Source organism: Chiayiivirga flava (assembly GCF_014202825.1).
Taxonomy (GTDB): Bacteria; Pseudomonadota; Gammaproteobacteria; order Xanthomonadales; family Xanthomonadaceae; genus Chiayiivirga; species Chiayiivirga flava.
The window spans coordinates 57672-115118 of record NZ_JACHHP010000002.1 but is presented as its reverse complement, the minus strand read 5'-3'; the positions used below and the strand labels follow the sequence as shown (position 1 = coordinate 115118).

47 protein-coding genes (2 of these 47 running past the window's edge) are annotated in these 57447 nt (G+C 69.9%); 23 read left to right on the top strand and 24 right to left on the bottom strand.

Going from position 1 to position 57447, the window contains the following annotated elements; genetic code table 11:
* The 5 genes from HNQ52_RS05080 to HNQ52_RS05060 form a co-directional block, all read right to left on the bottom strand.
* Positions 1–1720, bottom strand: partial view of a DNA topoisomerase I gene (locus tag HNQ52_RS05080; RefSeq protein WP_183960043.1) — the 5' portion only. 788 nt of this gene lie to the left of the window's left edge; 1720 of the gene's 2508 nt are visible here — the first part of the coding sequence; its start codon is at positions 1718–1720; its stop codon lies off the left edge, out of view.
* A 146-nt stretch (positions 1721–1866) separates the two neighbouring features.
* The gene (locus HNQ52_RS17375) at positions 1867–2868 is read right to left on the bottom strand and encodes an RDD family protein (protein WP_183960042.1); all 1002 of its coding nucleotides are present in this window, start codon (positions 2866–2868) and stop codon (positions 1867–1869) included.
* A gap of 69 nt (positions 2869–2937) precedes the next feature.
* Positions 2938–3417: a DUF494 family protein gene (locus tag HNQ52_RS05070; protein WP_183960041.1), complete on the bottom strand. Its 480-nt coding sequence runs from the start codon at positions 3415–3417 to the stop codon at positions 2938–2940.
* 42 nt (positions 3418–3459) lie between these two features.
* Positions 3460–4611, bottom strand: a complete 1152-nt coding sequence (gene dprA, locus HNQ52_RS05065; RefSeq protein WP_183960040.1) for a DNA-processing protein DprA — start codon at positions 4609–4611, stop codon at positions 3460–3462.
* 54 nt (positions 4612–4665) lie between these two features.
* Positions 4666–5808, bottom strand: a complete 1143-nt coding sequence (locus tag HNQ52_RS05060; protein ID WP_183960697.1) for a LysM peptidoglycan-binding domain-containing protein — start codon at positions 5806–5808, stop codon at positions 4666–4668.
* Between the two features lie 188 nt (positions 5809–5996).
* On the opposite strand from HNQ52_RS05060, the gene def reads away from it, so the two are divergent.
* The 6 genes from def to HNQ52_RS05030 all read left to right on the top strand — a co-directional run bounded on the left by def (position 5997) and on the right by HNQ52_RS05030 (position 13146).
* On the top strand, positions 5997–6509 hold the full coding sequence (def, locus tag HNQ52_RS05055) for a peptide deformylase (RefSeq protein WP_183960039.1): 513 nt from the start codon (positions 5997–5999) through the stop codon (positions 6507–6509).
* Between the two features lie 63 nt (positions 6510–6572).
* Positions 6573–7493, top strand: a complete 921-nt coding sequence (gene fmt, locus HNQ52_RS05050; protein ID WP_183960696.1) for a methionyl-tRNA formyltransferase — start codon at positions 6573–6575, stop codon at positions 7491–7493.
* Entirely contained in the window at positions 7490–8875 is a 1386-nt protein-coding gene (gene rsmB, locus HNQ52_RS05045) for a 16S rRNA (cytosine(967)-C(5))-methyltransferase RsmB (RefSeq protein WP_183960038.1), read from the top strand. Before fmt ends, rsmB begins: the two co-directional genes overlap by 4 nt.
* A complete protein-coding gene (locus HNQ52_RS05040; RefSeq protein ID WP_183960037.1) occupies positions 8850–9338 on the top strand; it encodes a DUF4390 domain-containing protein in 489 nt (162 codons plus the stop codon). The genes rsmB and HNQ52_RS05040 overlap by 26 nt, the downstream gene beginning before the upstream one ends.
* Positions 9311–11440, top strand: a complete 2130-nt coding sequence (locus HNQ52_RS05035; protein ID WP_183960036.1) for a sensor histidine kinase — start codon at positions 9311–9313, stop codon at positions 11438–11440. Before HNQ52_RS05040 ends, HNQ52_RS05035 begins: the two co-directional genes overlap by 28 nt.
* A 14-nt stretch (positions 11441–11454) precedes the next feature.
* Complete coding sequence (locus HNQ52_RS05030) at positions 11455–13146, top strand: ArnT family glycosyltransferase (RefSeq protein ID WP_183960035.1); 1692 nt, start codon at positions 11455–11457, stop codon at positions 13144–13146.
* On the opposite strand, the gene HNQ52_RS05025 is transcribed toward HNQ52_RS05030, so the two are convergent.
* Both HNQ52_RS05025 and HNQ52_RS05020 read right to left on the bottom strand, forming a co-directional pair.
* Entirely contained in the window at positions 13103–13912 is an 810-nt protein-coding gene (locus tag HNQ52_RS05025; protein WP_183960034.1) for a glycosyltransferase family 2 protein, read from the bottom strand. The two genes, HNQ52_RS05030 and HNQ52_RS05025, sit on opposite strands and share 44 nt — an antisense overlap.
* A gap of 71 nt (positions 13913–13983) precedes the next feature.
* A complete protein-coding gene (locus HNQ52_RS05020) occupies positions 13984–14898 on the bottom strand; it encodes a glycosyltransferase family 2 protein (protein ID WP_183960033.1) in 915 nt (304 codons plus the stop codon).
* 151 nt (positions 14899–15049) lie between these two features.
* On the opposite strand from HNQ52_RS05020, the gene HNQ52_RS05015 reads away from it, so the two are divergent.
* The 3 genes from HNQ52_RS05015 to HNQ52_RS05005 all read left to right on the top strand — a co-directional run bounded on the left by HNQ52_RS05015 (position 15050) and on the right by HNQ52_RS05005 (position 19394).
* The gene (locus tag HNQ52_RS05015; RefSeq protein WP_183960032.1) at positions 15050–16453 is read left to right on the top strand and encodes a sigma-54-dependent transcriptional regulator; all 1404 of its coding nucleotides are present in this window, start codon (positions 15050–15052) and stop codon (positions 16451–16453) included.
* A 72-nt stretch (positions 16454–16525) separates the two neighbouring features.
* Entirely contained in the window at positions 16526–17902 is a 1377-nt protein-coding gene (trkA, locus tag HNQ52_RS05010) for a Trk system potassium transporter TrkA (RefSeq protein ID WP_183960031.1), read from the top strand.
* Positions 17903–17939: 37 nt separating this feature from the next.
* A complete protein-coding gene (locus HNQ52_RS05005; RefSeq protein WP_221281950.1) occupies positions 17940–19394 on the top strand; it encodes a potassium transporter TrkG in 1455 nt (484 codons plus the stop codon).
* 195 nt (positions 19395–19589) lie between these two features.
* Here HNQ52_RS05005 and HNQ52_RS05000 read toward each other — a convergent pair whose 3' ends face one another.
* The 3 genes from HNQ52_RS05000 to HNQ52_RS04990 all read right to left on the bottom strand — a co-directional run bounded on the left by HNQ52_RS05000 (position 19590) and on the right by HNQ52_RS04990 (position 22660).
* Entirely contained in the window at positions 19590–21155 is a 1566-nt protein-coding gene (locus tag HNQ52_RS05000; RefSeq protein ID WP_183960030.1) for a PH domain-containing protein, read from the bottom strand.
* A complete protein-coding gene (locus tag HNQ52_RS04995; RefSeq protein WP_246387618.1) occupies positions 21136–21687 on the bottom strand; it encodes a PH domain-containing protein in 552 nt (183 codons plus the stop codon). Before HNQ52_RS04995 ends, HNQ52_RS05000 begins: the two co-directional genes overlap by 20 nt.
* 61 nt (positions 21688–21748) lie before the next feature.
* A complete protein-coding gene (locus HNQ52_RS04990) occupies positions 21749–22660 on the bottom strand; it encodes an LpxL/LpxP family acyltransferase (RefSeq protein WP_183960029.1) in 912 nt (303 codons plus the stop codon).
* 235 nt (positions 22661–22895) lie between these two features.
* On the opposite strand from HNQ52_RS04990, the gene dtd reads away from it, so the two are divergent.
* From dtd to HNQ52_RS04970, 4 genes are all read left to right on the top strand, one after another.
* The gene (gene dtd / locus HNQ52_RS04985; RefSeq protein WP_183960028.1) at positions 22896–23333 is read left to right on the top strand and encodes a D-aminoacyl-tRNA deacylase; all 438 of its coding nucleotides are present in this window, start codon (positions 22896–22898) and stop codon (positions 23331–23333) included.
* A 217-nt stretch (positions 23334–23550) separates the two neighbouring features.
* Positions 23551–25407 (top strand): RNA polymerase sigma factor RpoD, encoded by a 1857-nt coding sequence (rpoD, locus tag HNQ52_RS04980; protein ID WP_183960027.1) that lies wholly within the window; start codon positions 23551–23553, stop codon positions 25405–25407.
* A 410-nt stretch (positions 25408–25817) separates the two neighbouring features.
* On the top strand, positions 25818–26873 hold the full coding sequence (locus HNQ52_RS04975) for a cyclic nucleotide-binding domain-containing protein (RefSeq protein WP_183960026.1): 1056 nt from the start codon (positions 25818–25820) through the stop codon (positions 26871–26873).
* Positions 26874–27363: 490 nt separating this feature from the next.
* Entirely contained in the window at positions 27364–28008 is a 645-nt protein-coding gene (locus tag HNQ52_RS04970; RefSeq protein WP_183960025.1) for a DUF2238 domain-containing protein, read from the top strand.
* Positions 28009–28015: 7 nt separating this feature from the next.
* On the opposite strand, the gene HNQ52_RS04965 is transcribed toward HNQ52_RS04970, so the two are convergent.
* From HNQ52_RS04965 to HNQ52_RS04950, 4 genes are all read right to left on the bottom strand, one after another.
* The gene (locus HNQ52_RS04965) at positions 28016–28657 is read right to left on the bottom strand and encodes a tetratricopeptide repeat protein (RefSeq protein WP_183960024.1); all 642 of its coding nucleotides are present in this window, start codon (positions 28655–28657) and stop codon (positions 28016–28018) included.
* A gap of 347 nt (positions 28658–29004) precedes the next feature.
* Complete coding sequence (locus HNQ52_RS04960) at positions 29005–29871, bottom strand: XdhC family protein (protein ID WP_183960023.1); 867 nt, start codon at positions 29869–29871, stop codon at positions 29005–29007.
* An 8-nt stretch (positions 29872–29879) separates the two neighbouring features.
* On the bottom strand, positions 29880–32171 hold the full coding sequence (gene xdhB / locus HNQ52_RS04955) for a xanthine dehydrogenase molybdopterin binding subunit (RefSeq protein WP_183960022.1): 2292 nt from the start codon (positions 32169–32171) through the stop codon (positions 29880–29882).
* Positions 32168–33535: a xanthine dehydrogenase small subunit gene (locus HNQ52_RS04950; RefSeq protein ID WP_183960021.1), complete on the bottom strand. Its 1368-nt coding sequence runs from the start codon at positions 33533–33535 to the stop codon at positions 32168–32170. Before HNQ52_RS04950 ends, xdhB begins: the two co-directional genes overlap by 4 nt.
* A 403-nt stretch (positions 33536–33938) precedes the next feature.
* On the opposite strand from HNQ52_RS04950, the gene HNQ52_RS04945 reads away from it, so the two are divergent.
* Positions 33939–34988 carry an adenosine deaminase gene (locus HNQ52_RS04945; RefSeq protein WP_183960020.1) on the top strand — a complete coding sequence of 350 codons (1050 nt, stop codon included), beginning with the start codon at positions 33939–33941 and terminating at the stop codon, positions 34986–34988.
* Positions 34989–35469: 481 nt separating this feature from the next.
* Entirely contained in the window at positions 35470–38973 is a 3504-nt protein-coding gene (locus HNQ52_RS04940) for an indolepyruvate ferredoxin oxidoreductase family protein (RefSeq protein ID WP_183960019.1), read from the top strand.
* Between the two features lie 45 nt (positions 38974–39018).
* Here the strand turns inward: HNQ52_RS04940 and HNQ52_RS04935 are convergent, their stop codons facing one another.
* Together HNQ52_RS04935 and HNQ52_RS04930 are read right to left on the bottom strand one after the other, a co-directional pair.
* Positions 39019–41262, bottom strand: coding sequence for a M56 family metallopeptidase (locus HNQ52_RS04935; protein ID WP_183960018.1), 2244 nt, complete (start codon positions 41260–41262; stop codon positions 39019–39021).
* Positions 41259–41672: a BlaI/MecI/CopY family transcriptional regulator gene (locus HNQ52_RS04930; RefSeq protein WP_183960017.1), complete on the bottom strand. Its 414-nt coding sequence runs from the start codon at positions 41670–41672 to the stop codon at positions 41259–41261. Before HNQ52_RS04930 ends, HNQ52_RS04935 begins: the two co-directional genes overlap by 4 nt.
* 274 nt (positions 41673–41946) lie before the next feature.
* Between HNQ52_RS04930 and HNQ52_RS04925 the strand changes: the two genes are divergently transcribed.
* Positions 41947–42135, top strand: a complete 189-nt coding sequence (locus HNQ52_RS04925) for a hypothetical protein (RefSeq protein WP_183960016.1) — start codon at positions 41947–41949, stop codon at positions 42133–42135.
* A gap of 160 nt (positions 42136–42295) precedes the next feature.
* Here HNQ52_RS04925 and HNQ52_RS04920 read toward each other — a convergent pair whose 3' ends face one another.
* A complete protein-coding gene (locus HNQ52_RS04920) occupies positions 42296–43729 on the bottom strand; it encodes a hypothetical protein (protein ID WP_183960015.1) in 1434 nt (477 codons plus the stop codon).
* A 146-nt stretch (positions 43730–43875) separates the two neighbouring features.
* The gene (gene pepN, locus HNQ52_RS04915; RefSeq protein ID WP_183960014.1) at positions 43876–46485 is read right to left on the bottom strand and encodes an aminopeptidase N; all 2610 of its coding nucleotides are present in this window, start codon (positions 46483–46485) and stop codon (positions 43876–43878) included.
* Between the two features lie 179 nt (positions 46486–46664).
* On the opposite strand from pepN, the gene HNQ52_RS04910 reads away from it, so the two are divergent.
* Positions 46665–47609, top strand: coding sequence for a pyridoxal-phosphate dependent enzyme (locus tag HNQ52_RS04910; RefSeq protein ID WP_183960013.1), 945 nt, complete (start codon positions 46665–46667; stop codon positions 47607–47609).
* A gap of 37 nt (positions 47610–47646) precedes the next feature.
* The gene (locus tag HNQ52_RS04905; RefSeq protein ID WP_183960012.1) at positions 47647–48075 is read left to right on the top strand and encodes a ketosteroid isomerase-related protein; all 429 of its coding nucleotides are present in this window, start codon (positions 47647–47649) and stop codon (positions 48073–48075) included.
* A gap of 37 nt (positions 48076–48112) precedes the next feature.
* Here HNQ52_RS04905 and HNQ52_RS04900 read toward each other — a convergent pair whose 3' ends face one another.
* From HNQ52_RS04900 to HNQ52_RS04890, 3 genes are all read right to left on the bottom strand, one after another.
* Positions 48113–49372, bottom strand: coding sequence for a heme biosynthesis protein HemY (locus tag HNQ52_RS04900; RefSeq protein WP_183960011.1), 1260 nt, complete (start codon positions 49370–49372; stop codon positions 48113–48115).
* Positions 49369–50574: a uroporphyrinogen-III C-methyltransferase gene (locus HNQ52_RS04895; RefSeq protein ID WP_183960010.1), complete on the bottom strand. Its 1206-nt coding sequence runs from the start codon at positions 50572–50574 to the stop codon at positions 49369–49371. The genes HNQ52_RS04900 and HNQ52_RS04895 overlap by 4 nt, the downstream gene beginning before the upstream one ends.
* A gap of 67 nt (positions 50575–50641) precedes the next feature.
* Positions 50642–51448, bottom strand: coding sequence for a uroporphyrinogen-III synthase (locus HNQ52_RS04890; RefSeq protein ID WP_221281949.1), 807 nt, complete (start codon positions 51446–51448; stop codon positions 50642–50644).
* A gap of 84 nt (positions 51449–51532) precedes the next feature.
* On the opposite strand from HNQ52_RS04890, the gene HNQ52_RS04885 reads away from it, so the two are divergent.
* The 3 genes from HNQ52_RS04885 to HNQ52_RS04875 all read left to right on the top strand — a co-directional run bounded on the left by HNQ52_RS04885 (position 51533) and on the right by HNQ52_RS04875 (position 53361).
* Complete coding sequence (locus tag HNQ52_RS04885; RefSeq protein WP_183960008.1) at positions 51533–51991, top strand: YiiD C-terminal domain-containing protein; 459 nt, start codon at positions 51533–51535, stop codon at positions 51989–51991.
* Positions 51992–52088: 97 nt separating this feature from the next.
* The gene (locus tag HNQ52_RS04880; protein ID WP_183960007.1) at positions 52089–52865 is read left to right on the top strand and encodes a ferredoxin--NADP reductase; all 777 of its coding nucleotides are present in this window, start codon (positions 52089–52091) and stop codon (positions 52863–52865) included.
* A 58-nt stretch (positions 52866–52923) separates the two neighbouring features.
* A complete protein-coding gene (locus HNQ52_RS04875; protein WP_183960006.1) occupies positions 52924–53361 on the top strand; it encodes a PaaI family thioesterase in 438 nt (145 codons plus the stop codon).
* A gap of 22 nt (positions 53362–53383) precedes the next feature.
* Here the strand turns inward: HNQ52_RS04875 and mutM are convergent, their stop codons facing one another.
* Complete coding sequence (gene mutM, locus HNQ52_RS04870; protein WP_183960005.1) at positions 53384–54196, bottom strand: bifunctional DNA-formamidopyrimidine glycosylase/DNA-(apurinic or apyrimidinic site) lyase; 813 nt, start codon at positions 54194–54196, stop codon at positions 53384–53386.
* Positions 54197–54306: 110 nt separating this feature from the next.
* Between mutM and HNQ52_RS04865 the strand changes: the two genes are divergently transcribed.
* A complete protein-coding gene (locus HNQ52_RS04865) occupies positions 54307–55080 on the top strand; it encodes an exodeoxyribonuclease III (RefSeq protein ID WP_183960004.1) in 774 nt (257 codons plus the stop codon).
* On the opposite strand, the gene HNQ52_RS04860 is transcribed toward HNQ52_RS04865, so the two are convergent.
* Positions 55068–56399, bottom strand: coding sequence for an AmpG family muropeptide MFS transporter (locus HNQ52_RS04860; RefSeq protein WP_183960003.1), 1332 nt, complete (start codon positions 56397–56399; stop codon positions 55068–55070). The genes HNQ52_RS04865 and HNQ52_RS04860 overlap by 13 nt on opposite strands.
* 140 nt (positions 56400–56539) lie before the next feature.
* Here HNQ52_RS04860 and HNQ52_RS04855 point away from each other — a divergent pair, with 140 nt between their 5' ends.
* Positions 56540–56794: a hypothetical protein gene (locus tag HNQ52_RS04855; RefSeq protein ID WP_183960002.1), complete on the top strand. Its 255-nt coding sequence runs from the start codon at positions 56540–56542 to the stop codon at positions 56792–56794.
* A 15-nt stretch (positions 56795–56809) separates the two neighbouring features.
* Here the strand turns inward: HNQ52_RS04855 and HNQ52_RS04850 are convergent, their stop codons facing one another.
* Positions 56810–57447, bottom strand: the 3' end of a protein-coding gene (locus HNQ52_RS04850; RefSeq protein WP_183960001.1) for an O-linked N-acetylglucosamine transferase, SPINDLY family protein. Its footprint extends 1285 nt past the window's final position; the window shows 638 of its 1923 coding nt (coding positions 1286–1923); the start codon falls outside the window, past its right edge; the stop codon is at positions 56810–56812.

Below are 57447 nucleotides of genomic sequence, written 5' to 3'. Positions count from 1 at the left end.
CGACCAGCGCCTTGAACGGCTTCCAGAAGCGCGCCATCAGCGGCACCCAGTCTTCCTCGCCGCGGCTCACGGCGTCGAGTTCGTCCTCGAGCTTGGCGGTGAAGTCGTAGTCGACGTACTGGGTGAAATGGCCCGACAGGAACTTCGCCACCGCGCGGCCGACGTCGGTGGGGCGGAAGCGGCGCGCATCGAGCAGCACGTATTCGCGATTGAGCAGGGTCTGGATGATGCTGGCGTAGGTCGACGGGCGACCGATGCCGTATTCCTCCAGCGCCTTCACCAGGCTCGCTTCGGAGAAGCGCGGCGGCGGCTCGGTGAAATGCTGGTCGGTGAGGATGGACGACAGCGGGATGGCTTCGCCCTGCCGCATCGCGGGCAGCTTGCGGCCTTCGTCGTCGTCGTCCGCGGATTTCGCGTCCTTGCCTTCCTCGTACACGGCGAGGAAGCCGGGATCGACCACGGTGGTGCCCGATGCGCGGAACGCATCGTCCGGGCCCGCGGCGAGATCGACGGTAACGGTGTTGAGCGTGGCCGGAATCATCTGGCAGGCGATGGCGCGCTTCCAGATCAGTTCGTAGAGGCGCGCGCCGTCCGGATCGAGGAACGCAGCGACAGATTTGGGCGCACGCAGCGCCGAAGTCGGGCGGATCGCTTCGTGCGCTTCCTGCGCGTTTTTCGATTTCGTCTTGTATTCGTTCGCGGTGGGCGGCAACGCGTGTTCGCCGAAGTCGCGCACGATGGCCTGGCGCAGTTCCGCCACGGCTTCCTGCGACAGGTGTGTCGAGTCGGTACGCATGTAGCTGATCAGGCCGACGGTGCCCTCGTCGCCGATGGTCACGCCTTCGTACAGTTTCTGCGCCACGCGCATCGTGCGGCTGGTGGAAAAGCCGAGCTTGCGCGCGGCCTCCTGCTGCAGCGTCGAGGTGATGAACGGTGGCGACGGGCGCCGCTTGCGCTCCTTGCTCACCACCTCGCTGACGACGAGTTTGCCGCCGGCGCGCGCCAGCAGGCGCTCGCGTGCCGCTTCGGCGTCGCGCGCGTTGGTGAGGTCGAACTGTTCGAATTTCTTGCCGGCAAGTTTCAGCAGGCGCGCGGAAAACGGCTGGCTCGGATGTGCGAGCGCGGCTTCCACCGTCCAGTATTCGCGCGGCACGAAGGCTTCGATCTCTTCCTCGCGCTCCACGATCATGCGCAGCGCCGGGCTCTGCACGCGGCCGGCGGACAGGCCGCGCTGCACCTTGCGCCACAGCACCGGCGAGAGGTTGAAGCCGACGAGGTAGTCGAGCGCGCGCCGCGCCTGCTGCGCGTTGACAAGGTCGCCCGACACGCTGCGCGGCTTCGCCATCGCTTCCTTGATGGCGCGCGGCGTGATCTCGGAGAACACTACGCGTTCCAGGCTGCGGTCCTTCAGCAGGCCGCGCTCGCGCAGGATCTCGGCGATGTGCCAGCTGATGGCCTCGCCTTCGCGGTCCGGGTCGGTGGCGAGGAAGAGGTGCTCGGCGCCCTTGGCGGCCTTGGCGATCGCGTCGACGTGTTTCTCGTTGCGTTCGATCACCTCGTACTTCATCGCGAAGCCGTTGTCGGGATCGACCGCGCCTTCCTTCGGCACCAGGTCGCGCACGTGGCCGTACGAGGCGAGGACGTGGAAGTCCTTGCCGAGGTATTTGTTGATCGTCTTGGCCTTGGCCGGCGATTCGACGATGAGCAGGTTCTTGGGCATTGCGTGCAGTCGATTCCATGAGGCGCGCCGGAACAGCGCGCATGGCCGCCGGGAGCGATTTCCCGCGGCATTCCTTTTTCAGTCAAACCACGGGGTCGGGCCGGCTGTCAAGCGATTTGCGGTGCCGGCCGGGCCGGGACCTGTCCTCAGCGACACTCCGCCGGCAGCTGCCGCTCGGACAGCGACGAGGTGCAGACCCACGTCTGCTGCTCGGCCAGGTATTCGAAGGTGAGGTTGTTTTCCTCGTTCGAGCCGCCGATCGGCTGCAGCCACACCACGATGCCGCAGCCGCCGTCCTCGTACTCGTCGATGCGGTCGACGACGATGCGCGCCACCGCGGTCCCGGCGTAGTCCGCCGGCGCGGCGAAGCCCTCGCTGCGGTTGTCCGGACAGGTGCCGGTGGCTTCCAGCGCCTGCACCACGCGCTGCTTGAGCGGCGTGGCGGCGACCACCGCGGTGGCCACGCGCGCCCGCGCCGTGTAGTCGGTGTAGGCCGGCAGCGCGATCGCCGCGACAATTCCCAGCACCGCCAGGCCGCCGCACAGCACCACCACCACGAGGAAGGCGATCAGGCAGCCCGACAGCCCGCGCTGCTGGCGCTCGGGCGTGTCGGTGTAGGCCCACTTGTCGACCACGTACGTGCCCGCCACGATGTCGTGCAGCGCCTGCTTGCGCTGCGTGAACGCCGCCATCAGGAAGCCGATGTAGAGCGTGAGGTACGAGAGCGCGGCGGCAAACCAGCGCCCGAGCGCGTGCGGAAACGACAGGCGTCGGCCGTCGCGGTCGACCACCTTGATGCCCAGCGCCATCTTGCCCACGCTCGCCTGCGCCGCCGAGCTTTCCATCAGCGCGTAGTACAGCCCGGCGATGACGAAGTAGATCAGGTACATGCCCAGGTACGCGGCCACGATCCACGGCGGCGGCTCCTCGGTGTCGATGCCGCGCAGCGCATCGAAGCCGCCCGCGACGCCGAACACCAGGATCAGGACGAAAAACACCGCGTAGAACGCGCAGGCGAGGATCAGGCTGTCGAGAAACAGCGCCGCCCATCGGCGCAGGAAGCCGGCCTGCACCACGGCTGCCTCGGCCGAGGCAATGGCAGGGGGCGACGGCGGGGCCGGCGGCTGATACGGATCCATCGACGACATGTGGGCTCTTTCCCAAAAAGAACGCGCGGCTCGTGGCCGCGCGTCGTGCATTCTGACGGAACGGCGCCGTCAGTGCAGCGGTTCGCCGTCGCCTTCGAACATGTGGCTTTCCATCCACGCGAACGCCGCTTCCTGGCCGGGCTGGTTGAACAGCACCATCAGCACCACCCATTTGAGGTCGTCCAGGTCGATTTCCTCCTGGTCCAGCGCCATCACGCGATCCACCACCAGCTCGCGCTGCAGCCGGTCGAGAATGCCGTTGTGCTCCAGGAACATCAGGAAGCCGCGGCACTCGATGTCCAGGCGCGCTTCTTCGACATCCACGTAGACCCGCACCGGGCCGACGGCGATGTTCGGCAGCAGGCCGACCGCCGGCCGCTGACGTGCCAGTTCGTCGAGCCAGTCGAATGCCTTGGAGACTTCAGCGGGACTGAAACCTGCCTGGAGCAGGCCGGTCTGGAGCGAATCGCGATCGCGGACGGCGTCGGGGTCGTCGTAGAAGTAGTTCTCGAACAGGTACAGCAATACGTCCAGTATGGTCTCTTTCATCCATCCTCGGCCATGGCCGCCGACGCGGCGCGGTGTGGGACGTCAGGAACGCTGCAGCGCGTAGCGGCCGTGAGCGGCGGACACGCGTCCATCCAGTTCCATGAGCAGGAGCATGGAGGATAGGGCTTCGACGGTCAACCCGGTGCGCTCGGCGAGCACGTCGATCGCGACCGGATCGTGCCCGAGCGCCGCGTGCAGGGCGCGGTAATCCGGGTCCACGTTCTGCTGCGAGCGCAGCGGATCGTACATGCCGGTGCTGGAGCTGCCGGCATCGGCAAGGCGCGTGCGCAGGGCGTCGGCGAGCTGGCCGGCGTGCGGCGCCAGCGCCTCGACGATCTCGGGCGCACTCTCCACCAGCGCCGCGCCGTCGCGGATGAGGCGGTGGCAGCCCTTGGCGAGCGGGTTGTGGATCGATCCGGGCAGCGCGAACACCTCGCGCCCGGCTTCGGCCGCGAGCCGCGCGGTGATCAGCGCGCCGCTGCGCAGTGCCGCTTCCACCACCAGGGTGCCGAGGCTGAGCCCGGCGATGATGCGGTTGCGGCGCGGGAAATGTTCGCGTCGGGCCTCGGTGCCGGGCGGAAATTCGGTGACGATGGCGCCATGTTCGGCGATGTTGGCCGACAGTTCGCGATTGACGATCGGGTACACCAGATCTGCGCCGGTGGCGATCACCGCCAGCGTCGGGCGGCCGACGTCGAGTGCGGCGCGATGCGCCGCGGCATCGATGCCGTCGGCCAGGCCGCTGGTGACCAGCAGGCCCGAACGCGACAGGGTGCGCGAAAAGTCGCGTGCATTGGCGCGGCCGCCATCGCTCGGGTTGCGGCTGCCGACGATCGCGATCTGGGCGTGCCACAGCAGGTTCGGGTCGCCCGCCACGAACAGCGCGGCCGGCGATTGCGGGCTGCGCCGCAGCAGTTCGGGGTAGTCGGCGCTGTCCCAGGTGACGAGGTGGTGGCGCGGCTGCGCCAGCCAGGCCAGGTCCGCGTCGATCCGCGCCGCGTCCGGTGTGCGCAGCCAGTCGATCGCCGCGGCCGGAACGCCGGCGCCGCGCCACGCGATGGGGCCGGCGTCCAGCGCGCCGTCGATGCTGCCGAAGCGCTCCAGCAGATCGCGCAGCCGCACGCCGCCGATGCCCGGCGCGCGCAGCAGGCACATCCAGGCGCGGCAGGTCTGTTCGGGGTGCGGCAGCGGCATGCGGCGGAGGCGGGCCCGCCGCGGCGGAGTCCGCCCCGGCGGTGCCCGGTGGCCTCAGAGACGGTCGGGCAGCTTCAGCACATCGTCGAGCCGGGCCGGACGGATGCCGTCCATGACCAGGCCGTAGCTGACCTTGTCGAAGGTGCGGAAGATCATCACGTGCCCGACGAACTCGTCCGGCAGCTGCACCTTGTTCTTCCTGAGCCCCGCGGCGAGCGGTTGCGGATGGGCCACCTCGTCGCGCACCAGCTCGCCCGGACGCCAGATCGACAGCACGTGGCCGTTCTCGAAGCCGTCGCGCGCGCCGCCGGAAATGGCGATCACGTCGCGCGGGCCGCCGTACTGGAAGCGATCGGTGATCGCGAGCAGGCGCAGGTTGGCCGGGATGCGGTCGGGCGCGTGCGGATAGAACGTGAGATCGTAGGGCTGCGGATCGTAGGGGATCAGCAGGTCGCCCTTCTTCACTTCGCGTCCGCCCGGGGCCAGCAGCAGCGTGGCCGGATCGCCGTCGCGCGTGATGGTGCCGTCCGCGATTTCCAGCGCTTCCCAGCCCAGCACCTCGAAGCCGTTGTCGGAGGCGGCGTAATACGCCCACTCGATGCCCGAGGTGTGCGGGTCGAGCCCGCCGGCCATGGTCCAGTCGTCGCGGCGGATGCGCGGCTCGTTGGTGGCCGGGTGCGGATGGATGGCATAGCGGATGGTGGGCCGCAGCACGGCCACGCGCTGACCGGGCGCGAAATCGCCGCCGCGCACGTAGGCGACCTGGCCTTCCGCCACGCGCAGGCGGCTCTCTTCCAGGCCCACCACGTACGGCAGGTCCTTGTATTCGTCGCCGTCGAAGACATGCGCCTTCTTGAGGAAGGCTTCCACGTCGCCGAGCGGTACTGCATTGATCGGCGTTTCGTCGCGACGGATCTGCGGCTGCTTCTTGACCAGCGTCGAACGGCCGCCGAGATAGGCCAGGCTCAGCACGTCGCCCGGGTAGATCAGGTGCGGGTTCTCGACCTGCGGGTTGGCCTGCCAGATCTCCGGCCACAGCCACGGTTCGTTGAGGAAACGCGCGGAAATGTCCCACAGCGTGTCGCCACGCTGGACGGTGTACGTGTCCGGATGGTCGTCGCGCAGCTCGACAGCCGCAACGTAGCTGGCGAGGGTCAGCAGCGTCGCCCCGGAAACCGCAAGCAGTTTTTTAAACATGGCGTCCATCTATCTGATTCCCCAATCAGTTTCCCGATCAATATAGCCCAAATGTGTCGGAAGCGAAACGTATTGCCCACGACCCCGCCGGACGTCGGTGCCGGCGCCGGATTCCCGTGTAGAATCCATCACCTGCGCCACATTCGTGGCGGCTTGTAGCGCGGCCGCGATGGCCGCATGTGACGACCATGGCCAAACTCACCATCCTCGAATTTCCCGATCCGCGCCTGCGGACCGTGGCGCGTGCCGTCCGTCCGGACGAGATCGACGACGCCTTCCGCGCCCATCTCGACGCGATGTTCGAGACCATGTACGAGGCGCCGGGCATTGGTCTGGCCGCGAGCCAGGTCGACGATCACCGCCGCTACATGGTGATCGACGTGTCGGAGGACAAAAACGAACGCCGCGTCTTCATCAATCCGCAGATCGTCGCGAAGACCGGCGCGCAGGTGTACCAGGAAGGCTGCCTGTCGGTGCCGGGCATCTACGCCGACGTGACGCGTGCCGACACGATCACCGTGCAGGGCCTGGACGAATACGGCCGGGCCTTCGAGCTCGAATGCGACGGCCTGCTCGCGGTGTGCGTGCAGCACGAGATGGATCACCTCGACGGCAAGCTGTTCGTCGATTACCTGTCGCCGCTCAAGCGCGACATGGTCAAGCGCAAGCTCGAGAAGCAGCGCCGCGCCGACGCCGCCTAGCGAGGGTCCGCGGCCGCACGCGCCGCGCCCCGCCACATCCCTGTCCGGAGCACCTTCATGACCCTGCGGCTCGTCTTCGCCGGCACCCCCGAATTCGCCGTGCCGACACTGCGGGCCGCGCTGGCGTCGGGGCACGATGTCGTCGCCGTCTACACCCAGCCCGATCGTCCAGCCGGCCGCGGCCGCCAGCTCGCGCCGTCGCCGGTCAAGCAGCTCGCGCTGGCGCACGGTATCGATGTGCGCCAGCCCGAAACCCTGCGCGACACCGATGCGCAGGCAGCGCTGCAGGCACTCGCGCCGGATCTGATGATCGTCGTCGCCTACGGCCTGCTGCTGCCGCAGGCGGTGCTCGACATTCCGAAGTTCGGCGCGTGGAACGTGCATGCATCCCTGTTGCCGCGCTGGCGCGGTGCGGCGCCGATCCAGCGTGCGATCGAAGCCGGCGATCCGGCCACCGGCGTGTGCCTGATGCAGATGCGAAAAGGCCTGGACACCGGGCCGGTGCTGCTGCGCAGCGTCACGCCGATCCGCGACGCGGAGACGAGCGGCGCGCTGCACGACCGCCTCGCGACGCTCGGTGCGAACCTGGTGCGCGATGGCCTCGGCCTGCTCGGCGCCGGGCTGTTGCCGATCGCGATGCCGCAGGCATCCGAGGGCGTTGTCTACGCACACAAGCTCGACAAGGCCGAAGCGCGGCTGGACTGGACGCTGTCGGCCGATGCGCTCGCGCGCCGCGTGCGCGCGTTTTCGCCGTGGCCGGTGGCCGAAGCCGACATCGCCGGCGAGCGGGTGCGCATCCATCGCGCCACCGCGCTCGAGCGCGAGCACGACGCTGTTCCGGGCAGCGTGCTCGGCGCCGGTGTCGACGGCATCGACGTGGCCTGCGGCAGCGGCGTGTTGCGCCTGCAGTCGCTGCAGCGTGACGGCGGTCGTCCGCTCGCCGCTGCCGACTATCTCAACGCACGCCCGGGCCTGCGCGCGTGAGCGTCGAGCCGCACGGTGCCGGCGTCCGCGCCGCTGCGGCGAAGGCGATCCGCGCGGTGCGCTTCGACGGCGTGTCGCTCAAGGCCGCCTTGCCCAAGGCGCTGGCCGGGCTGCGCGATCCGCGCGACCGCGCGCTGTGCGAAGCGATCTGCTTCGAGGCCGCGCGCTGGTTGCCTCGTTACGAGGCCGTGCTGGCTCGCCTGCTCGAACGCCCGCTCGCAACGTCCGCGCGCGACGTGCACGGCCTGCTGCTCGCGGGGCTCGCCCAGCTCGATGCGATGCAGCTTGCCGACTATGCGGCGATGTCGAGCACGGTCGAGGCCGCGCGCGTGCTCGGCCAGCCGCGCCTGGTCGGCGTGGTCAACGGCGTGCTGCGACGCTTCCTGCGCGAACGCGATGCGCTCTTCGCCGCAGTCGATGCCGACCCCGCCGCGCGCCACGCGCATCCGCAGTGGCTCATCGACACGTTGCGACGCGACTGGCCCGACGCGGTCGACGCAACGCTCGCCGCCAACAATGCGCCGGCCTCGCTCTGGTTGCGCGTGAACCTTCGGCACGGCACGCGCGAGGCCTATCTCCAACGTCTGCGCGCCGAGGGCCTGGACGCCGATGCACCCGCGATCGCACCTGCTGCGTTGCGCCTGCATACCCACCTCGCGCCGACGCGGTTGCCGGGATGGGACGCCGGCGACGTGTCGGTGCAGGATCTGGCCGCGCAACTGGCCGCGCCCGCACTCGGCGTGCTGCCCGGCGAACGCGTGCTCGATGCCGGCGCCGCGCCGGGCGGCAAGACCGCGCATCTGCTCGAGACACGTCCGGACATCGAACTGGTGGCGCTCGACCGCGACACGCGGCGCCTGCAGCGCGTGGGCGAGACGCTCGCACGTCTGCGACTGAAGGCCACCGTGCAGGCGGGCGACGCGAGCGCGCCGGACGGCTGGTGGAGCGGGCGCGCCTTCGACCGCATCCTGCTCGACGCGCCGTGTTCGGGCACCGGCATCATCCGGCGCCAACCCGACATCAAGTGGCACCGCCGCGCCGCCGACATCCCCGCGCTGGTGGCGCTGCAGGCACGCCTGCTCGACGGCCTGTGGCCTTTGCTGCGCCCCGGCGGACGCCTACTCTATGCCACCTGTTCGGTTCTCAAAGACGAAAACGAGCGCCAGATCGATGCCTTCCTCGCGCGCACCCGCAGCGCCGCCGCCATCGCGCTGCCCGACCATCACGGGCGCGCCAGCGGGAGCGGGCGACAGCGCCTGCCGGGCGAGGACGGCGGCGACGGATTCTTCTACGCCGCGCTGGAGAAGCGCGGCGCGGGTACGACGGGCGGCACGGCTGCCGCTGCTGCTGGCGGTGGTGCTGCTGGCCGGGTGCCTGCGTGATACGCCCGAGCGTGCGCGTATCGTCGAGTCGCGCGTGCAGCGCACGGTGGCCGGCGCGTCGCTCGACGTGACGCAGGAGCTGCGCTTCTCGCAAACCATGCGCAAGGCGCTCGACAACGGCATCGCGTTGCGCCTGGTGTACCGCATCGACGGCTGCGGACTCGACCAGGTGACGACGTTGCGCATGCGCTACACACCGCTGAACCGGCACTACGAACTGCAGCAGGACGGGAACCCGGCGGTGCGTCGCTTCGCGCGCTCGGGCGCGCTGTTCGCCGCGCTCGATCGGGTGCGCCTGCCGCTGCGCGCGCTGCCGAAAACCGATTGCAGCGGCACCCTCGCGGTGGCGCTCGACCTGACGTCGCTGCCGACGCCGCTGCGCTTTCCCGCGTTCCTGTCCTCGGATCAATGGCGCATGGTGTCGCCGCCGGTCGCATGGCCCAGCATCTCGCCGCGCGCGTAGTCCGCCTCGTGCGGCGCGTGATCGCGCCGGCGGCGCTGATCGTGCTGCTGCTGGCCGCGATGTACCTGGCCGCGGACGCCGAAGGCCTCGGCGCGCGTTACGCGGGCTACTACCCGTACGTGTTCGTCGCAGCGGCGCTGGCGCTGGCGCTGCTGGCGCTGGCGATCATGCAGCGCCTGTGGCGCTTGCGCCGCCAGCTGCGCAGCGGCACCCCGGGCGCACGGCTGACGCGCCGCCTGCTGTTGCTGCTGGTGCTGCTCTCGCTGCCGCCGCTGCTGCTGGTGTACGGCTTCGGCGTGCGCTTCATCAACGTCACGGTGGATTCGTGGTTTCCCGCCAACAGCGCCGAGGCGCTGCGCGACGCACTCGCGCTCGGGCAACGCTACCTCGACGACCGGGTGGCGATGGCGAGCGAACGCATCGCCGACCTGGCGCAGGAGATCGACCCGTCGGTCACCGATCTGCAGCTCGACGATGCGCTCGATCGCAGCGCTGCGCTGCAGTTGACCGTGTTCGGCGCGGACGGGCGTGTGCGCGCGCTCGCCGCCGCCGAGCCCGCGCTGCTGGAACCGGCGCCACCGGACGACGACGTGCGCCTGGAGCTGGCCAACCGCGGCGTCTATGCCGCGGCCGAGACCGCCGCTGGCGGCATGCGCATCCGCGTGCTGCAGCGTCTGGACGACGATGCGATGCTGCAGGCGCTGTTCCCGCTGCCGGGCGACGCCGCGGCGCAGGCGCTGCGCGTGGAAAGCGCGGTGTACGCGCAGGAGCGCGCGCTGTTCCTGCGCGAATCGCTCAAGCTCGCGTTCACGCTGATCCTCACCTTCGTGCTGCTGCTGTCGCTGCTGGCGGCGGTGCTGGTCGCGTTCGGGCTCGCGCGGCGCCTGGTGTCGCCGATCGGGCGGCTGGCGGCGGCCACCCGCCACGTCGCCGAAGGCCGCTACGACGCACAGTTGCCCGAGGGCCAGGACGACGAACTCGGCTTTCTCGTGCAGTCGTTCAACCGCATGACGCGCGAGCTGGATCTTGCCAGTGCGCGCGCGCGCAGCAGCGCCGAGGAAACCGAACGGCAGCGCGCCTTCCTCGAAACCGTGCTGGCGCATCTGTCGTCCGGGGTCGTGGTGGTGGACGGCGAACTGCAGCTGCGCAGCGCCAACGCCGCGGCACGCACGCTGCTCGGGCTCGATGCGGATCGCGCGCTGGGCTTTCCGCTCGCGCAGTTGCGTCGGCTGCAGCCGCATGTCGGCGGGCTCGTCGATCCGCTGCTGCAGCGCCTGCGCGAAGGCGGCCGCGAGTGGCGCGACGAGGTCGCGCTCGACATCGACGGCGAGCGGCGCGTGCTGCTGCTGCGCGGCGCGCGTTTGCCCGATGCCGGCGCCGTGGCGGTGTTCGACGACACCACGGTCATCGACCGCGCGCGTCGCGATGCGGCGTGGGCGGAGGTCGCGCGGCGCCTCGCGCACGAGATCAAGAATCCGCTGACACCGATCCAGCTTGCGGCCGAGCGCCTGCGACGGCGCGTGCTGCCCAAGCTCGATGCCGAGGACGCCGACATTCTCGACCGCGCCACGCACACCATCGTGGCCCAGGTCGACGCCCTCAAGACGATGGTCAACGGCTTTGGCGACTACGCGCGGCCGCCGACGCTGCAGCTCGCGCCGCTCGATCTGAACGCGATCGCGGGCGAGGTGCTCGACCTGTACGAACACGACGGCCGGCTGCGCCTGCTGCGGCAGTTCGACCCGGGCCTGCCGCGCGTCACCGCCGACCAGGGGCGGATCCGCCAGGTGCTGCACAACCTGGTCAAGAACGCGATCGAAGCCGCCGCAAGCCGCACCCTTGCCACCATCGCGCTGAGCACGCGCCGCATCGACGACGGCGGGCGCGGCTACGTCGAGCTGGCCGTCAGCGACGACGGTCCGGGCCTGCCCGACGGCTTCGATGCCGGCTGGTTCGAGCCGTACCGCAGCACCAAGGCGCGCGGCAGCGGGCTCGGCTTGGCGATCGTGGCGAAGATCGCGCAGGAACACGGCGGACGGCTCGATGCCTCCAGCCGGCCCGAAGGCGGCGCCCGCTTCGCGCTACGCTTGCCGCTGGCCTGACCTGCGTCGCCACCATGCAGCTCATCACTCGACACACCCGCCGCGACCTGTGGATCTTCTTCGGCCTGGCGCTGCTGGTGGTCGGAAGCGGCATCGGGCTGCGCGATCCGTGGCCGGCGGACGAACCGCGTTTCGCGCTCGTCGCGCGCACGATGGTGGAAAGCGGCGACTGGCTCTTCCCGCATCGCGGCGACGAGCTGTACTCGGACAAGCCGCCGATGTTCATGTGGCTGCAGGCGGCCGCCTACAGCGTGCTGCGCGAGTGGCGCATCGCCTTTCTGCTGCCGTCGCTGCTGGCTGCGCTCGGCACGCTGTGGCTGACCTACGACATCGGCCGCCGGCTGCGCGGCCACAGCATCGGGCTGTACGGCGGCTACGCGCTGCTGTTCGCGCTGCAGTTCGCGTGGCAGTTCAAGAAGGCGCAGATCGATCCGGTGGTGGTGTTCTTCATCACGCTCGCCAACTGGGGGCTGCTGCAGCATTTCCTGCTCGGACCGGACACGCGGCGGTTGTATCTGGGCTGGTTCGCGGCCGGGCTCGGCACCATCACCAAGGGCGTCGGCGCGATCGCGCTGTTGATGGGGCTGCCGTACCTGTTCGCGCGCTGGCGCGGCTGGCGCGGGCTCGCGCCGGCCGCGCGCGGCCATGCCTGGGTGGCCGCGCCGCTGCTGTTCGTCGCCGCGGCGGCGCTGTGGTTGCTGCCGATGCTGCTCGCCGTCTGGCGCAGCGACGATCCCGCGCTGCACGCCTACGCCGACGACATCCTGCTGCGCCAGACCGCGGAGCGCTACGCAAAATCCTGGGATCACCACCAGCCTGCGTGGTATTTCGTCCAGGTCGCCCTGACGATGTGGATGCCGCTGGTGCTGGCGCTGCCGTGGGCGCTGCCGGCGTGGTGGCGGCGCCTGCGCCGCCGCGATGCGCGCACGCTGCTGCCGCTCGCGTGGGTGCTGCTGGTGCTGCTGTTTTTCTCGATTCCCGACGGCAAGCGCGATCTGTACATCCTGCCGGCGCTGCCGATGTTCTGCGTGGCGCTCGGGCCGCTGCTGCCGGGGCTGCTGCGCAAGCGTGCGTTGCGCTGGCTCGTCTTCGGCTTTGTCGTGCTGTTCGGGTTGGTGCCGTTGGCGGCGGGCACGGCCGCATTGCTGGGCGAACCGCGCTTCGAGTCGCGTCTCGCGCTCGAGCGTGGCTTCGCCGCCGACTTCTACGCCCCGTGGTGGATGCTCGCCACGCTGGGTGCGGCCGTGCTCGCGTGCGCCGCGTGGTTCCGGCCGCGCCGTGCGATCGCGGCCTTGCTGTGTTCGCTGACGCTGGCCTGGTGCGTGGTGGGCCTGTGGGCCCAGCCGATGCTCGACGCGAGCAGTTCGGCACGCGAACTGATGCAGGACGTGGGACGCCTGATCGGCCCCGACGCCGAGCTGGGTCTGGTTGCCTGGCGCGAGCAGAACCTGCTGCAGGCCGATCGGCCGGCGACGACGTTCGGCTTCAAGCGCCCGTTCCGCGAGCAGAAGCGTGCCGCCATCGCGTGGCTCGCGGAGGCGCCGTCGTCGCGTCGCGTGCTGATCCAGGAAACCGCGATGGGCGACTGCGTCGATCCCGCGCGCGCCGTGCGCGTGGGTCAGGCCAATCGCCGCACCTGGTGGGTGTTCGGGATGGAGGCGGTCACGGTGTCGTGCCGCCCGGCGGCAGGCGATCCCGCGCGCTGATCGGCAGACCGCGCTCGAGCAGCCACAGCTTGAGGAATTTCTGCCGCACGTAGTTCATCTCGATGCAGGCGATCGCGAATCCGCGCCAGCCTTCGAGCAGTCCGCGCTTGAGCACCAGATCGCGGAAGCCGCGCCACAGCGGGCTCAACGCCAGGTGCCACCAGCGTGCGCGGCGGCCCTCCGCGTGCAGCGCGCGCGCCATCAGTTCGGCGTATCGTTCCAGCCGCGCGATCTGGTCGGCGAGATCGCGGTACGAATGGTGCTCGATGTCGCCTGACAGCGCCGTCACCGGGCCGTCGGCGACCATCTTCTCGTGGATTTCGCGGCCGCCCCAGCGCGCGCGGCGACGGTCCACGAGGCGCAGCTTGCGGTCCGGGTACCAGCTTCCGTGCCGGATCATGCGGCCGAAATATTCGGTGCAGCGCGGCATCGAATAGCCCGCGGTGCCGGCATCGAAACCGCGCGCGCGGACCGCTTCGACCTCCCGCCGCAACGCGTCGCTCACGACCTCGTCGGCGTCCAGGCTCAGCACCCAGTCGTGCGCGCAGGCTTCGAGCGCGAACTGCTTCTGCGCGCGGTAGCCCGGCCAGTCGCGCACGATCACGCGTGCGCCGTGCGCGGCGGCGATCTCGCGGGTGGCGTCGGTCGAGTGCGAATCGACCACGACGATTTCGTCGCAGAACGCCAGCGACGCCAGGCACGCGGCGATGCGATCGGCTTCGTTGAATGCGACGATGCAGGCGCTCAGCGGCGCGGGTGTGGCCATGGGATCGGAGCTTGCGGTCGGAGCGCGGCGTCCGGCAAGCGCCGCGCGGCGGAACGATGGCGACCGTACGGCTACAGGGCGGCGGCGCGGGCGTGCAGCGGTTCGATGCCGCTGTAGGACAGCGGAACCTCGAGCGCGGCACGGTCGCGCAGGTCGGCCGGCGGCGCGCGTTCGAACTCCGCCAGGTGCCCGTCGATGCCGGACTCGCAACGCGTCAGGCGGCGCGCCCGGGTGTCGGCGAGATAGACATCGTTCGGGCTGGCACCGTCGTCGTGCCGCACGGTGTGGTGCAGGTGCGTGGCGAGGCCGCCGTAACGCAGCAGGCGGCGCGGGATGCCGCAATGGAACAGGCGTGCGGCGATCTCGTCGTCCTCGCGTCCCCAGCCCTGCATGCGCTCGTCGAAGCCGTTGACGCGCAGCAGATCGGCGCGCCAGTAACCCTGGTTGCAGCTCTTGATGCAGGCCGGGCTCGTTTTCTGGCTGATCGCAAGCTGCAGCCTGGCAAGAAGCGGGACGCGCAGGGTGTGGCGGCGCCGTTTGAGATCGGGAAACAGCAGGCCGGGCTCGAAGATGCGTTCGCGGCGCATGCGTGCCGACGCGTCCGGCCCGGCGAACAGGCGCGAGCCCTGCACGAACGTACCGGGTTTGGCCGCAGCCAGATGGTCCGCGATGAAATGCCGGTGCATGACCATGTCGCCGTCGAGGATCACGACGTAGTCGCTCCGCGCCGCGGCGATGGCGCGATTGCGCGACCGCGCGGCACGGAAACCGTCGTCGGGCTGCCACACGTGCCGCAATGGCACCGGAAAGTCGACTGCCGCGGCCTGCAGCGCCGCGCGCGTGGGCTCGCCGGAGCCGTCGTCGGCCACCAGCACCTCGTCCGGCAGGCGGCTTTGCCGACGCGCGCTGTCGAGCACGAAGGCGAGCGCCTCGGGCCAGTTGTAGGTGGTGACGACCAGGCTGACGGACGCGGGCACGGCGGGCATGGGGAATCCGGACGTAAAAAACGGCCGAACGCTATCAGCCCCCGTCTGAACGCTCGATGGGGCGCAGTCTACACCGCGTGCGACGAATCGCCGCCCTTGTCGGTCCCGCGCAACGAACGCAGACTAGACGCCCGTTCAGGCCCGATGTCCGATGTCCGCAACCGCCCGTCCTGCCGCCCGCATCCTCGTCGTCGACGACGAACCCGATATCCGCAGCGGCGTGCGCGACATCCTCGAGGACGAGGGCTACGCGGTCGCGCTGGCGGCGGACGCGGCCGAGGCGCGCGCCGCGCTGGCCGGCGCCGGCGTGCCATTCGACGCGGTGCTGCTCGACATCTGGATGCCCGGCACCGACGGCATCGCGCTGCTGCGCGAGTGGGTGGCGGCCGGGCCGCTGCCGCAACCGGTGGTGATGATGTCCGGGCACGGCACGGTGGAGACCGCCGTCGAGGCCACGCGCCTGGGCGCCTACGATTTCATCGAGAAGCCGCTGGCGCTGGCCAAGTTGCTGATCACGCTCGAACGCGCGCTCGAGGCGCAGACGCTGCGTACCGCGAATCTGGAGCTGCGCCGGCAGGTGCAGCCGCAGTTCGAACCCACCGGGCAGTCGCCCGCCCTGCGGCAGCTGCTGGTCCAGCTCGAACGCGTGGCGGACCACGATGCGCCCATCCTGCTGCGCGGCGAACCGGGCACCGGCAAGGAAGCCCTGGCACGGTGGATGCACGGACGCAGCGCACGGCGCGACCGCGCCTTCGTCACCGTCGCCGCCGGCGCCATCCCGAACGAGCAGGCCGCCGTCACCCTGTTCGGCAGCGAGGGCGACGGCGGCATCTCGGCCGGTCTGCTCGAACAGGCGCAAGGCGGCACCGTGTATCTGGACGAGGTGGCCGAACTCGGCGCGGAACTGCAGCTGCGCCTGTCCAGCGTGCTCGAGCGGCGGCAGCTGCTGCGCCTCGGTGGCCGCACGCCGCTGCCGCTGGACGTGCGGGTGGTCGCCGCCAGCGCGCACGACCTGGAGGCCCAGCGCGCCGCCGGAACGCTGCGCGACGAACTCTATTTCCAGCTCAACGTGCTGCCGATCCGCGTGCCGCCGCTGCGCGAGCGGCTCGGCGACGTCCCGGCGCTGGTGCAACACTTCGCCGCGTTCTACGCCGCCCGCGACCGCCTGCCGCCGCGCCGTTTCGGTGCGGCCGTGCTGCAGCGCCTGGGCGCGCACCACTGGCCCGGGAACGTGCGCGAAGTGCGCGCGCTGGCGCAGCGGCTGGCGGTGCTCGGCAGCGGCGAGGTGGCGCTCGACGAACTCGATCCGGCCCTCGGCGGCGCCGCGCCCGCGCGCGCGCCGGAGCCGTCGGTGGACGGCGGCTTCCCGATCGACACCGCGCTCCCGCTGCGCGAGGCGCGCGACAACTTCGAGCGTGCGTATCTGCTGCGGCAGCTCGCGCAGGCCGGCGGCAGCGTCGGCAAGCTCGCTAGAATGAGCGGCATGGAACGCACCCATCTGTATCGCAAGCTGCGCGACCTGGGCATCGACGCGAAATCGTCGAAGGATGCGTAGCGTGATTGCCGCTGCGTTCTTGTCGCATCGGACTGCCGCTCGCGCGATGCGCACGTCGATCGGCCGGGGCCCGTGAAGATCCTCATCCTCGGCGCGGGGCAGGTCGGTTCGTCCGTCGCCGCCGCGCTCGCGTCGGAAAACAGCGACATCACCGTGGTCGATGTCGACGTCGGCCGGCTGCGCGATCTCGCCGAGCGGCTGGACCTGCGCACCGTGGTCGGGCACGCCTCGCTGCCGAGCGTGCTCGGGCATGCGGGGGCCGAGGATGCCGATCTCGTCATCGCGGTCACCTCGAGCGACGAGGTTAATCTCATCGCGTGCCAGGTCTGCGACACGGTGTTCAAGACGCCGACCAAGATCGCGCGCCTGCGCGAGATGGAATACCTGCAGCATCCGGAACTGATTCACCGCGGGCGCTCGTCGGTGGACGTGGCGATCAGCCCCGAGGCGCTCGTGTGCCAGCACGTGCAGCGCCTCATCGAATACCCGGGCGCGCTGCAGGTGCTCGATTTCGCCGACGGCCGCGCCCAGCTGGTGGCGGTGCGCGCGGTGCTCGGCGGCGCGCTGGTCGGGCACCAGATCAAGGAGCTGCGCGCGCACCTGCCGGTCGGCGTCGACGCACGCGTGGCCGCGATCTTCCGCGCCGGCGCGCCGATCCTGCCGCAGGGCAACACCGTGATCGAGGTCGACGACGAGGTCTTCTTCCTCGCCGACCGTCGCAACATCCGCACCGTGATGGCCGAGCTGCGGCGGCAGGAGAAGCCGGTGAAGCGCATCTTCATCGCCGGCGGCGGCAACATCGGCCGCTCGCTCGCCAAGACGCTCGAAGCGCAGTTCAGCGTGAAGATCCTCGAACGCTCGCGCGAACGCGCCAAGAGCATCGCCGAGGACCTGACCAACTCCATCGTGCTGGTCGGCGACTGCGCCGACGAGGACCTGCTGCGCGAGGAGAACATCGACCAGACGGACGTCTACTGCGCGCTCACCAACGACGACGAGGCCAACATCCTTTCCGCGATGCTGGCCAAGCGTATGGGCTGTCCGCGCGTGATTTCTCTGATCAACCGGCCGGCGTACGCGGAGCTGGTCGAAGGCGGCAGCATCGACATCGCGGTGAGCCCGCAGCAGGTCACGCTCGGTGCGCTGCTGACCTACATCCGCCAGGGCACGATGGTGCGCGTGCACAGCCTGCGGCGCGGCATGGCCGAGGCGATCGAGGCGGTGGCGGTGGGCGACCGCCGCACCTCGAAGGTGATCGGGCGCGGTATCGAGGAACTGGAGCTGCCGCCGGCCGCGACCATCGGCGGCCTCGTGCGCGGCGAGAAGCTGCTGATCGCACACCACGACGTGATCGTGGAACCGAACGACCACGTGATCGTGTTCCTGATGGACAAGCGCCAGCTGCCGCAGGTGGAAGCCTTGTTCCGGGCGGACGCAACGTGGATCTGAGCACCGCGCCGCGGCGCCGCACGGCGGGGCGCGCGGCATGAGCATGCGGTTCAAGGCGATCCAGCGCATCCTGGGCGCGCTCGTCGGGCTGTCGTCGCTGTTCTCGCTGCCTGCGCTGGCGCTGGCGCTCGCGTTCGACGAACACACCGCGCAGGCCTTCCTCGACAGCTTCCTCGCCGCCGCCGCGATCGGCTTCGTGCTGTGGTGGCCGGTGCGCCGCGTGCATTACGAGCTGCGCCTGCGCGACGGATTCTTCATCACCACCGGCGCATGGGTGCTGGCCTCGCTGGTGGCGGCACTGCCGTTCACGCTGGCGCCGCCCTACCTCTCCTACGTCGACGCGGTGTTCGAGGCCGTGTCCGGGCTCACCACCACCGGCGCCACCACCATCGTCGGGCTCGATGCGCTGCCGCGCAGCGTGCTGTTCTACCGGCAATCGCTCAATTTCTACGGCGGCATGGGCATCGTGGTGCTGGCCGTGGCCATCATGCCGATGCTCAAGGTCGGCGGCACGCAGCTGTTCCGCGCCGAGAGCAGCGGGCCGACCAAGGACAGCAAGCTCACCCCGCGCATCGCCGAAACGGCCAAGGCGCTGTGGATGATCTACCTCGGGCTCAACCTTGCGTGCGCGCTCGCGTACTGGGGCGCGGGCATGACGCCGTTCGACGCCGTCTCGCATGCGATGTCGACCGTCGCCACGGCCGGCTTCTCCACCCACGACGCGAGTTTCGGCCACTGGGACAGCGCGATGGTCGACACGATCGCGATCGTGTTCATGATGATCGGCGGGGTGAACTTCGGCCTGCACTTCGTCGCGTGGCGGCGCGCCACGGTGGCGCCATACCAGCACGACACCGAGCTGAAGTCCTACGCCTTCATCCTCGGCGGCGTGACGCTGGCGGTGACGCTCACGGTATGGCTGGGCGGCACCTTCGATGGCCTCGCGTCCTCGTTCCGGCACGCGGCCTTCCAGACCGTGTCCAACATGACCACCACCGGCTTCACCAACACCGGCTTTCCCGAATGGCCGTCGTTCGCGCCGCTGCTGCTGATCATGGTGGCCTTCATCGGCGGATCGAGCGGGTCCACCTCCGGCGGCATGAAGGTGGCACGCGTGGTGATGGCCTTGCGCCAGGGGCTGCGCGAGGTGCGTCAGCTGGTGCACCCGAAAGGCCAGTTTCTCGTGAAGATGGGTGGCAGGCGCGTGTCCGAGAGCATCGTGCTGTCGGTCGGCGGCTTCTGCACCCTGTACGTGCTGTGTTTCCTCGCGGTGATGCTGGCCCTCGCCGGCACCGGCGTGGACCTCGTCACCGCGTTCGCGGCGGCCGCCACGTGCATCAACAACCTCGGCCCGGGGCTGGGCGATGTGGCGGTGCATTTCGGCGACCTGTCCGACACCGCCGTGTGGATCTGTTCGTTCGCGATGATCCTCGGACGTCTGGAAGTGTTCACCGTGCTGGTGCTGCTGACGCCGTCGTTCTGGCGGGAGTAGCGGGAAGATTGCGATGCCCGTCCCTCATCCGCCTGCCGGCACCTTCTCCCGGCGGGAGAAGGAACCCATGCTGCACGCTAGAGGCGAGCCGAAACGACGCGATAGTCCGCAACGCGCCGGTCTGAAATCCTTCTCCCGTGGGGAGAAGGTGCCGGCAGGCGGATGAGGGATGAGCCTTCCAGGCCAACACAGCCATCACCACCGAAGCGCCGAACGCGCAATCTGCGGTGCGAGTTGTGCATACAACGCGCGCGCGTCGCTCTCGGGAAGGTAGTGCAGGTCGAGCCGATGCCCGAACGGGCTCGCGCCGGCGGTGTCGGCGCTGAGCGAGGCCATGCCGCGGCGGCGATCGAACGGCGACTGCGTCAGCTGCAGGCCCTGCAATTTTGCGATTTCCGCAAACGAGACCCGGCGGTCGAGCCAGCCGCTGCGCCACGCCAGCACCCGATCGGTCACGGCCCAGCCCGACGCGCGCGCGATGCGGTGCGCGCGATACAGCCACCACGGCACGGTCAGCAGCGGCAGCAGGCCCCAGGCGCCGATCCGCCAGCACAGGGGGACGCACAGCGCGATGCTGACCAGCACCGGCCAGAACGCGATGCGACGCCACGCGCCCGGATGCAGCGGCTGCCACTGCAGCGCATCCAGCCGCAGCCAGGGCAGCCAGCGGGCCAGCAGCGCGTCGATCACGGCAGGCGGCGCGATCGGGGCGAGGTCGCTCAGGCCCTGGGTCTCGTTCATCGCCTGCATCGCGGCGGTCTCCACCTTGAGGCTGCGGCGCGCGAACAGACGCAACAGCCAACTCTCGCGCAGCGTCCAGTGCTGGATCTTGCGCAATGCCGCGTTGCTGCGGATGCGCGTGAGCAGGCCGGCTTCCACGCTCAGGCGTGAATCCAGTTCGCCGAGGCGGAAGCCGTGGAACTGCAGCACCGTCAGCGCCACCGACACCAAGCGCAGCGCGGCGACGAGAGCCAGCGCCAGCAGCGGCACCACCACCAGCCACTGCAGCAGGCCAAGATGCAGCCCCGCGGCATAGCCGAACAGCCCCCTGGCCGTGTCGCCCACGAGGTTGCCGAAGCCGCTCGAGTCCATCTGCGAAAACACGCCGAAGCCCGCCGCACCCAGCACCAGGCCGCGGTTCGAGGTGAGGCCCAACTTGATCAGCTCGATCAGCGGCAGTTCCAGCAGCGTTTCGCCCTGCGGGGCAGCCTCGGCCTCGATGTCCGCGTCCGCCGGCGCGTCGTCGCGGCTGGCACGCACCAGCGTCTCCAGCGCCGCCGCGTCGGCCATCGACAGCACGCGCATCTGCGCCTCGGCCGAGACGCCGCCGACGGCCGATTCGAGTTTGACCTCCGCCACCCCGAACGCGCGGTGCAGCAGGTTGCGGCGCAGCGCCACGTTCTGGATACGCGCCAGCGGCAGGTGGCGCACGTTGCGGCTGACGAGGCCGGAGCGGATCACCAGTTCGCTGGCATCGATGCGAAAACGGTACGTGTAGTACTGGATCACCGCGACGAGCGTGAGCGCGCCGGCCGCGAACATGCCGAGGAACTCCCACGAATCCCCGCCGCGTCCGAACACCAGCAGCGCGATCAGCGGCAGCGCGAAGCTGCGCAGCTGCGCCAGCAGCACGAACAGCCACGACAGCGGGTGCAGGCGCCGCTCGCGCCCGGCGCCGAGGGCCGCGCTGGCCTGCGCCGGCGCGATCGGCGGCGCATCGGCCGGCGCGCCCGGCGGCGGGTCAGACGGCGTCGTCGTCATCGCTCACCAGCGCGTCGCGCAGCTCCACCGCGCGGGCGTCGGGCAGGCCGTCCAGACCGACCGACGCGAGCTTGGTGCCGGCGGTGTAGACCTTCAGCGTCGCAAGGCCGAATTGCCGATCGAGCGGTCCGCGATTGAGATCGGTGTGCTGCACGCGCGAGCGCGGAATCAGCGTTTCGCTGCGCCAGAACACGCCGCGCCGGATGCGCAGGCCGTCGGCGGCGAGCGCGAAGCGGGTGCGGCGGAAGCGTGCCACCGCGTACCGCCACGACAGCGCAGCCACGCCGACCAGGCCGAGTAAGAACAGCGCCATCTTGCCGAGCACGCCGACGCCGCCCGAATCCCACGCGGCAAGCGTCACTGCCGCGAGCGGTACATACGGAAGGCCGAATCCGGTGAGCGCGCCGAGCGCCATGCCGTAACGCGCGTACGGATGCAGCGGCTCCCAGACGATCGCATCGGGTGCCGGCACGTCGCCGTGCGTGCGGGCGGCGTCGGGTGCGACGTTCGGGTCGGGCGTGGTTTCGCTCATGCAGCCTCAGGACGGGGGCGGTGCGCGGCTGTGACCGCCGGCGGGCGGTGGGCCGGATCGCTCAATAGGGATTGGGCTCGGATGCGGCGCCGTCGCGCGGCGGCGGGCGCATCGTGAAGCGCTTGTAGCTCCACTGGTACTGCGCCGGCGCCTCGCGCACGCAGGCTTCCACGCCCGCATTAAGGGCGGCCACGCCGCGCGTGGCGTCCTCGGCGTCGATGCCGGGCGGCGCGCCGCGCAGGCACACGCGGAAGCCGCCGTCCGGCAATCGTCGCGCATAGGCGAACAGGACGATCGCACCGGTCTTGTGCGCGAGCCGCGACAGCAGCGTCATCGTCAGTGCCTGGACGCCGAAGAACGGCGCAAATTCGCCATCGCCGCGCTTGGGCTGCTGGTCGGGCAGGATGCCGACGCAGCCGCCGTCCTTCAGCACGCGGAACAATTGCCGCACGCCGGCGGCCTCGGCCCGCACCTGGGTCACGTTGGCGTGCCCGCGCGCGCGCCGCAGAAGCGCCTCCATCCATGCGCTGCGCGGCGGGCGGTAGACGATGGCGATCGGCGTGCGCTGCGCCAGCCACTGGTTCAGCAGCTCCCAGTTGCCAAGATGCGGCGCCGCCACGATCACGCCGCGGCCGGAGGCCAGCGCCGCCTCGAACAGCGCGCCGCCGTCGACCTCGCGCACCAGGCGCAGGTTGTGGCCCGCCGGCCGCGTCCAGCAGCGCGCGGTTTCAACCAGCGTGCGGCCGGTTTCGCGCAGGCTCGCGCGCAGCAGCGCATCGCGCTCTGCATCGCTGAGCTGCGGATGGCACAGCTCGAGGTTGCGACGGCTCACGCGGGCTTCGCGCAGCCCCAACACCCGCGCGGCGCTGCCGATGCCGGCACCAAGCGCGTGCGCGACGCGCGGCGGCAGGCGGCCGATCAGCCAGAGCAGGGCGTAGAGGAGGCGGGCGGGGAGGGTGAAGCGGTCTTGCATCGAGGCAGTTTAGTCGGTTGGGTGCGGGGTGACCCCCTTCCGCCTGCCGGCACCTTCCCCCGCAACCGGGAGAAGGATTGCTTCGCTAGGCGATAGTGAAATCCCGAACGGTCGACATACCACATGCGCCAAACGAAGCATCCCTTCTCCCGCTTGCGGGGGAAGGTGGCGGCAGCCGGAAGGGGGCATCCGCCCACCCGTTGACCCCTCAAGACCACACCCCCACGATCCGCCCATGATCGCCCTCATCCAGCGCGTCACCCGCGCCAGCGTCAGCGTCGACACCCAACCCGTCGGCAGCATCGGCGCCGGCCTGCTGGCCTTCGTCGCCGTGCAGCCGGACGACGGCGAAGCGCAGACCGTCCGCATGCTCGATCGCCTGCTCGGCTACCGCGTGTTCGCCGACGACCGGGGCCGGATGAACCGCTCCCTGACCGACACCGGCGGCGGCCTGCTGCTCGTCAGCCAGTTCACCCTCGCCGCCGACACGACGCGCGGCATGCGCCCGAGCTTCACCGCCGCCGCGGACCCGGAGCACGGACGCCACTGGTTCGACCGACTCGTGAGCCTGGCCCGCGCCCGGCACGCGACGGTTGAAACCGGGCGCTTCGGTGCGCATATGGTGGTCGACCTGCAGAACGACGGCCCGGTGACGTTCTGGCTCACGGCCTGACACCTCTGCGGTGGAACCCCGGCACCGCCAACGGGTCGAAATGACCGGAAAACGACCCGAACGGGGTCCGTTTCACGTTTATTCAGTTTGAAGCGTCCGTTTCGCGCGCGCCGCGGCCGGCGCGCCCCCAGCTCCGAACGCCCCGAATGGCGCGATGGTGGCCCAGCCGCTATACTGTCGCGTTCTCTCCCCGCTCCACGAAGCAGTCAGGCCCCGCATGGCGATTGAAAAGCAAGAGCAGCAGTCGGAAATCAAGCAGCTCATCATCAAGGGTCGCGAGCAAGGCTACCTGACCTACGCCGAAGTCAACGACCACCTGCCGGACGACATCGTCGATCCCGAGCAGATCGAAGACATCATCGGCATGATCAACGACATGGGCATCGAGGTGCATGAGGTTGCGCCGGATGCCGAGACGTTGCTGCTGTCCGATGCCGCGCCCGCGGCGAGCAACGACGACGAGACCGCCACCGAGGAGGCCGTCGCCGCGCTGAGCGCGCTCGACTCCGAGGCCGGCCGCACCACCGACCCCGTGCGCATGTACATGCGCGAAATGGGCACCGTCGAACTGCTCACGCGCGAAGGCGAGATCGCCATCGCCAAGCGCATCGAGGAAGGCCTCAACCAGGTCCAGTCCGCGCTCGCGAGCTTCCCGTGGTCGGTGCAGCTGCTGCTGGAAGAATACGACCAGCACGTCGAGGGCAAGAAGCGCCTGTCCGAAGTGGTGCAGGGCTTCACCGACGTCGAGGAGCCCGAGCCCTTCAACGCCGCGGCGGTGCCCGATGCGGATGCCGATGTCGAGGTGGAAGCCGAAGTCGAGGACACCGGCGACGGCGAGGAGGAGACCACGGTCGACACCGGCCCGGATCCGGCCGAAGTCGCGCGCCGCATGCAGAACCTGAAGTCCTTCTACGAGAAATTCCGCAAGGCGCATGAAAAAGGCGGGCCGGCGGACAAGAAGGTCATCAAGATCCGCGAGGAGATGGCGACCGAATTCCTGCGGCTGAAGCTGCCGGCCATCCAGATCGACTCGCTGGTGCGCAAGCTGCGCGAAGTGGTCAATGCCGTGCGCGGCCACGAGCGCGTGATCATGGACCTGTGCATTCGCCTGGCTAAGATGCCGCGCAAGGATTTCGTGCGCGCGTTCCCCGGCCACGAGACCGACAGCGGCTGGGCGGACGAGATGATCCGCCGCAAGCAGAAGTGGGCCTCGGGCCTGCGCGAGCACCGCGACGAGGTCATGGCCGAGCAGGACAAGCTGGTCTCGATCGAGGGCGCGCTGTTCCTGTCCTTGCCCGACATCAAGGACATCAACCGCACCATGGCGATCGGTGAAGCCAAGGCGCGCAAGGCGAAGAAGGAAATGGTCGAGGCCAACCTGCGCCTCGTGATCTCCATCGCCAAGAAATACACCAACCGCGGCCTGCAGTTCCTCGACCTGATCCAGGAAGGCAACATCGGCCTGATGAAGGCGGTGGACAAGTTCGAGTACCGTCGCGGCTACAAGTTCAGCACCTACGCGACGTGGTGGATCCGCCAGGCCATCACCCGCTCGATCGCCGACCAGGCGCGCACCATCCGCATCCCGGTGCACATGATCGAGACGATCAACAAGCTCAACCGCATCAGCCGCCAGATGCTGCAGGAAATGGGTCGCGAACCCACGCCCGAAGAGCTGGCGAAGAAGATGGAAATGCCGGAAGACAAGATCCGCAAGGTCATGAAGATCGCGAAGGAACCGATCTCCATGGAGACGCCCATTGGCGACGACGAGGACTCGCACCTCGGCGACTTCATCGAGGACACGAACGTCGAGTCCCCGATGGAAACCGCCACCGTCACGGGTCTTTCGGAAACCGTGCGCGACGTGCTTGCCGGCCTGACGCCGCGGGAAGCGAAGGTGCTGCGCATGCGCTTCGGCATCGACATGAACACCGACCACACGCTGGAAGAGGTCGGCAAGCAGTTCGACGTGACGCGCGAGCGCATCCGCCAGATCGAGGCCAAGGCGCTGCGCAAGCTGCGCCACCCGACGCGCTCGGAGCAGCTGCGCAGCTTCCTCGATATCGAGTGAGGTTGTCGGCAACGTTCGATGCAATGGGAAAGGCGGCTTCGGCCGCCTTTTTCTTGTCCGGACACAAGAGCGCGATCCACGCTCCGCGCGAGCAGCCACAACCGATGTGCCGCACGCTCCCATCGTCGTCCCGGCGAACGCCGGGACCCAGCGACGTTGCTCGGTTTGCGCCTGGCGAGGAAAGGCAACGTCACCGGCTGCCGGCCTTCGCCGGCACGACGTTGGTGGATGTCGCCGGTAACATGCTGCGGATGCAAGCTGCAGCGCATGCCCAAATGCATCGCGACGCCGCCACGCACCGCACCGCACCGCACCGCACCGCACCGCACCGCACCGCACCGACACCCGCACCCTTGCGCCACCGCGCGCCAGGACTACACTTGCGCGACATTTCAGGGGACAACCGCCGCATGCCTTTCGACACCAACGATCTGGCCAAGCTCTACCCGCTCGAAACGCTGCGTCCGGAAACGCGCGAACAGCTCGCGGGCGAAGCCGCGCTGTCCGAGTACCTCAAGGGCGAGGTGCTGTTCCGCACCGGCGACATCGACAGCGACACGCTCTACCTGCTCGAAGGCGAGGTTTCCGGCGAGTATCCGGACGGCAAGGTCAAGAACATCGCCGCAAGCTCGCTGCAGGGCCGCTACCCGCTCGGCGATTCGCAGCCGCGCCGTTTCACCGCCACGGTGGTTTCGCCGAGTGCGCGCGTGATCCGGCTGGACCGCCGCTACACCGAGAAGGTGATCGCGTGGGACCAGCTCAGCCGCGCCGAGAACTTCAACCACTTCGATCCGACCCCCGACGGCAACCGCTGGGTGTTCCGCCTGCTGCAGAGCCGCGCCTTCCACAAGATGCCGACCGGCAACATCGAGCGCATGTTCCAGCGCTTCGAGGAGACCGAAGCGCGTGCCGGCCAGGTGGTGATCCGCGAAGGCGATGCCGCGGATTATTTCTACGTGGTGAAGGAAGGCGCCGCGTCGGTGTCCAAGCACCTGGACGGCGTCGAGTCGGTGGTCGCGTACCTGGTGCGCGGCGACTGCTTCGGCGAGGACGCGCTGCTGTCCAACACGACGCGCAACGCGACCGTGAAGATGATGCAGGACGGCCGCCTGATGCGCCTGGGCAAGAAGGCGTTCGAGGACGTGCTCAAGCCGCCGGTGGTCGAGTGGCTCACCGCCGGCCAGGCTTCCCTGCTCGCACGCGAAGGCGCCACCGTCATCGACGTGCGCATGCCGGCCGAACATGACCAGCGCGCGATCAAGGGCTCGATCAATATCCCGCTGTACCGCCTGCGCGAGGACGCCACGCAGCAGTTCGCGCGCGGCGGCAAGTTCATCGTGTACTGCAACACCGGCGAGCGCAGCTCGGCCGCAGCGTTCATCCTGACCAAGCTCGGCTTCGATGCGTACGCGTTGCAGGGCGGGTTGATGGGAATGCTGCGGCAGCAGGAGCGGGCAGGGGGCTGACGTCTCCGGTCAGCGGAATGCGGTTGCCGCCGCCTCGCGTCATCCTAGGAAGTGGCGCTATCCGCCGGCACGCGGCCCGCGGCAGCCGCCTCCCTTCTCCCGCGGGGAGACGATATCGGGCCCATGCGTAGCGACGCTGCGAACGGGCGGACGCCGGGTCTTGCAATGTGTATTCCCGAGGTTGATCCAGGCGGCGAAGCGCTGCATCGCGGCGGTGTCGAGCACCACGGCGACCGGGTTGCCGAAACCGGCGCGTCGGTGAAGACGTCGATGTGGTGGAGTGGGTGCATGGGAGACTGCAGAGTGGAGAGGCGTGAGAAACGGGGCGACGTGGCAGGGACGATAACGCGTTCGTCGATGGAGCGCGCCAGGTGAGTCCCTCGAATGTCCGGTCCCCGAGACGCGGGCGCAGCCGCGCTGCGACTCGATTCTCGCTCCTCTCCACTCTCCACTCGCCCTATGCTTCACCCCTCCGCCCCGAGCACCCGCCATGGACGAACTCCGCCGCCGCGCCCCGGCCGTCACCACCACGCGCACCGAATCGATCGCGCTGTTGCTGATCGTGGGCGCGGTGCTGCTGTGGTCGGCGATCGCGCCCAGCGACCGGCTCACCTGGTTCATGGAGGTGATCTGGGTGCTGGCCGCGATTCCGCTGCTCATCGCCACGCGCGGGCGTTTTCCGCTCACGCGCCTGCTGGCGTGGCTGATCGCGATCCACTGCGTGATCCTGATCTACGGCGGCAAGTACACCTATTCGCAGACACCGCTCGGCGACTGGGTCGCGGCGGCATGGGATCTTTCGCGCAACCACTACGACCGTCTCGGTCACCTTGCGCAAGGATTCATTCCCGCCATCCTCGCGCGCGAGTTGCTGCTGCGCTGCACGCCGCTGCGGCCCGGCGGCTGGCTGTTCTATCTGGTGTGCGCCGCGTGCCTGAGCTTCAGCGCGTTCTTCGAATTCATCGAGTGGTGGGCCGCGCTCGTCATGGGCGGCGAGGCCGATGCCTATCTCGCCACGCAGGGCGATGTGTGGGACACGCAGTGGGACATGTTCCTGGCGCTGTGCGGCGCCGTCCTCGCGCAACTGATGCTGGAGCGCGTGCACGATCGCCAGCTCGGCATCGCGCGCGACTGAGGGAGGGTCAGCCGGTGCCGTCGCGCCGGTTGCGCCAGGCCGCCTGCACCGCTTCGATGGCGAGTTTCTCGTTCGCGCCCCACGCACGCGTGGCTTCGGCCACGCCGGCGGCATCGCCCCAGCGGTCCGGATCGCTGTCGACGGCGGCCTGGTAGTACTCGATCGCGCGCTCGCTGTGGCCGGTGAGCCACAGGCCGATGGCGAAGGTGGTCGGCACCCAGCTCGGGTGGCCACCGTGCAGCTGCGCGGCGGTCTGCCAGTGTTCGAGCGCACCGGCGTTGTCGGCGCTGGCGAACAGCGCCCACCCGAGGTTCCAGTGCGCGTGGCGCAGCGGCAGGCTGCCCTCGGGCGCGCTGCGGATGGCATCGTTGAACGCCTGCAGCGCACGCGGGCGGCTGCCGCGCTCGAACTGCATCCACGCATCGAGCACGCGTGCCGGCACGTTGTCCGGGTTGGTGCGGAGCACCTGGTCGAGCTGCCGGCGCGCGTTGCGGTCCTGCGGATCGAGCAGCGCCGGTCGCACCGCCGCCGGGTCGCCGTCGGCGTAGATGCCTTCCGGCGGCGGAACGATGTCCTGCGCATGTGTCAGCGCTGCCAACACGAGCAGCGCCGCACCCAGCATCCAGCGTGAAATTCCGGTGTGTCGCATCAGCATGTTTCTCCCTTTCCCGCACGAGCCGCGCTCTCCACGCGACCGCGCCTCCGATGCTCTTGCGGACACCGGCACGCTCCCGAAGTTCAGGCCCGCCATCGAGGCGGGCTGCACCCGCCACCCTAGCAGCTTCCGCCGCCGGTTCGAATCGCGGCGAGCGTGCGCCGTTCCTTCTCCCGCGCAGCGGGGGAAGGTGCCGAAGGCGGAAGGGGGCGCGAGCGAAGCGAGTGCTCTGGCGGTGGTGGCGTTTGCATCGGCTGCAAAAAGCGGAACCCCCTTCCGCCCTCCGGGCACCTTCCCCCGCTACGCGGGAGAAGGGAAGCAACTGCAGACAGTTTCGATTGTCAGGCAGTTGCGTAACGCCGGGCGATGAGCTCGGCAAGGATGCTGACCGCGATTTCGTGCGGTGTGTGGGCGCCGATCGCAAGGCCCACCGGGGCATGCAGGCGTTCGAGCACCGCCGCGTCCGGCGGGAATGCGGCGCGTACTTCGGCAATGCGTTTGCGGCTTCCCATCATGCCCAGGTATGCGGTGGTCCGATGCTGCAGCACACGCAGCGTGGCAACGTCGCCTGCATAGTCGCGGTTGAGCAGCACCGCATAGATGTCACGACGGGTGTCGAATGCCGCGTCGAGGGCGTCGAAGCCACCATGCAGCGTGCGCGCGCCGGGAAACTGGCCGGCGCCGAAGCAGTCGGGGCGCGGGTCGAACACGCACAGGTCGAAGTCCAGATGGCGTGCAAGGTCGTGCAGCGCGAGCGAGCAGTGGCCGCCGCCGACGATCAGCAAACGCGGGTTAGGCAACACCAGCGCGTCGCCGCCGCCGAGGTCCGCCGCGGCGAGCGACACCGGCTGGCCGGCGGCGAGTTGCGCGGCGATGTCGGCGGCGCGGACATGATCGGCAGCGTCGTGCCAGCGGCGCAACACGATCTGCATCGCGCCGCCGCAGACGCCGGCGGCGCCGGGCTTGCCGGTCAGGTCGATGGCAAGGTCGGCGCGGTCCTGGTTGCCGCGCAGCAGTTGACGCGCGGCGTCGATGACGCGCGCTTCGGCCGCGCCGCCGCCGACACTGAATTCGGTGTCGGTCGCCGTCACGAGCATGCGACTGCCCGCCTTGCGCGGCGTGGCGCCACGCGTGCTGCGCACGCTCGCAAGAACGACGGCGCCATCGGACAGGCGCTGCGCGAGACGGCAGAAGAGACGTTCGTCCACGACGATGCTCAGCGCGCGCGTACCGCGTCGATCGCCGTCAGCAGCGCCTCGGGCGTGGACGGGCACGCCAGCGCCACGGCGCGTGCATCGCCGAACGCGGCCACGGCGTCGCGCAGCGCTTCGCGCACACTGAGCGCCAGCATCAGCGGCGGTTCGCCGACGCCCTTGCTGCCGAAGATCACGTTGGTGCTCGGCGCGTCGCTGCGGCGGAACAGCGCGACGTGGAACGCGTGCGGCACGTCGCCGAGCGTCGGGATCTTGTACGTGCTCGGTGCATCGGTGAGCAGCTTTCCCTTCGCGTTCCAGCGCAGCTCTTCGCACGTCAGCCAGCCCAAGCCCTGCACGAAGCCGCCCTCGATCTGGCCGCGGTCGATGTGCTCCGCAATGGACTCGCCCACGTCGTGCAGCAGGTCCACGCGCAGCAACCGGTGTACGCCGGTGTAGCCGCACAGCTCCACCTCGCTCACCGCCGCGCCGTACGCGAAGTAGTAGAACGGATGGCCCTGGCCCGCGGCCGGATCCCAGTGGATGACCGGCGTGCGGTAGTAGCCGGTGGCCGACAGCGACACGCGCTCGTGGTAGGCGACGCCGACGACCTCCTCGAACGACAGACGCCGCTCCGACGCGCTGCCGAGGAACACGCCATCGTCGGCGAACACGACATCGCCGACCGCGCCCTGCAGCAGTGTCGCGGCCACCGGCGCGAGGCGCGCGAGCAAGGTGTCGCATGCGGCCTTCACCGCCTGGCCATTGAGATCCGAGCCGCTGCTCGCGGCCGTCGCCGAGGTGTTCGGCACTTTGTCGGTGCTGGTGGCCATCAGCTGGATGCGTTCGCGCGATACGCCGAGCGTGCGGCGCGCGACTTCGATCATCTTGGTGTGCAGCCCCTGGCCCATCTCGGTGCCGCCGTGATTGAGCTGGATGCTGCCGTCGGCATAGATGTGCACCAGTGCCCCGGCCTGGTTGTATTCGGTCTTGTTGAACGAGATGCCGAATTTCACCGGTGTGATCGCGATGCCGCGCTTGGCGTGCGGGTGCGCGGCATTGAAGTCTGTCGCAGCGTCGCGCCGTGCGGCGAACCCGCTGTCGTGCAGCAACTGCGCCCACAGTTGCGGCAGATGGTTGTCGACCACCGGCTGACCGTAATGCGTGGTGTTGCGGTCCGGAACCTGCGCGGGGCGATAGAAATTCCGCTCGCGTACCGCGTGCGCCGGCAGGCGCAGATGGCGCGCGACGCGATCGAGGATTTCCTCGCCCACCACCATGCCCTGCGGCCCGCCGAAACCGCGGAACGCGGTGTTCGATGCCAGATGCGTCTTCGCAATGCGACCGACGATCTCGACATGTGGAACGAAATACGCGTTGTCGATGTGCACCATCGTGCGCATCAGCACCGGCGGCGAGAGATCGCTGCTCCAGCCGCCGTCGGCGACCAGATCGACCGCGATCGCATGCAGCAGGCCGTTGTCGTCGAACCCCGCGCGGTAGCGCGCAAAAAACGGATGGCGCTTGCCGGTCATCTGCATGTCGAGCTGGCGTTGCAGCTTGATCCGCACCGGCTGGCGCGTGATCCAGGTGGCCAGTGCGGCGATGGCGGCGTAGGGATTGGCCTGCGTTTCCTTGCCGCCGAAACCGCCGCCCATGCGCAGGCAGCGGCACAACACGCGGTGCGCATGGATGCCGAGCACGTGCGCGACGATGGCCTGTGTCTCGCTCGGATGTTGCGTGGACGCGACGATCTGCAGCAGGCCGTCGGCATCGAGCGCGGTCCAGCTCGCCTGCGTTTCGAGATAGAAGTGGTCCTGGCCGCCGATGTGCAGCTCGCCGTCGATGCGGTGCGGCGCGTCGGCCAGCGCTTTCGCCGCATCGCCGCGCGCCACGCGCGTGGCCGGCATGTGGAAGGCGTCGTCGGCGATGGCGTCGGCGATGCTCAGCCGTGCGGGGAGGGGCTCGTAGTGCACCTGCACTGCGGCGGCGGCGGCGCGGGCGTGGGCCTCGTCGACCGCGATCACCCACGCCACGGCCTGGCCGTGGAACTCGACCGTGTCGACGGGAATCAGCGGTTCGTCGTGCTTGATCGGCCCGGTGTTGTTCTCGCCGGGAATGTCGCTGGCGACGAGCACGCCGCGCACGCCCGGCATGGCGCGCGCGGCGGACGTGTCGACGATGCGGAAGCGCGCATGCGCGTGCGGCGCCTGTACCGGCCACAGGCTCAGCATGCCAGCCGGTTCGTGTTGCTCGTCGGTGTAGATGGCGCGGCCGGTGACGTGGCCGACGGCGCTCTCGTGCCGCAGGCTCATGCGAAGTGCTCCGCGACGAATCTGCGGAACAGGTTGCCGCACAGCTGCCTGCGGTAGCCGGCGCTGGCGCGGTGGTCGTCGAGCGGTGCGAATTCCGCGTCTAGCGCGCTGGCGACGCGGTCGACGGTGGCGTCGTCGAGCACGGCGCCGGCGAGCAGCGATTCGGCGCGCGTCGCGCGTTTCGGGATCGCGGCGACACCACCGTAGGCCAGACGCGCGGTGTCCACGCGCCCGGCGTCGTCGCAGGCGACGACGAAGGCGGCCGCGACGATGCTGATATCGTCGGTCTGGCGCTTGGCGACCTTGTAGCTGGCGCTGGTTCCTCGCGGCCGCGGAATCGTCACCGCCACGATGAGCTCGTTGTCGGCGCGCGCGGTCTTGCGGTAGTCGAGGAAGAAGTCCGCAGCCGCGATGTCGCGCGCACCGTCCGGCCCGACGAAGTGCACGACCGCCTCGTGTGCCAGCAGCAGCGGCAGCAGGTCGCCGATCGGCGAGGCGCTGCCGAGGTTGCCGCCGAGCGTGGCGCGGTTGCGCACCTGGCGCGCCGCGAACCACGGCAGCATCTGCCCGAACGCGGGCAACACGTCGCCGAGTGTGTGCTCCAGGCGCGAGAGCGGCACGCCGGCGCCGATGCACACCCGGTCGGCATCGATATCGAGCCGCTGCAGTGCCGCGATGCGATCGAGCGCGATGAACGCCGATGCGACGGGCCGCCAGTGACTGAGATCGACGCCCAGATCGGTTGCGCCCGCGATCCACACCGCATCGGGGTGCCGCGCCTTGAGCGCCAGCGCATCGGCCACGGACACGGGACTGTGGAACTGCGCCAGCGTCGCGCCTGACAGCGCATCACGCGGCGCGGCTGCACGCCGCGAAAAGCCGTCCGCCGCGCCGGGGTTCGCGGCAAGTGCCTCGGTGGCCGCGCGAATCGGCCGGTAGCCGGTGCAGCGGCACAGGTTGCCTTCGGTGGTGTGATCGCCGAGCTCGCCGCCGTGGTAACCGGCGAACAGGCTCATGACGAACCCGGGCGTGCAGTAGCCGCACTGCGATCCCGCGCACTCGACCAGCGCCGCCTGCACCGGATGCAGTGCGTCGCCATCGGCCAGCGCCTCCACGGTCAGCACCTCGCGGCCGGGCAGCAGGCCCATCGGCAGCAGGCAGCTGTTGATCGCCCGGTACGCGCCCGCCCCGTGGCCGTCCGGTTCGAGCAGCGCCACGGTGCATGCGCCGCAGTCGCCGTCGGCGCAGCCTTCCTTGGTGCCGGTCAGGCGCGCGCGTCGCAGCCAGCGCAGCAGCGATTCGGTTGGATCGGCGCCGTCGAGCGCGGTGGGGTTGCCGTTGAGGATGAAGGTGGTCGGAGTCATCGTCGGCAAGAGTACGCGAGAGCGGGGAATTTTCCTTCTTCCGGCAGAGGAGGCACGCAGGCACTGGATTTCGCCGCAAGCCATCCAGCTCGCGTTCCTTCTCCCCGCGGGAGAAGGTAGCGGCAGGCGGATGAGGGCGCCACCTCGCAGGCCTGCTCGACGCTGGACGCAAGCGCATTCCAAAGGCGCACTCCGAAGCGCGTCGATCGGGACCGACAGGCCTCGCAGACGCATCTCGTGGCTCCCTCATCCGCCTGCCGCTACCTTCTCCCGACGGGAGAAGGATTGCAGGTCGAGACGCGTCGGCTCGGTCACGGCACCTTCGCGGCACTTCGCGGCCCGGAAAAGGAAAAAGCACGCCCATTGATGCAGACTGCGATCCACGCCACATCCGCGAGCTGCCATGACCGACCTGTCCCCGCGTCCCGAATCCATCGCCCGCTTTCTCCGCGGCATGCCCAAAGCCGAGCTGCACATCCACATCGAAGGCTCGCTGGAGCCCGAACTGATCTTCCGCCTCGCGCAGCGCAACGGCGTGACGCTGCCTTACGCGGACGTCGAATCCCTGCGCGCCGCGTACGCCTTCACCAACCTGCAGAGCTTCCTCGACATCTACTATGCCGGCGCCAGCGTGCTGCTCACCGAGGACGACTTCCACGACATGGCGTGGGCCTACTTCGAACGCGCGAAGGCCGACAACATCGTGCATGCCGAACTGTTCTTCGACCCGCAGACCCACACCGACCGGGGCGTGCCCTTCGCCACCGTGATCGACGGCCTGCGCCGCGCGGTGGACAGGGCCGGGCGCGAACTGGACATCCACGCCGAACTGATTCTCTGCTTCCTGCGTCACCTCTCCGAGGATGCGGCGCTGGCGACGCTCGAACAGGCGCGCCCGCACCTCAACAAGTTCATCGGCGTCGGGCTCGATTCGAGCGAGGTCGGCCACCCGCCGGAAAAGTTCGCGCGTGTGTTCGCCGAGGCGCGCGCGATCGGTCTGCGCGTGGTGGCGCACGCTGGCGAGGAGGGCCCGCCGGCCTACATCTGGAGCGCGCTCGACGTGCTCGGCGCCGAGCGCATCGACCACGGCGTACAGGCGACGAAGGACCCGCTGCTGATCGAGCGCCTGGTGCGCGAGCGCATCCCGCTGACGGTGTGTCCGCTGTCGAACGTGAAACTGTGCGTGTTCGGCGACCTCGCGCAGCACAATCTGGCCGAGCTGATGGACCTCGGCCTCGTCGTCACGATCAACTCCGACGATCCGGCCTACTTCGGCGGCTACATCAACCAGAATTTCCTCGACACGTTCGCCGCGCTGAACCTGCGCCTGTGGCATGCGAAACAGCTGGCGAGGAACAGCTTCGAGGCGGCATTCGCGACGCAGGAACGCAAGGCGGCGTACAACGCCAGGCTCGATGCGTTCGCCGCCGAGTTCGACAACTCAGCGGCGTGACTCGACGCGTTTCGCGACGGACTGCGACAGCGCTGCGGCAAAACGGTGCCTCTTGCCCCACCGTCATCCCGGCGAAGGACGGGATCCAGTGACGTTGCTCGGTGTTGCTGGCGAACCGAAATGAACCAACACGAGGCACCGGCTGACCAACGTCGCTTTCGAAAACCGCTTCCGCGTTCGCCGGGATGACGATGGGTCGATGGCGCGCCAAGGGCCTTGGGTCCGCGCCGCGTCTGGCCACAACGCATGGCGGAGCGCGTGGAACGCTCATCTTCGGCAACCGCCGCCAAAATGAATGAATCGCTGTTCACATCTTCGAGCTTCCAGCCGAAAACCGCCCGATTCCCGTCCACATCCACCTCGTGACCCCCGGCGTCCCCTGATACAATTCGATCCTTTGCTCTAGTTGCCGCTGCCGGCCGTCGCGCCGCAGCCCCGGTGCGCGCCGCCGCCGCGCCGTCACCCGTTCAAGGTCGCCCGCATGTCCGCCGTCGCCACCCAGATCGACACCAGCTACACCCTCGAAGACAAGTACACCCGCGAACACGGGCGCATCTACCTGTCCGGCGTGCAGGCGCTCGTGCGCCTGCCGCTGATGCAGCAGATGCGCGACCGCGCCGCGGGGCTCAACACCGGCGGCTTCATTTCCGGCTACCGCGGTTCGCCGCTGGGCGGCTTCGACCTGGAGTTGTGGAAGGCGAAGAAACACCTCGCCGCCAGCAACATCCAATTCCAGCCGGGACTCAACGAAGACCTCGGCGCCACGATGGTGTGGGGCACGCAGCAGACCAACCTGTTCCCGGGTGCGAAGGTCGATGGCGTGTTTTCGATGTGGTACGGCAAGGGGCCGGGCGTGGACCGCAGCGGCGACGTGTTCAAGCACGGCAACGCGGCCGGCACGTCAAAGCATGGCGGCGTGCTCGCGCTCGCGGCCGACGACCACGCCTGCCGCTCCTCGACGCTGCCGCACGGCTCCGAAGGCGAATTCGAGTCGGCGATGATGCCGATCCTCAACCCCGCCGGCGTGCAGGACATCCTCGACATGGGCCTGCTCGGCTGGGCCATGTCGCGCTTCACCGGTCGCTGGATCGGCTTCAAGACCATCGCCGAAACGGTGGAAACCTCGGCCTCGGTCAACGTCAATCCGCACCAGCTCGACATCGTGCTGCCGACGGATTTCGAACTGCCGCAGGGCGGCCTCAACATCCGCTGGCCCGATCCGCCGCTCGACCAGGAAATGCGCCTGCACCGCTACGCCGTCAACGCGGCGATCGCGTTTGCGCGCGCCAACCACATCGACAAGACGATCTTCGATTCGCCGAAGGCGCGGCTGGGCATCGTCACCACCGGCAAGAGCTACCTCGACGTGCTGCAGGCACTCGAATACCTCGGCATCGACCACAAGCTGGCCGAGGACATCGGCATCCGCGTCTACAAGGTCGGCATGACCTGGCCGCTGGAACCGGCGGGCATCCGCGCGTTTGCGCGCGGGCTCGAGGACATCATCGTCGTCGAGGAAAAGCGCTCCTTCGTCGAGCGCCAGATCAAGGAGCAGATGTTCAACTGGTCCGAGCGTCCGAGCGTGGTCGGCAAGCAGGACGAGCAGGGCAACTGGATCCTGCCGTCGACCAACGAACTCACGCCGGCAACCATCGCGCTCGTGATCGGCGCACGCATCAAGCGGTTCTTCCATTCCGACGCCATCGAGTCGCGTCTCGCGTGGACGCGTGCGAAGGAAGCCGAACTCGCGTTGCCGCGCGCCAGCTTCCCGCGCGTGCCGCACTACTGCTCGGGCTGCCCGCACAACACCTCGACCAAGGTGCCGGAGGGCTCGCGCGCGCTCGGCGGAATCGGCTGCCACTACATGGTCACGTGGATGGATCGGAAAACCGACACCTTCACGCACATGGGCGGCGAGGGTGTGAGCTGGTGCGGGCAGGCGAACTTCACCGAGACGGAACACGTGTTCCAGAACCTCGGTGACGGCACGTACTTCCACAGCGGTTCGCTAGCGATCCGGCAAGCGATCGCGGCTAAGGTCAACATCACCTACAAGATCCTCTACAACGACGCGGTGGCGATGACGGGTGGCCAGCCGGTCGACGGCACGCTGACGGTGCCGCAGATCGCGCACCAGATGCGGTCGGAAGGCGTCGAGAAGATCGTCGTGGTGTCGGACGAGCCGGGCAAGTGGTCGAAGCCGGAAATCTTCCCGAGCGGCGTCGAGTTCTTCCACCGCGACGAACTCGATGCGGTGCAGAAGATGCTGCGTGAAGTGAAGGGCACATCGATCCTGATCTACGACCAGGTCTGCGCCACCGAAAAACGCCGCCGCCGCAAGCGCGGCAAGATGGTGGATCCGCAGAAGCGCGTGCTGATCAACTCGCTGGTGTGCGAAGGCTGCGGCGACTGCGGCGTGAAGAGCTTCTGCGTCTCCGTGTTGCCCAAGGAAACCGAATTCGGCCGCAAGCGCGACATCGACCAGTCCAACTGCAACAAGGACTATTCCTGCGTGAAGGGCTTCTGCCCGAGCTTCATCACCGTGCACGGCGGCCAGCTGAAGAAGCGCAAGGGTTCGAACGCGGCCGAGCGTCTGGAGAATCTCCCGATGCCGACGCTGCCCTCGCTCGACCAGCCGTGGAACATCCTCATCACCGGCGTCGGCGGCACCGGAGTGGTGACCATCGGCGCGCTGCTCGGCATGGCCGGGCACCTGGAAAACAAGGGCGCCTCGGTGCTGGACCAGACCGGCCTGGCGCAGAAGGGTGGCGCCGTCACCACGCACGTGCGCATCGCCAACACGCCGGCGGACATCCACGCGGTGCGTATCGCCGCGGGTGAAGCCGACCTCGTGCTCGGCTGCGACATCGTGGTGGTGAACGATTACTGGGCGCTGTCGAAGATCCGCGCCGACCGCAGCAACGTGGTGCTCAACAGCTACGAAGCCATGCCGGGCCCGTTCACGATGAACCCGGACATGCAGTTCCCAAAGGCCGGCATCGTGCAGGCCGTGCGCACCGCGCTCGACGGCCAGGAGCCGATGCTGGTCGACGCGACCGCGCTCGCCACGGCGCTGCTGGGCGATGCGATTGCGACCAACCTCTTCATGCTCGGCTATGCATGGCAGAAGGGTCTCGTGCCGCTGTCGCTGGATTCGATCCACCGCGCCATCGAACTCAACGGCGCGGCGATCGAGATGAATCGCAAGGCGTTTGCGTGGGGCCGTCTGGCCGTGGTCGATCTGGACGCAGTGCGCGACGCCGCCGGCATGGGCGCGCAGAAGGGCGGCGACGTGATCGCGCTGCCGCTGGACGATGTGCGCCTGTCGAAGACGCTGGACGAGCGCATCACGCGTCGTGTCGAGTTCCTCACCGACTACCAGAACGCCGACTACGCGAAACGTTACTCGGACCTCGTGGCGAAGGTGCGCAACGCCGAACAGCAGCGCGTGCCCGGTTCGACCGCGCTGAGCGAAGCGGTGACGCGGTACGCCTTCAAGCTGATGTCGTACAAGGACGAATACGAAGTCGCGCGCCTGCAGACCTCGGACGTGTTCAAGCGCCAGATCGAAGCCACGTTCGAAGGCAACTACACGATCAAGCACCACCTCGCGCCGCCGCTGTTCGCGAAGAAAAACGCCGACGGTCAGCTGGTGAAGAAGGAATACGGCGCGTGGGTGCGGCCGATGTTCGGCATGCTGGCGAAGCTGAAGTTCCTGCGCGGCACGGCCTTCGACGTGTTCGGCTACACGCACGAGCGCAGGACCGAGCGGCAGCTGATCGTCGACTACTTCGCCCAGGTCGACGATCTCATCGCGAAGCTCGATGCCGGCAACGTGGCACTCGCCACGCAGATTGCCAGCGTGCCCGAGCACATCCGCGGCTACGGCCACGTGAAGGAAGCGCATCTGAAGAAGGCCGACACGATGCGCCAGGAACTGCTCGCGCAGTGGCGCGCGGGCTCGACGCAGCGCGCGGCGGCCTGAACCGCGCGCGACGCGCGCTCTGCGCGTCGCGCCGGGCGGCGGAAATCAGTAGACCCGCACCGTCCGTCCCAGCGCGGCTTCCGCGCTCTTGCGTTCGAAGTCGCCGAGGTCCGCCGCCACGGCGCGATAGCGCGCGATGACCGTCGCATCGCTGGGCATGACCTGCGCCAGCGCTTCGAGCGTCCTGGCCATTTCGAAGTCGCCGTCGATGCCGGCGATGGTGTCGAGCGCGGCCGTTGCGCCGGTGACGTCGAGCGTCTCGTGCTGCAGCAATGCGAGCAGCGCCTGGCTGCGTTCGAAGCTGCCGTCGATGGTGTCTGCGGCGCGCAGGTAGGCGGCGATCGCGTCGGGTGCTCCGCGCAGCAGCGGTGCGCTGCGTTCCAGCACCTGGCCTTTCTCGAAGTCGCCGTCGATGCCGCGTGCGCCGTCCAGCACCAGCGCAAGTTCGGCGGGTCCGGCGTTGCCGTCGAGCAGTGCTTCGAGCACGCGCCGCTGCTCGAACGCACTGTCGATGTTGCCGCGCATCTGTGTCCATGCCGCCAGCGCATTGCCGTCGAGGGGTCGGTGGCTGGCGCCGAGCGCGACCAGCAGTTCGGCGCTTTCGAAATCCGATTCGATTGCGCTTCCGGCGCGCAGCAGCGCGGCGAGTGCCGCGTCCGACAGCGTCTGGGTGGTGAATGCAGCCTGCAGGGCATGACGCAGTTCGAAATCCGATTCGATCGTGGCGGCCTGCGCCACCGCGCGATCGAGCTGCGCGTCGTCGAGCCGCGCGTTGCCGAACAGCACGTCGAGATAGCGTCGGCGCGCGTGGTCGCTCGCGATCTTGTCGATCTCGTCGAGCAGTGCATCGGGTCCGCCGGCGGCGAGCAGGCGCGTGCCGCGCGCTTGCGCGTGGATGCCGGTCTCGCGGAACACGGCCGGGAGCGTGCGGGCGAGCCAGGCGCGGCCTTCGGCATCGAGTGCGTGCGCGTCGTCGTCGACGCGGTAGTCGCGCTCGATCGTGCCGCCCTTGCTGTCGAAGGAGATTTCGCGCGTGACGCCGTCGACGGTTTCCTCGATCGAAAGTCCGGCGTCGTCGTCCATCGCGACGACGTCGCTTTCGTCGTCGGCGAACTCGATCCGGCCGTCCATCTTGACCGAGAGGGCATGGCCGGCGCGTTTGCTGGTGTAGGACAGGCGTTCGCGTCCGTCGTCGGAATCGATCTGCACGTTGGTGCTGGTGCGCGACCCGGCGGCCTGCGTGGTGATGGCGATGCCGGGCAGCAGCACGAGCACGGCAAGGCCGAGCGCGACGGCGAGGCGAAGGCGGTAGGCCGGAAGCGGTTCGGTGGGCATGGTGTTCTCCAGAAGGCGATGGACACGGCGAACGACGGCACCGCGCTCGCCCGCCATCGCGACGGCGAGCGCGTTGTGTCGCGGGGCACGGCGAGGGGGTGAACGCAGGCACGCGGCGAGGCATTCGGCCAGGGCGCGGCCGTCGCCGACACAGGCGGTGGCGCGTGCGTCGCAGGCATCCTCGGCGAGCGCGTCGAGGCGGCGGCACGCCACGTGCGCGAGCGGGTGGAACCACAGCGGCAGCAGCGCGATGCGGTGCGCGATGCGCCAGCGCAGGTCGCCGCGCTGCAGGTGCGCGAATTCGTGCGCGAGCAGCGCATACTGCTGTTGCGGCGCCGCCCGTTCGCACCACGGCGCGAGCAGCAGGCGGCGCGTGCACAGGAGCATCGGGCTTGCGACGGTGTCGTCGACGAACAGGTCCGGCGCGGCCACGCCGAAGCGTTCGGCCAGCGCGCGGGCGGCGTGCTGCAGCGAGAGCGCCGCGGCGCGCGCGGTACGACGGGTGTGCCGGCGCAGTGCGCGCAGCGCGACCAGCTGACGCAGCAGGACCAGCGCCGCCGCGGTCATTCCGGCGAGCCAGACGGCAATCACGCCGCCGGCGAGTTGTGCCGCAACGCGCCGCGGGGCGTCGCGCGTGGCCGTCGGCGCGGGTTGCCCGGCGGCGACGGATGCGTCCGCCGCTGCGAGCCGCAGCGGCAAGTCCGGTGGCGCCACCGCCGTCGGCGCGGCGTCGGCGCGCATCGCGGCAGGCGACGCTGGCGCCGCGTCGCGCGGGAGCACGGCCACCGCGGTCGACAGCAGCGCACCGAACAGCGCGCCGCGCCAGGCCAGTTCCAGCCATCCTGGATTGCGCAGCAGGCCGCCGCGCTCGGCCAGCCAGACCGCGCCCGTCAGCACGGTGGCGTGCAGCGCGAGCGTTGCCAGCGCGGATGCCAGCGGATCGAGCGCCGTCACGTGCCGCGGCTCCGGCGGCGCGAGGACGGCGTCTGCGGCGGCGCGTCGAGCAGGCGCTGCACGCGCGCGAGCTCGTCGCGCGCGACATCGCGCTCGTCGACCAGGTGCGCGAGCAGTGCGGTCGGATCGCCGCGGAACAGGCGCTGGATCAGGCTGCCGACCATCGAGCGCCGCACCTGCGACTCGGTCACGCAGGCGCGGTACAGCAGCTGGCGTCCGTCCCGGTGCGCGGCCACCACGCCGCGCCGCGCGAGCCGCGTCAGCACGGTCGCGACCGTGGTGTGCGCCAGGTCGCGCCGTCCGGCGAGCGCGGCCACCACGTCGGACACCGAAGCATCGGCGCGCCACAGCACGCGCATCACATCCAGTTGCAGATCGCTCAGCGCGACATCGGGATCGGCATCGTCCATCGGCGTCTCTACGGTTGTAGTACTACATTTGTAGTTCAACGCCGCGACGAAGTAAACGGGCCGGAAGTCACGGCCGCGAGACGCCGGCCCGGACACGACGGCGGCGGCGCCCGCCGGCCGCCGCCATGCAGTTCGAGCGAGCCGCGCACCGCGAAACGCCCGGCGATCGCGCGTGCCGACGCACGTCCGTACCGGTGCGGCGGCGGCGCATGCCTGTGGCACCGCTCTTGCAAACCTTGTTCCGACGCATCCGGCGTCATGCAGGGAGCGACCCATGTCACGCGGCGACAAATCCAGTTACACCGACAAGCAGAAGCGCCAGGCCGAACACATCGAAGACAGCTACCGTGAACGCGGCGTCTCCGCCGAGACCGCCGAGAAACGCGCGTGGGCGACCGTGAACCGGCAGGACGGCGGCGGCAAGAAAAGCGGCTCCGGGCGGAAGACCGCCGCGAAAAAATAGGCGGGGCAATCGGCGGGCACGTCGCCCAACCCGTCGGCGGCCATGTCGGCGGGCACGGAGCCGGTGCGCGGCAGCCGCCTCGTCCGCGACGCAACGCAAAAACCAAAAGAAACGGCGCCGGAGTCTCCTCCGGCGCCGTCGTTTCGTCGGCAGGTTGCGATCAGCGATCGTCGCGATTGGATCCGACGCGCCGCACGCCGCCGCTGCTGCCGCGCGAGCCGCCGCGATCACCGCCGCCGCGCGATTCGCTGCGCGACGGCGCATCGGAGTAGCTCTGCCGCGGCGCAGGTGCAGGCGCGCTGTAGTTGCGCTGCGGCGCCGGCGGCGCGCTGTAGCCGCGCGCGGGCTGCTGCTGCGGTGCCGGCGCGTAGCTGTCGCGCGGCGCGGCGACCGGCGCGCTGTAACGACGCTCCGGCGCCGACGGCAGTGCATAGCCGCGTCCACCGTCGTCGATCTGGCGCGGCGCCGACTCGCGACGATAGCCCTCGCCCGTGCTTGCCGGCCGTCCGACGCGACGCGGCGCACTCGTGCCCGGCAGCGCGTAGCCGCGCGCGTCGGCCTCGGCGCGTTCGATCTGCGCATCTCGCGCCGGCGCGACGTAGCCGCCGCGCGGCAGGCTCTGGCGTGCCGGCATCGTCGACGAACGGGACGCCGGCACACCGGTGCGGCGCACGTCGCCCAGGCGCTGCGCTTCGCGCTGCGTCGCGTTGCGCGGGTTGTTCGCACTGCCCGTATCCGTTCCACGCGAGCTGCCTGCGGGAACGCCAAAGCCGCGGCTCGGCAGCTGGCGATCGCTGCTGCTGCCGTACTGCGCGTTGCGCGTGGTGCCGGTGCGGCGCACGTCGGTCGGCACGCCGAAGCCGCGCGTGCCCGGATCCTGGCGCGGCGCGGTGCGCGAGCCGTAGTCGGCGGCGCGCGGATTGCCGCGGGCGCCCGGATAGCCGTCGTAGCTGCTGGTGCGGCGCACGTCGCCGCGGCGGTAGTCCTGCGCGGAGTACCTGCGCGAATCGCTCCACGACGCCAGCCGCTCGGCTTCGCGTCGCGCGCTGCCGTAACGCGGCGTCGGGTAGTAGTTGCGGTAGCGCGGATAGTTCGCGTACCACGGCTCCCAGTCGTAGTAGCTGTCGACCCAGCCGTACCGGTACGGCGAATAGAAACTGCCGTGGAAATGGCTGCGCGGCCAGCCGTAGCCGTGCGGATAGGCGTAGCTCAGGCTCAGGCCGAAGTAATTGCGCGGGTAGAAGGTGACGCCGTAGTAATAGCTCGGGAAGTAGTAAGGGTCGTACCACCAGCTGTTGATCGGCTGGAAGATCGAGTAGTAGTACGGATAGTCGAGGTACGAGGACGACGAATAGAAATCCGGCTCGCGATAGTAGTAGTCGCCGCCGTACGAGGACCCGGACGAGTAGTAGGTGCTGCCGCCCACGTAACGGTCGCCTTCGGTGTAACTCTCGCTCGCCGGGTAGCTGCCGTCGGTGTAGACGCGCTCGCGATACCCGTCGCGGTAGGAGCCATCGGTGTAGACGTATTCGCGCGTGGTGACGCAGCCGCTGAGCACCAGCGCTGCGGATAGAGCCGCGATCCAACGGAACATGACTGCATTCCCCTCGAAAAAACCGCCTTTGGCGGGTCATTGCAGTCTATGCGCACGCGGTAAATCCGTGCTGAACCCTCCCGGAGGCGTTGCCGTATGTTCACCCCCTTGGCGCGCGGGCGCGTCGGGGCGAGCGTCGGGCGCGTTCAGCCGAGCAGGCGGCCCGCCACATCGGCGCTGTCGCGCGACAGCGGCAGCGCCGCGAACGCGCGCAGGTGGGCTTCGATCCGCGCCGCGCGGTCGGCGTCGAGGCGTCGCCACGGTTCGAGCGCGGTGAGCTGCCGCGCCGCCACTTGCGGATTGATGCGGTCGAGTTCGGGCAGCCAGTCGAACAGCAGCGCATAGCCGGCGCCATCGCGGCGATGGAACGCGACTGGATTGTTGCGCGCGAAGTGGCCGAGCACGGTGCGCACGCGGTTCGGGTTGCGCGGCTGCCAGAGCGGGCCGGCGAGGATGTCGCGCACCGCATCCACGGCGTCCGGCTGCGGGCGTGTGACCACGAGCGTGAGCCATTTGTCGGTGGTGAGCGGGTCGTCGGCATGGCGCGTGCGGAACGCGGCCAGCGCCGCCGCTGCGCCCGGTGCGTCGACGCGCAGCAGCGCGGCGAGGGCCGCCAACCGGTCGGTGAGCGTGTTGGCTTGCGCGAACTGCGCCTCGGCGCGCCGCGCCGAGGGATCGCGCCGCGTCAGCAGCGACAGTGCCACGTTGCGCAGCTGGCGCGCCGCGATGCACGCAGGCGCGAGGCCCCCGAGTGCGGCGGGCGACAGCGCGTCGTAGCGCGCGGCGAGGAGATCGGCGTGTGCTGCGGCGATGTCGTCGAGCAGCGCCTCGCGTTCGCGCCAGAGCAGGTCCAGGTCGATGCGATCGCAACGGTCGGCCAGACTCCAGACGTCGGCGACGGAGACGCATTCGGCGACGAATGCGGGATCGAGCGTGGTGTCCGCCAGCAGCGCACCGAGCGCGGCGATCAGCGCGGGACGTGCGTCCGGGCGCGCCTCGCCGCGCAGCACGGCATCGGCGACGAGCTGCTGCGCGCACTCCCAGCGCACGAGCGCGTCCGATTCGATGCGCAGCAGGCGACCCAGGTCGGATGCGGCGTAGTCGTACCGCAGCCGCGCCGGTGCCGACAGGCCCTGCAGGAAGGCGGGCAGCGGTCGCTGGGCGAGACCGCGCCAGCGCAGGGTGTGTTCGGCGGCGGTGAGCTCCACCAGGCCCGGACGCTGTGCCGCGTCGGTATCCGGCGGCGTGGCGATGCGACGATCGTCCGCATCGTACAGGGCGAAGGCGAACGGCAGGTGCAGGGGCTGCTTCTCGCTGCCGTCGGGCGTGGCGGGCGTGTGCTGCGCAAGATGCAGCGTGTAGTCGCCGGTGGCGGGGTCGAACGCTTCGGTGACGGCGATCTGCGGCGTGCCGGCCTGGTCGTACCAGCGCGCGAATTGTGCGAGGTCCCGGCCGGAGGCCTCGCGCATCGCGTCGAGCAGATCCTCGACCGTGGCCGCGCCGCCGTCGTGCCGCGCGAAGTACAGATCCAGCGCGCGCCGGAACGTTAGCTCGCCCAGCAACGTGTGCAGCATGCGGATGATTTCCGCGCCTTTCTCGTACACCGTGGCGGTGTAGAAATTGTTGATCTCGCTGTAGCTTGCCGGCCGCACCGGATGCGCGAGCGGGCCGGCGTCCTCGGCGAACTGGCGGCTCTTGAGCAGGCGCACGTCGTCGATGCGTTTCATCGCGCGCGAGTGCAGGTCGGCGGTGAATTCCTGGTCGCGGAAGACGGTGAGGCCTTCCTTGAGCGAGAGCTGGAACCAGTCGCGCAGGGTGACGCGGTTGCCGCTCCAGTTGTGGAAATACTCGTGGCCGATCACCGATTCGATCGCTTCGAAGTCGGCGTCGGTGGCGGTGTCGATGTCGGCGAGGATGAAGCGGGCGTTGAAGATGTTGAGGCCCTTGTTCTCCATCGCGCCCATGGTGAAATCCTGCGCGGCGACGATGTCGAACACGTCCAGGTCGTAGGCGCGCCCGAAGCGTTTCTCGTCCCAGCGCATGGCGCGCAGCGTCGACTCGAGTGCGTGGCGGCAGCGCGGCACGTCGGCCGGTTCGGCCCAGACGCGCACGGTGACGTCGCGGCCGTCCATCGTGCGGAACGGCGCGGAAAGATGACCAAGCGTGCCGGCCACCAGCGCGAACAGATAGCAGGGCTTGGGGTGCGGATCGACGAATCGGGCCCAGTGGTGGCCGTCGTCGAGGTCGCCGGCGCCGGCCGGATTGCCGTTCGACAGCAGCACCGGATACTTCGTGCGGTCCGCACGCAGCGTGACGGTGTAGACGGCCGACACGTCCGGCCGGTCGACGAACCAGGTGATGCGGCGGAAGCCTTCGGCTTCGCACTGGGTCATCAGGCTGGCGCCGCTGACGTACAGGCCTTCGAGCCGCGTGTTGGTCTGCGGGCGGATACGCACGCGGGTGCGCAGCAGGCACGGGGCATCGACGCCGAGCACGGTGAGGCCGGTGGCATCGACGCGATACCGGGCCGGTGGCAGGGGCTGGCCGTCGAGCGCGATGTCGAGCAGTTCCAGGTCTTCCCCGTCCAGGCGCAGCGGGGCGGCGGGCCGCGCGGGGTCCGGCTGCAGTGCGAGCGTGGCCTCGACCTGGGTGGCTTCGGCGTCGAGGTCGAACACCAGATCCACATGCGTCACGCGCCACGGCGGCGGCGCGTAGTCGGCGAGGCGGATGACGGGTGTCTGGTCGGGTCGATCCATGGAAGCGCTTGGCGGAAGACGATCGGGCAGTCTGCAGTCCCCCGGGCCGCCGGTGCATGTGCATATCGGCACGGGACGGACGAGGCTGGAGCATGCGAGGAGGGGGGCGTGCCGACCCGGCCGGTCCTGCGCCGCCGCCGCTGGGCTACGCTAATGCGCCGCGAACCGGTCCGACCCGCATGCACCATCCCGATCTCGACGCCATCCGCACCGCCGCCGCGCGCATCGCGCCGCACGCGCACGTGACGCCGGTGCTGCGATCCGGCTCGCTCGACCGGCTCGCCGGATGCGAACTGTTCTTCAAGTCCGAACACCTGCAGCGCATCGGCGCGTTCAAGTTCCGCGGTGCGTGCAACGCGGTGATGTCGCTCGACGACGCCACCGCGGCGCGTGGCGTGGTCACCCAGTCGTCCGGCAACCACGGGGCCGCGATCGCGCTGGCCTGCCGCATCCGCGGCATCCCGGCGACGGTGGTGGTGCCGCATTCGGCGGCGCGGATCAAGCTCGCCGCGATCCGCGACTTCGGCGCGCGGGTCGTCCCGTGCGAGGTGGCCCAGGCCGACCGCACGCGCGTCACCGCCCGGGTGCTGGCCGAGCAGGGCGGCGAACTGATCCATCCGTTCGACGATGCCCGCGTCATCGCCGGCCAGGCCACCGCCACGCTGGAGCTGCTGCAGCACACGCCGGACCTCGACGTGCTCGTGGCGCCGGTGTCCGGCGGCGGCCTGCTCTCGGGCACCGCGCTCGCGGGCAAGGCGCTGCGGCCGCAGATCGAGATCGTCGGGGCCGAACCCGAGGGCGCGCGCGACGCGCACGATTCGCTGGCGCAGCGCCGCCTCATCGTCGACCAGCCGGCCGACACGATCTGCGACGGTCTGCGCGCACACCTGTCCGAGCGCACGTTCGACATCATTTCGCGCCACGTCGCCGCCATCGAACTGGCAAGCGAAGCGCAGATCGTCGCCGCGATGCGACTGCTGTGGGAGCGCCTGAAGCAGGCGGTGGAACCGTCCGCCGCGGTCGCGCTGGCGGCGATCCTGCGCGCCCCGGAGCGATTCCGCGGCAGGCGTGTCGGTGTGATACTGAGCGGGGGCAACGTCGATCTCGACCGCTTGCCGTGGTGAACGCCAGCACGCCGCACCGCACGCACACCGGGCAGACATGAACAACGACAGCAAACGCGCCGCCGACCGCGCCATCGCACTCGTGCTCGATTACTACGCCGCCTTCAACCGGCGCGACTGGGACGGCATGCTCGCGCGGCTCTCCGAGGACGTGGTGCACGACCTCAACCAGGGCCCGCGCGAACACGGCCGCGAGGCCTTCCGCGCGTTTCTGCAGCGCATGGACGCAAGCTACGCCGAGCAGCTGCGCGACATCTGCGCGATGGCGAGCGAGGACGGCCGCCGCGTCGCGGCCGAATACGTGGTGCACGGCACCTACAAGGCCGACGATGCCGGCCTGCCGAAAGCCAGCGGCCAGACCTACGTTTTGCCGGGCGGCGCGTTTTTCGAGATTCGCGAGCGCAAGATTGCGCGTGTGACCAACTACTACAACCTGCCGGACTGGATTGCGCAGGTGGGCGGCTGATTCGGCGCCGGGTCGCCCGATACCGGCCGAGCTTCCGTCACTCCGGGCCCGGCAGGCGCGGCATGCCCATCGGCGTGCGTTCCTCCGCCACGGCCTCGTCGCGGATCAGGTCGCGCAGGCCGCGCCCGGGAAGCGATTGCGGCGCGTCGCCGCGGGCCGCGCGCAGGGCGTTGGCGAAGGCCTGGCGGGCTCGCGTGTCGTCGTGCTGGGCGGCATAGGTGTGGCCGAGTTCCTCCCAGGCATCGGCGCCGGCGCCTTGTGCGATGGCGCGGTGCAGGGTGTCCTCGGCCTTGCCCCAGAGCTGCTCCTCGCGGCACAGGCGACCCAGCGCCACGAGCAGGGCGGGATCGTTGGGCTGCTGTTCGAGCCAGCGTTCGGCGTTTTTCAGCGGCGAGGCGCGGCGCCCGCGCGGCAGGCGGCTGTAGATGCCCGGCAGCGACGACGACCACTGCTTCTTCAGCGCGTGTTCGATCGCGCCCGCGGCCGATTCTTCCAGCCCGAACGCCGCCGCGCGTTCGGCGTAGGCGCCGACCACCGCGGCGTCGTTGCGCAGCGATTTCGGCAGCGCGTTCCAGCGCTCGTCGAGCAGTTCGGGCGTTGCCGCCTGGGTCAGCGCTGCGGCGCTGATCTGCGCCTCGAACGCGTGCAGCGTGGCGCCTTCGAGCAGCTGGCTCTGGCGCAGGGCGGGCAGCAGGGCGACGGCGTCGCTGGCGCGGCCGGTGGCCGCCAGCGCGCGCATGCGCAGTTCCACCGCGCGGGGCGGCAGGCTGGCGCCGGGCAGCGTGTCGAACAGCGCGGCGACGGCAGCGTGGTTGCCCTCGCGCGCGAGACGCTCGGCGTCGAGCAGCGCCACGGTGGCGGCGTCGCCGCAGTCGGCCGCACGCTGGCGCAGGGCGTCGGCCTGCGCGGCGTCGCCGCGTGCGGTGGCCGCGCGCGCGGCGCCGAGCAGTGCGGGCAGGCGCAGCGCCGGATCGGACGCGGCGCGGCCGAGCAGTTTCTCCGCGCGCGCCCAGCGGCCTTCGTGCAGCGCGACGAGTCCGCCGGCCAGCCGCTCGCGTGCCACGCGGCGCGAGCGCTTCTTCCAGTAGCGGAACGGCAGGCGCAACAGCCACAGCACGATGCGCAGCGCCAGCCACGCCAGCGCGATGGCCGCGAGCGCCACCACCACCGTGGTTTCGACGCTGTAGCCGCGCAGCGTGACCAGCACGTAGCCGGGATCGGCGGCGAGCAGCTGCCAGGCCCACGCACCGAGGATCGCGAGCGCCAGCAGCGCCAGCAGGCGCCAGAACAGCGTCATTCGACGCCTCCGGCTCCGTCGCTGTCGTCGGACGGGGTGCGCTCGACCTCGGGCAGCGGCGGCGTGGACGGCAGGGGTTCCGGCGCGGCCGGAGTCGATGCCGGCGCCGCTTCACCCGGCGTCGACGTCGCCGGCAGCGCCGCCGGCGCAGCTGCATCCTGTCCGATGCTGCGCGTGGCACGCAGGCCGCGCAATTCCTGCAGCGTCGCGCCGAGTGCCGGCAGCGTCGGCACGAGCTCGGCCGCTTGCAGCCGGTCCAGTGCCGCGAAATAGTCGACCGTGGCGGCATTTCTGCGATCGAACAGGCGCTCGCTCGACGCCGCGATCTGCTCCAGCGCGGCATGAAACGCCGCCGGATCCGGCCGCGCCAGTGCCGCCTGTGCCAGTTCGATCTGCAGCCGCACCGCCGCCAGCGCGGCATCGCGCTGCACCGGCCCGAGCACCGCGTCGCGTTCGGCCACGCGGCGCACGGTCACCAGCTGCGACAGCAGCCGCGCCAGGCGCGAGTCGCGCGACGACGTGGCCACGATCTCGTCTTCGCGCGATGCCGGCAGCGCGGCCAGCGTCTGCGCCAGCATGCTCAGCTCGGCGCGCAGCTGCGGGCGCGGATCCGGCGGCACGGTGCGCAGTTCGATCAGTTCCTGCGCCAGCGTCTGGCGCAGCGTGGCGAGTGCCGGATCGTCGAGGCTGCCCAGGCTCGCTTCGGCCAGCGTGAAGGCCTGGATGGCCGACGCCGGATCGCCGAACAGGCGCAGCCGTTCGGCGCCGAGCAGCAGCAGGAACTCGGCTTCGTTCAGGCGCAGGACCGTCTCGCCGCGCAGGCGCTGGTCGGCCAGCCGCGCGACCGCGTCCTCCAGCAAGGCGGCGCGTTCGCCCATGCCGAGCAGTTCCTCGCGCAGCACGCGGTTGGTGGCGTTGAACGCATCCAGGCGATCGGCGTTGGCCTTCTGGCCGCGGCCGAGCTGGGTCAGCGTCTGCTCCATCGCGTCGATGCGCTCCTGCAGCTGCACGCGTTCCTGCTGCCAGGCATCGGCGTCGAGCTGCGCGCTGCGGTTGATGTTGACGAGCAGCCACGCGCCGGCGCCGGCGAGCAGCACCAGGAGCAGCAGCACGAGGACGAGCGGGGCGCCGCTGCGGCGCGGCGCGGGGGACGGCGCAGGCGGGGGGATCGCGTCGGATTCGAGGGGCAGGGGATCGGTCACTGGTTGCCGGTGACGGGAACGATGACAGGCATGCTACCGGAAGCCTCCAGGCTTGGCATTGGCGCGTTCACGCGCGTTCCGCCGTCGACGCGGCGCGGGGATCCGCGGCGAGCGCAGCGAGCAGGGCGTCGATGGTAGGCGACGGCGCACGCAGTACGTGCGCGAAGCCGGCGTCGGATGCGATCGCACGCAACCGGTCGCTGCTGACCACCGCCACCGAAGCGAGCAGCGTCGCACGCGCCGGCGTGGGCAAGGCATCGAGCACGTACCGCAGCGCCTGCGCGCTGGTGACCAGCACCGCGCGTGGCGGTGTGCTGCCCACGAGCGCCGCGACTTCGGCGCGCCGCCAGCGCGGCGGCAGGCGGCGGTAGACCTCCGCGACGCGCACCGCGCGTCCGCGCGCGCGCAGCGTGGCGGGGATGGCGTCGCGCCCGCCCGGCGCCGTGACGATCCCCACCGGGCCCGTGCCGGCCGCCAGTTCCGGCAGCGCAAGTACGCCGTCGCCGTGCATCGCGTCGGGCGGCGGTTGCTTCGCGTCGAGCCCATGCGCGCGCAGCGCCGCCGCCGTTCCGCTGCCCACTGCAAACATACGCTTGCGCATGTCGGACAAAGGCAACACCCTCGCCGCGAATCGCACGGCTGCAGGACTCGTGAACACCGCATCGTCGCAATCCAGTGCCGCGGCCAGTGCCGCCCGCGCCGCCTGCGGCTCGGGCGCGCGCTCGAGCCGCAAACCGGGCAGCGCCAGCGGCCGCGCACCGAACGCACGCACGGCCGCCGCGGCGGCGCGCTGGTCGGCGCGCGGGCGCAGACACACGACCGCCCAGCCGTGCAATCGGCCCGCCGCCGCCCCGCTGTCCACCGCCTCCGTCATGTGCGCAGCTTACGTTAGACCCTTCCGCCGCCGGCGCCCCGCGCCGGTGACCACGTCCACATCGCCCGCAGGAATGCCCCACCGATGGACCACCCACACGCCCTGGCACTGGACGCCAGACTGCGCTCGATGCCGCCGGTGCGCGCGCTCGACGTCCAGCTGCACGACTACGACGGCACCGCCTTGCGCCTGCGCGCGCCGCTCGCGCACAACGTCAACGACAAAGGCAACGCCTTCGGCGGCAGCCTCGCCACCGTCGCCACGCTCTCGGCCTGGGGCCTGGCCTCGCTGAAACTGCGCGAGGCGGGCCACCCGGATGTGGATGTGTACGTGCAGGACTCGACCCTGCGCTACCTCGCGCCGCTGTACGACGATCTGATCGCCTGCGCCACGCTGGCGCCGGAGCAGGACTGGGCCGATTTCACCGCCACGTATGCCCAGCGCGGCAAGGCCCGCATCCGGCTGCAGGCGGAGCTGCGCGGCGCCGACGGCACGCTTGCGTGCCAGTTCGAGGGGCGGTTCGTCGCGCTGGCGGCGCGCTGAACCGCCGGCACCACGTCGAATCGGATCGGCGTCGCCGCTAGACTAGGCGGACGGACGCCGTCGCCGCGTCCGCCTTCGTCTTCCGACTCCGAGATCCATGTCCGCGTTCGATACCGAGCGGGTTCTGGCCGTCCGCCACTGGACCCCCGATTACTTCAGCTTCACCGCCACGCGCAGCGCGGGGCTGCGCTTCGAGAACGGCCAGTTCGTGATGATCGGGCTGCACGTCGACGGCCGTCCGCTGCTGCGCGCGTATTCGATTGCCAGCGCCAACTGGGAAGAGGAACTGGAATTCTTCAGCATCAAGGTGCAGCACGGGCCGCTGACCTCGCGCCTGCAGCACCTGAAGGAAGGCGACGAGATCCTGGTCGGACGCAAGCCGACCGGCACCCTGCTGATCCATGATTTGCACCCGGGTCGCAATCTCTATCTGCTCGGCACCGGCACCGGGCTCGCGCCGTTCCTGGCCGTGATCAAGGATCCGGCCACCTACGAGCGCTTCGCGCGCGTGATCGTGTGCCACGGCGTGCGCAGCACGGCCGATCTGGCCTACCGCGACTATATCGAGCGCGAACTGCCGAACCACGAATATCTCGGCGAGACGATCGCGCGCCAGCTGCGCTATTACCCGGCCGTGAGCCGCGAGGAGTTCGTGCATCGCGGCCGTCTCACCGACCTCATGGACAGCGGCCGGATGATGCACGACCTCGGCCTCGAACCGCTCGACGCCGCCCACGACCGCGCCATGATCTGCGGCAGCCCGCAGATGCTGGCCGATTTCCGCCGCATCCTCGACGGCCGCGGGTTCACTGCTGCGCCGCGCATCGGCACGCCCGGCGAGTATGTGTTCGAGCGTGCGTTCGTCGAAAAGTGACACATTCGCGGCTCGCGCGCTTTTTAGCGGGCGATGACTGCATGATCGAGGAATATCGATGACGTTCGACGCCGATCGCCTGGTTTCGCTGCTGCGCGACCGCCTGCCGCCCGGCGTGCCGCTGCAATTGCCGCCGCCGTGCCTCACCGACATGCAGGGCGAACCGCTCGCGTTCGAGGACGGTGTGCTGCTGCGCATGCGCTTTCCGGTGCTGCCGCGGTACCAGAATCCGCTCGGCTACATGCAGGGCGGTTTCATCGCCGCGGCGCTCGACAACACCCTCGGCCCGTTCTCGTACCTGATCGCGCTGCCGAGCGTGACCGTCAGAATGGCGATCGACTACCTGCGCCCCGTGCTGCCGAGCGAAACCGCCATCGTCTGCGAGGCGCGCCTGGTGGAACGCACGGCGAAGACGCTGTTCCTGTCGGCGTCGGTCACGGGCAGCAACGGCAAGACCGTCGCGCTGTGCCAGTCGGTGTGCCAGCTGGTTGCCTGAAGCAGGCGCGGCGCGGCCGGCTTCAGCGCTGGCAGCGCGGGCAGTACACCGTCGCGCGCTGGCCCCAGTCGGCCGCGCGCAGCACCGTGCCGCAGACCTTGCACGGCTCCCCGGCGCGTCCGTACACGAACAGCTCCTGCTCGAAGTAGCCCGGTTCGCCGTCCGGCGAGATGAAATCGCGCAGTGTGGTGCCGCCGCGCCGGATCGCGTAGGCGAGGATCTCGCGGATCGCCGACACCAGCCGTTCCAGCCGCGCGCGCCCGATGCGGCCGGCCGCGCGCGCCGGATGGATACCGGCGCGAAACAGCGCCTCGGCCGCGTAGATGTTGCCCACGCCCACGACGATGCGCTGGTCCATCAGCAGATGCTTGATCGGCGCCGCGCGTCCGCGCGCCGTCGCCGCGAGGTAATCGGCGTCGAACGCGTCGGCCAGCGGTTCGGGGCCGAGCCCGCGCAGCAGGCCATGCGTCTCGCCGTGCGGCTGCCACAGCAACGCGCCGAAGCGGCGTGGATCGGTCAGTCGCAGTACGCGGCCCGAGTCGAGCGAGATGTCGACATGATCGTGCGCCTTCGCCGGCGCGTCGGCGGCGAGCACGCGCAGCGATCCGGACATGCCCAGGTGCACGATGGCGCTGCCGGTCTGCACGTCGAGCAGCAGGTACTTCGCGCGGCGGCGCACATCATCGATGCGCTGGCCGGGCAGGTCGTCGCGGATCTGCGGCGGAATCGGCCAGCGCAGGTCCGGTCGCCGCAGCACCACGCCGGTGATGCGGTGGCCGAGCACGTGCGGCGCGATGCCGCGGCGCGTGGTTTCGACTTCGGGCAGTTCGGGCACGGCGGTCTCGCGCGGGAGAATGCGGGACGCATTGTGGCGCATCGGCACGCGGCGTTCGCGGGCATTGCCACTATCATCCGCGCACCGTTTTCCCGACCGGGCAGCACCGCATGCGCATCATGAGCTTCAACGCCAACGGCATCCGCTCCGCCGCCACCAAGGGCTTCTTTCCGTGGTTCGCGCAGCACGACGTCGACGTGCTCTGCCTGCAGGAAACCAAGGCGCAGGAACACCAGCTCGCCGACAAGGCCTTCCTGCCCGACGGCTACAGGGCCTGGTTCCGCGACGCGAGCACGAAGAAGGGCTACAGCGGCGTCGCGATCTACAGCCGGCGCGAGCCCGACGACATCCGCACCGCGCTCGGGCGCGAATCGTTCGACGAGGAAGGTCGCTACATCGAGGCGCGCTTCGGCAACCTCAGCGTGGTGTCGTTCTACATCCCGTCCGGTTCGTCCGGCGAGCTGCGTCAGGGTTTCAAGTTCGAGGTGATGGACTGGCTCGGCCCGATCCTGCAGGACTGGCTCCGGAGCGGGCGCGACTACGTGCTGTGCGGCGACTGGAACATCGTGCGCTCGCGCCTGGACATCCGGAACTGGACCTCGAACCAGAAAAACTCCGGCTGCCTGCCGGCCGAGCGCGACTGGCTCAACGGCCTGTGCGCGGACGGCACCGGCTGGGTCGATGCCTACCGCGCGCTGCACGCCGAGGGCGAGGACTACACCTGGTGGTCGAACCGCGGCGCGGCGCGCGCCAACAACGTGGGATGGCGCATCGATTACCAGTTCGTCACGCCGTCGTTGCGGTCGAAGCTGCGCGGCTGCCGCATCTTCCCCGAGCCGCGCTTCTCCGACCACGCGCCGTTCGTGGTCGACTACGCCGACTGATCGGCGGCGGCACGCACGTCGGCTTCGGCGATGGCGCTGTCGATGAGTCCGCGCCGGATCATCCAGCCGAACAGCGCCACGCCGGGCAGCGCGATCACGAACGTGAGCACGTAGAAGTTCACGTAGCCCATGCCCTGGATCATGGCGCCGGCCGTGGTGCCCGTGAGCAGGCGGCCGACGATCGACGCCGCCGCCGACAGCAGCGCGAACTGCGTCGCGGTGAACGACAGGTTGCACAGCGCCGACAGGTACGCCACCACCACCACGCCGCCGATGCCGCTTGCGACATTCTCGAAGCAGATCGCCGCCGCGAGCCCGGCATTGCTGTGGCCGATCAGCGCGAGCCCGGCGAACGACAGGTTCGAGATCGCCATCAGGCACAGCGCGAGCAGCACCGAACGCTTCATGCCCAGCCGCGCGTAGAGAATGCCGCCGATGAAGATGCCGACCAGGTACGCGACGAAGCCGAAGCCGACATCGTAGGTGGCGATTTCCTCGTTGCTGAAGCCAAGATCGTCCAGCAGCAGGCGCAGCGTGAGCTGCCCGAGCGTGTCGCCGATCTTGTGCAGCAGCACGAACGCAAGCACCAGGAACGCACCGCGGCGGCGGAAGAACTCGCGCAGCGGCGCGACCACCGCGTCGACCATCGCCGACAGCGCGCGCTGCGGGATCGGATCGCGATGCCGCGCAGGTTCGCCCAGCCACAGGCCGGCGACCACCGCCGGCAGCGCAAACGCCGTGCAGGCCAGATACGCCAGCATCCAGCCGCCGGCCCCGCCTGCCAGCAGCAGCGCCAGCGCGCCGGCGCTGACCGAGCCGATGCGCCAGCCGTACTGCGACATGCCCGAGCCGACGCCGAGCTGGTCGGGCCGCAGCGTTTCGATCCGATACGCGTCGATCACGATGTCGAACGTCGCACCGGCGACGCCGACGAGCACCGCCGCAACCGCCACCGTGCCCAAGTGCGCGGTCGGATCGACCGCCCCCAGAAAGGCCACTGCCCCCATCACCAACACCGCCGACAGGAACAGCCACGAGCGCCGCTGGCCGATCCGCCGCAGCAGCGGCAGGCGCAGCCGGTCCACCACCGGGGCCCACAGGAACTTGATGTTGTAGACGAGGAACGCGAGCGAAAACGCCGTGACGCTTTTCTTGTCGATGCCGTCCTGCGCCAGGCGCGTGGTCAGCGTGGCGCCGATCATCGCGTACGGAAAGCCCGACGACATGCCCAGCAGCAGCGCGCCGAGCGGCCCGCGTTCGAGATACGGCGCAAGCCAGGCGAGGGGGCCGGTGCGCGGCGCGGGGATCGGTGCTGTCATCGGCCGTATGCTAACCAATCGGGTACGCCGGGCGCAGGAAACGCAGGTCCGACGCGTGGTATGGTGGCATCGCCGCAGGGCAGGGGGCCGCGCGGTGGATGTTCGACGTCGAAGAGTGCGCCCCATGCCCGATCGCTTCCATGCCTGATTTTCTCGTCCGCGACATCGATACCGCGATTGCCGACCGCATCAAGACCCTGGCGCGCGAACGCGGCTGGCCGATCAACGACGTGATCCTGCGCCTGCTCAAGGAAGCGCTCGGCATGACCCAGCCCGAGCCGCCGCTGCCGGGCGACATCGCGCGTCTGGCCGGCGCGTTCGAGGACGAGGAATCGAGGGTGTTCTTCGAGGCGATGAACGCGTTCAAGCGCCTGCCGGACGATCAGGCGTACTGAGCGGTCCGTGCCGCGCTACGGCAGCGTGTCCAGCGCGTCCTCGATGCCGGCCGCGGTGCGGCGCGGATCGAACAGCCCGCGCGCCTGCGCCCGCTCGTGCACGCTGGCGCGCAGCGCCTGCAGCCGGGCCCGGTCGTGCGCCAGCGCCACCGCACGCTCCACGTACTCGGCACGCGACGCGCAGACCAGCGCGTCCAGCCCCAGGAACCGGTTCACGCTCGCGCTCAGGCGCGCGAGCGGCAAGGCGCCCGGCACGCACAGGACGGGCAGACCCGCCGCCGCCGACGCGATCGCGGTGGCGCCGGCGTGGTAGCGGAACGTATCGAGCAGCAGGTCGCAACTGGCCGCGCGCACCGCGTGCCGCTGCGGCGCCAGCGGCTCGCCGAAGCGCAGCGCCGCGGCATCGCCGCCGCCGGCGCGCCACGCCGCCAGCACGCGTGCCCGGGTCTGCGGCGGCAGGACCAGCAGGAACACCGCCTGCGGCGCGGCGCGGTGGATCGCGAGCCAGGCGTCGAGCACCGCGGCATCGAGCTTGTAGCTGGTGTTGAAGCTCGCGAACACCGGCGCATCGTGCGGCAGCTCGAACGCGGCACGATCGGCCGCAGGCGCCGGCATCGCCCGGCCGCCCGGCAGCAGCGTGCCCGGCAGGTGCA

Bases quoted from the DNA above. Each gene is read 5' to 3' on its own strand.
- HNQ52_RS04855 (WP_183960002.1), top strand. From the start codon at position 56,540: ATGCCTGATTTTCTCGTCCGCGACATCGATACCGCGATTGCCGACCGC.
- HNQ52_RS04990 (WP_183960029.1), bottom strand. From the start codon at position 22,660: ATGCAAGACCGCTTCACCCTCCCCGCCCGCCTCCTCTACGCCCTGCTC.
- HNQ52_RS04930 (WP_183960017.1), bottom strand. From the start codon at position 41,672: ATGGACGATGCCGATCCCGATGTCGCGCTGAGCGATCTGCAACTGGAT.
- HNQ52_RS05025 (WP_183960034.1), bottom strand. From the start codon at position 13,912: ATGGCCACACCCGCGCCGCTGAGCGCCTGCATCGTCGCATTCAACGAA.
- HNQ52_RS04995 (WP_246387618.1), bottom strand. From the start codon at position 21,687: ATGAGCGAAACCACGCCCGACCCGAACGTCGCACCCGACGCCGCCCGC.
- HNQ52_RS04925 (WP_183960016.1), top strand. From the start codon at position 41,947: ATGTCACGCGGCGACAAATCCAGTTACACCGACAAGCAGAAGCGCCAG.
- dprA (WP_183960040.1), bottom strand. From the start codon at position 4,611: ATGCCGCTGCCGCACCCCGAACAGACCTGCCGCGCCTGGATGTGCCTG.
- HNQ52_RS05020 (WP_183960033.1), bottom strand. From the start codon at position 14,898: ATGCCCGCCGTGCCCGCGTCCGTCAGCCTGGTCGTCACCACCTACAAC.
- def (WP_183960039.1), top strand. From the start codon at position 5,997: ATGGCCAAACTCACCATCCTCGAATTTCCCGATCCGCGCCTGCGGACC.
- HNQ52_RS05000 (WP_183960030.1), bottom strand. From the start codon at position 21,155: ATGACGACGACGCCGTCTGACCCGCCGCCGGGCGCGCCGGCCGATGCG.
- HNQ52_RS04940 (WP_183960019.1), top strand. From the start codon at position 35,470: ATGTCCGCCGTCGCCACCCAGATCGACACCAGCTACACCCTCGAAGAC.
- HNQ52_RS04910 (WP_183960013.1), top strand. From the start codon at position 46,665: ATGCACCATCCCGATCTCGACGCCATCCGCACCGCCGCCGCGCGCATC.
- pepN (WP_183960014.1), bottom strand. From the start codon at position 46,485: ATGGATCGACCCGACCAGACACCCGTCATCCGCCTCGCCGACTACGCG.
- HNQ52_RS05015 (WP_183960032.1), top strand. From the start codon at position 15,050: ATGTCCGCAACCGCCCGTCCTGCCGCCCGCATCCTCGTCGTCGACGAC.
- HNQ52_RS04970 (WP_183960025.1), top strand. From the start codon at position 27,364: ATGGACGAACTCCGCCGCCGCGCCCCGGCCGTCACCACCACGCGCACC.
- HNQ52_RS04865 (WP_183960004.1), top strand. From the start codon at position 54,307: ATGCGCATCATGAGCTTCAACGCCAACGGCATCCGCTCCGCCGCCACC.
- HNQ52_RS04975 (WP_183960026.1), top strand. From the start codon at position 25,818: ATGCCTTTCGACACCAACGATCTGGCCAAGCTCTACCCGCTCGAAACG.
- xdhB (WP_183960022.1), bottom strand. From the start codon at position 32,171: ATGAGCCTGCGGCACGAGAGCGCCGTCGGCCACGTCACCGGCCGCGCC.
- HNQ52_RS04905 (WP_183960012.1), top strand. From the start codon at position 47,647: ATGAACAACGACAGCAAACGCGCCGCCGACCGCGCCATCGCACTCGTG.
- HNQ52_RS04885 (WP_183960008.1), top strand. From the start codon at position 51,533: ATGGACCACCCACACGCCCTGGCACTGGACGCCAGACTGCGCTCGATG.
- HNQ52_RS04950 (WP_183960021.1), bottom strand. From the start codon at position 33,535: ATGACTCCGACCACCTTCATCCTCAACGGCAACCCCACCGCGCTCGAC.
- HNQ52_RS04900 (WP_183960011.1), bottom strand. From the start codon at position 49,372: ATGACGCTGTTCTGGCGCCTGCTGGCGCTGCTGGCGCTCGCGATCCTC.
- HNQ52_RS17375 (WP_183960042.1), bottom strand. From the start codon at position 2,868: ATGTCGTCGATGGATCCGTATCAGCCGCCGGCCCCGCCGTCGCCCCCT.
- HNQ52_RS04860 (WP_183960003.1), bottom strand. From the start codon at position 56,399: ATGACAGCACCGATCCCCGCGCCGCGCACCGGCCCCCTCGCCTGGCTT.
- HNQ52_RS05070 (WP_183960041.1), bottom strand. From the start codon at position 3,417: ATGAAAGAGACCATACTGGACGTATTGCTGTACCTGTTCGAGAACTAC.
- HNQ52_RS05060 (WP_183960697.1), bottom strand. From the start codon at position 5,808: ATGTTTAAAAAACTGCTTGCGGTTTCCGGGGCGACGCTGCTGACCCTC.
- HNQ52_RS04945 (WP_183960020.1), top strand. From the start codon at position 33,939: ATGACCGACCTGTCCCCGCGTCCCGAATCCATCGCCCGCTTTCTCCGC.
- HNQ52_RS05005 (WP_221281950.1), top strand. From the start codon at position 17,940: ATGAGCATGCGGTTCAAGGCGATCCAGCGCATCCTGGGCGCGCTCGTC.
- HNQ52_RS04880 (WP_183960007.1), top strand. From the start codon at position 52,089: ATGTCCGCGTTCGATACCGAGCGGGTTCTGGCCGTCCGCCACTGGACC.
- rpoD (WP_183960027.1), top strand. From the start codon at position 23,551: ATGGCGATTGAAAAGCAAGAGCAGCAGTCGGAAATCAAGCAGCTCATC.
- HNQ52_RS04965 (WP_183960024.1), bottom strand. From the start codon at position 28,657: ATGCGACACACCGGAATTTCACGCTGGATGCTGGGTGCGGCGCTGCTC.
- HNQ52_RS04920 (WP_183960015.1), bottom strand. From the start codon at position 43,729: ATGTTCCGTTGGATCGCGGCTCTATCCGCAGCGCTGGTGCTCAGCGGC.
- HNQ52_RS04890 (WP_221281949.1), bottom strand. From the start codon at position 51,448: ATGACGGAGGCGGTGGACAGCGGGGCGGCGGCGGGCCGATTGCACGGC.
- HNQ52_RS04875 (WP_183960006.1), top strand. From the start codon at position 52,924: ATGACGTTCGACGCCGATCGCCTGGTTTCGCTGCTGCGCGACCGCCTG.
- HNQ52_RS05030 (WP_183960035.1), top strand. From the start codon at position 11,455: ATGCAGCTCATCACTCGACACACCCGCCGCGACCTGTGGATCTTCTTC.
- dtd (WP_183960028.1), top strand. From the start codon at position 22,896: ATGATCGCCCTCATCCAGCGCGTCACCCGCGCCAGCGTCAGCGTCGAC.
- HNQ52_RS05035 (WP_183960036.1), top strand. From the start codon at position 9,311: ATGGCCCAGCATCTCGCCGCGCGCGTAGTCCGCCTCGTGCGGCGCGTG.